This window comes from Streptomyces sp. ISL-12 (genome assembly GCF_018614415.1).
Taxonomy (GTDB): domain Bacteria; phylum Actinomycetota; class Actinomycetes; order Streptomycetales; family Streptomycetaceae; genus Streptomyces.
On sequence record NZ_JAGGOO010000059.1, the window covers coordinates 1 to 57,130 of the forward strand.

The window sequence follows — 57,130 nt, forward strand, 5'->3', positions numbered from 1 at the left end:
ACCTAGGGCCTGTCGTTTGGATCAGGACGCAGGACACCGGCGGGACTTGTCCATGCCGGTGAGCGGGGTCTGGTGCGTGCGGCTGCAAGGCGGAGGAGGGAGTCGACGCGATGGGGGTCCTCCCGCGCGAGCGCAGCCGAGCGTGGGGGAGTCGACAACCGACGACAACGCCGCTGGGGGTCCCCCACGCCGTTCAGGCAGTGGGGGAGCGCGTGCCGGACCCCGCGTCCGCGGCGTGATCCGAACGACAGGCCCTGGCTCGTCCGGCGCGCAGGTACCGTTCACCCTCATGCGCACCCTCCTGATCATGGGCCCGGGCGGCAGCGGCCGGACGACCGTGGCCGCCGCCACCGCGCTCACCGCAGCCCGGTCCGGAACCCGCACCCTGCTGCTGGGCGCCGACCCCGAGGACACCCTCGGCGCCGCGCTCGGGGTGCCCACCGGCTCCACTCCGGCCGCCGTCGAGGCCAACCTCACCGCCTGGCGGCCCGACCCGGCCCGGGGGTTCCGGGACGGTCTCACCGCCCTCCAGGAGCGCGCCTCCGCCGCCCTCGACCTGCTCGGCGCCGCCCGCCTCGACCCCGAGGAGCTGACCCCGCTGCCCGGCGCCGGGGAACTGGCGCTGCTGCGCGCCCTGCGCGACGCCGCCCTCGCCGAGGAGCACGACCTGCTCGTCGTCGACCTGCCGCCCGCCCCGCGCGCCCTCGCCCTGCTCGCCCTGCCCGAGGAACTCCGCCGCTACCTGCGCCGCCTGCTGCCGCCCGAACGGCAGGCCGCCCGCGCCCTGCGCCCCGTCCTCGGCCGCCTGGCCGGCGTTCCCATGCCCACCGAGGCGCTCTACGAGCACGCCGCCCGCTGGGACCTGGAACTCGCCGCCGTCGAAGCCGTCCTCACCGACCGGAACACCGTCGTCCGGCTGGTCGCCGAACCCGGCCCGGCCGGCACCGACGCGGTACGCACCGCCGCCCTCGGCCTGGCCCTGCGCGGCCTGCCCGTGGAACTGCTGGCCGCCAACCGGACCCTGCCCGAGGACGCCCCCGCCGACAGCTGGCTCGCCGGACCCGTCGCCCAGCAGCGCAAGGCCCTGGAGGAGTGGCAGGGCGCCCACGACGTCCATGTCCTGCCCCACCTCGGACACGATCCGCGCGGCACCGACGACCTCGCCGCCCTCGCCGTGCCCGGCGTCAACCCGGACACCGCCCCCGTCGAGTGGCCCGTCACCGACCTCCCCCACTCTCGGCTCCGCTCGAGCGGGGGGACCCCCACCGCCGACGACGGCGTCCTGGTCTGGCACCTCCCGCTGCCCGGCGCCGCCCGCGACGAACTGGACCTCGTCCGGCGCGGCGACGAACTCGTCGTCACCGCCGGCCCCTTCCGCCGTATCGTTCCGCTGCCCTCCGCGCTGCGCCGCTGCACCGTGGACGGGGCCGCCCTGCGGGAGGGCCGGCTGAGCGTACGGTTCGCGCCCGACCCGCGGCTGTGGCCCCGGAGCCGGTGAAGCCGTGGCGGCCGTTCGGGTAACGTCGTAGGGACGAACCGTAGTCAGGAGTCCGTCATGAGCGAAGAGCTCCCGCAGCCCGACGCCGCGGGCGACGAGGCCGCCGGGCAGGACCGGGCGGCGGCCGGCGAGCGGCGGGCGGCCGACGCCGACGCCTGGGCGACGGCGGCCGCCGAGGACCTGGAGGCGGAGAAGGCCCGCCGCCGCGCCGCCTACGGGCCGCCCCCCGGCTCGGCCGCCGAGGAACTGCGCCGCCTCGTGGACACCGTGGCCGACAAGCTGTCCGGCCTCCAGTCACCGCTGCTCGGCCCGGTCGCCGGTACCGCCGCCCAGCAGGTGGTCCGGCAGGTCGTCCAGCAGGCCAAGGCCGCCGTCGAACCGGTCATCGAGCGCAACCCGGACGTCTTCGACCACCTCGCGGCGGCCGGCGGCGAACTGCTCGCCGCCTACCGCTCCGCCGTCCAGCGCCAGGAACACCGCTGGACCAGCCAGGAGCCCGACCCCCGGGACGGGGACCCGCGTGACGACGAGGGCGGCCCGGACGCCGGTCCCGGCCAGCGCATCGACCTGGACTGACGGGCCCCGGCAGCGGCGCCTCGGGTACGGTTGGCCATAGCGGGGCTCGACCGAAACTGAGGGATTCATGGGACTCACCATCGGCGTCGACATCGGCGGCACGAAGATCGCGGCCGGGGTGGTCGACGAGGAAGGCAACATCCTCTCGACCTTCAAGGTGCCGACCCCCACCACGCCCGAGGCCATCGTGGACGCCATCGCCTCGGCGGTGGAGGGAGCGCGCGCCGGGCACGAGATCGTCGGCGTGGGCATCGGCGCGGCCGGTTACGTCAACCGCCAGCGCTCCGAGGTCTACTTCGCGCCCAACATCGACTGGCGCAACGAACCGCTCAAGGAGAAGGTCGAGGCCCGCGTGGGCCTCCCGGTCGTCGTGGAGAACGACGCCAACGCGGCCGCCTGGGGCGAGTACAGGTTCGGCGCGGGCAAGGGCCACCGCAACGTCATCTGCATCACGCTGGGCACCGGCCTCGGCGGCGGCATCATCATCGGCAACAAGCTGCGCCGCGGCCACTTCGGCGTGGCCGCCGAGTTCGGCCACATCCGGATGGTGCCGGACGGCCTGCTGTGCGGCTGCGGCTCGCAGGGCTGCTGGGAGCAGTACGCCTCCGGCCGCGCCCTGGTGCGCTACGCCAAGCAGCGCGCCAACGCCACCCCCGAGCGCGCCGAGACGCTGCTCGGCCTCGGCGACGGCAGCCCCGACGGCATCGAGGGCAAGCACATCTCGATGGCCGCCCGGCAGGGCGACCCGGTCGCCGTCGACTCCTACCGCGAGCTGGCCCGCTGGGCCGGCGCGGGCCTGGCGGACCTGGCCTCGCTCTTCGACCCGTCGGCGTTCATCGTCGGCGGCGGTCTGTCGGACGAGGGCGACCTGGTCCTCGACCCGATCCGCAAGTCGTACAAACGCTGGCTGGTCGGCGCCCACTGGCGCCCGGTGGCGGACGTGATCGCGGCCCAGCTCGGCAACAAGGCCGGGCTCGTAGGAGCAGCGGACCTGGCCCGCGAACCCGACCCGATCATGTAGACAAGCGGTGTTCTCAAGGGGCGCGGGGGCTGTATCGATGTGCGGCCGGCGCCGCGTGGCGCGACCAGCCACAACGCACCGGCACTCGCGCACGCTCCCCCCGCGCCCCACCCCCTTGGGCGTACATTGATCGACATGCCGCAGTTCCCCAACTCCCGTACCGAACCCGACGGTTCCGCCGTCATCCGCGTCCTGAGCTACAACATCCGCTCGATGCGCGACGACACCGACGCCCTCGCCCGCGTCATCGGGGCCTGCGCCCCCGACCTGGTCCTCCTCCAGGAGGCCCCCCGCTTCTTCCGCTGGCGCAAGAAGCTCGCCCGGCTCGCGGCCGCCTCCGGCCAGGTGATCCTCTCCGGCGGCGGCACCGCCGCGGGACCCGCGCTGCTGTGCTCCCTGCGCGCCACCGTCGAGCGCACCGAGGACGTCCTGCTGCCGCTCACCCCCGGCCTGCACCGCAGGGGCTTGGCCACCGCCGTCGTCCGCTTCGGCGGCGCCCGCGTCGGCGTCCTCAGCTGCCACCTGTCCCTCCAGAAGGACGAGCGCTACGAGCAGAGCGGCCTGCTGCTCGACCGGCTCGCCGCCCTCGGTGTCCCGCACGCCGTCGCGGGCGGCGACCTCAACGAGCGCCCCGACGGCCCCGCGTTCCGGCGGGTCGCCAAGGACCTCCAGGACTGCTGGGCCACCGCCCCCTGGGGCGACGAGCACACCTCGACCCCCAGCCGCCCGCACCAGCGCATCGACGCCCTCTTCGCCACCCCGGGCATCGAGGTCCTCGCCTGCGGCGTGCCGCGCGGCCTGCCCGGCGTACGGGAAGACGACCTGAGGGCGGCCACGGACCACCTCCCGGTCCTGGCCGCCCTCAGAATCCCCGCGGGTCTCTAGCCCTCCCGCGTCAGACCACCGCACCCCGGCCGGGATCGTCGTCCTCGTCGTCGTCCGTGCGCATCCGCATCACCAGCGTGGCGAAGCCGCCGAGGAAACCGCCGATGCACACGGTCGTCAGCCACCAGGTCATCTCCCAGCCCAGCAGGATCGCCACCAGCAGCAGGAGCGGGCCGCCCAGCACACCGAGCCAGGCGAACCGGGCGGTGACGTCGCCCTCCGGCAGCGGCGGCGGCTCGGGCGGCACGAAGTGGCCCTCGTCGTCCTCGCCGAGGTCGTCCTCGGCGGGCTCGGCCAGGCTGTGGTCGCGCGGACCGACCCCCGGCGCGAACGCGACCGAGCTGCCCAGCGGCTTGGCCGGGGAGGGCTCCCCGGGCTTCTGGGGCTTGTCGGACTTCTCGGCGGGCTCCGGTGCCCCGCCGTCGTCGTTGGTCTCCGGCTCCAGCAGCGCCAGGTCCTCGACCGACTTGAACGGCTTGGCGCCCGGCGGGTCCGGCGGCTCCTCGCCGTAGCCGGCGACGATCGCGGCCCAGGCGGCGTCCTCGTCGAACGGCACGTGCTGCTCCTGCGGGGCGCCCGTGCCAGTACCTTCGCGCTCTGCGCGCTCCCCGCGCTCCTCGCGGTCCTCACGGTCGGAGTCGTGCTCAGCCACCTGCGGCCGTCCCTTCCTTGCCGAGACCGGGCTCCGGCTCCTTGACGAGACCGGGGGCGAGCCGGGCGACGAAGGCGACGCTCTCCGCGTGGATCCGGTCCGCGTCGTGGTCCAACGTCGCCACGTGGTAGCTCTGTTCCAGCAGGATCTCCGTCACGTCCACCGACGACACCCGGCCCAGGATCCGGGCCGAGTCGGCGGGCGGCACCACATGGTCGCGCGGGCTGCGCATCAGCAGCAGCGGCTGGGTGACCTGCGGCAGATCACGGTCGACGACCCGGAAGAAGTCGCGCAGGGAGTACGCCGCGTGCAGCGGCACTCGGTCGTATCCCAGTTCGACGCTGTTCGGCTTGGCGATGTCGCTGGCGATGCCCTTGGTGGCCGGTACCAGGTGGCGGACCACCGGGAGGGCGTGCGGCGCCAGGCCGTGCATGCGGTTGGCCGGGTTGACGACCATGACACCGCTCACCGCGTCGCCGTGCCGCGCCGCCAGCCGCAGCGCCAGCGCGCCGCCCATCGACAGCCCCGCCACGAACACCCGGGAGCACCGCTCGCGCAGCGCGCGCAGCTCGCGGTCCACCTCGGCGTACCAGTCGGGCCAGCCGGTGAGCTGCATGTCCTGCCAGCGGGTGCCATGTCCGGGCAGCAGCGGCAGCGCGACCGTCAGACCGTGCCCGGCCAGATGCCGGGCCCAGGGGCGCAGTGACTGCGGGGAACCGGTGAAGCCGTGACAGAGGAGGACGCCCACCTCCCCGCCCTCCTGGCGGAACGGCTCGGCTCCTGCGAGGACCGGCACGTCTTTGACTCCTGTTCGTCAAGGGGCTGGCGCCGCTGGCACGTCGTGGTGCGGGTACTTCACCGTACGCGACCCCACGGACACCGACCAGGGCCGCAGGGCCCTTTGCCGGTGCTCCGGGTTATGGTCTGTGCGACACATACAGGAGGCACTCGGTTGTTGTACGGCGCGATGAAGGTCACCGTCGGCGGTTCGCTGAAGCTAGCCTTCCGACCCTGGGTGGAGGGGCTGGAGCACGTTCCCGCCACCGGGCCCGCCATCCTGGCCAGCAACCACCTGTCGTTCTCCGACTCGTTCTTCCTGCCGGCGGTCCTCGACCGCAAGGTCACCTTCATCGCCAAGGCCGAGTACTTCAACACGCCGGGCGTCAAGGGACGGCTGACCGCCGCGTTCTTCAAGGGCGTCGGCCAGCTCCCGGTGGACCGCTCCGGGGCGCGCGGCGCCGGCGAGGCCGCGATCAAGAGCGGCATAGAGGTCCTGGAGCGCGGCGAGCTGTTCGGCATCTACCCCGAGGGCACCCGCTCGCCCGACGGCCGCCTCTACCGCGGCAAGCCGGGCGGCCTCGCGCGCGTGGCGCTCGCCACCGGCGCCCCCGTCCTCCCGGTCGCCATGATCGACACCGAGAAGATCCAGCCGCCGGGCAAGGTGGTGCCCAAGCTGATGCGCCCCGGCATCCGCATCGGCAAGCCACTGGACTTCACCCGCTACCAGGGCATGGAACACGACCGGTTCGTGCTCCGCGCGGTGACCGACGAGGTCATGTACGAGATCATGAAGCTCTCCGGCCAGGAGTACGTCGACATGTACGCGACCGCCATGAAGCGGCAGCTCGCGGACGCGGCGAAGGCGGAGAAGGAAGCGGAGAAGGAGGCGGCCAGGGAGGCCAAGGAGGCCAGGGCCGCCCTCGCCCGCGCGGAGAAGGAACAGGCCGAGAAGGAGTGCGCCGCGCAGGCGGACGACGGGGACGAGAGCCCCGGGTCCTGACGGGATCCGGACGGGGGTGGGGGAGATGGCCAGGCGCGAGCGGGTCATGCGGATGTCGGTCGAGCAGCCCCTGTGGCGCGCGCTGACCGCCTACCGCGTGCTCACCATGGTCTACGCGATCGGTCTCTTCACCACCGCCCACGAGCACTTCACCCGCCCCTGGCTCGCCGTCGGCTACTACGTCGTCCTGGTCGCCTGGACGCTCGCCACCCTCCCGCGGGTCGCGAACGCCGCCGCCTGCACCAAGCGGTTCCTCACCCTCGACCTCACCGTCGCCCTCACCGGCATCCTGCTCACCCCGCTCGCCGACACCTCCGAGCGCATCACGGCCGGCGGCCCGACCCTGCCGTCGATATGGACCGCCGGTTCCGTCCTGGCCTTCGCGATCAAGGGCGGCTGGCGCTGGGCCGCCGTCGCCTCCACCCTGGTCGCCGCCGCCAACCTGGTCGAGCGCGGCAGCCCGGCCCGCGACACCGTCCACAACGTCATGCTCGTCTGGGTCGCCGCCATCGCCATCGGCTACGTCGTCGAGGTCGCCCGCGCCTCCGAGCGCACCCTCGCCCGCGCCCTGGAGATCGAGGCCGCCACCCGGGAGCGGGAACGCCTCGCCCGGGACATCCACGACAGCGTGCTCCAGGTGCTGGCCATGGTGCAGCGGCGCGGCGCCGTCCTCGGCGGCGAGGCGGCCGAGCTGGGCCGGATGGCCGGCGAGCAGGAGATCGCCCTGCGCACCCTCGTCTCCGGTGGCCTGGTCCCCGTCTCCCGGGTGTCGGAGGACGCCGCCGACGGCGCCGTCGTACGGGCCGTGGACGAACCCGCGAGCCAGGACCCGGACGCCCCCGCCGACCTGCGCACCCTGCTCGCCCCGTACGCCGGCGCCCGCGTCAGCCTCGCCGAGCCCGGGGCGCCCGTGGAGCTGGCCCCCGCAGCCGCCCGGGAGGTCGCGGCGGCCGTCGGCGCCGCCCTGGACAACGTCCGCGCGCACGCCGGCGAGGACGCGCGCGCGTGGATCCTCGTCGAGGACGAGCCGGACGAGGTGATCGTCACCGTCCGCGACGACGGCCCCGGCATCCCGGAGGGCCGCCTCGCCCAGGCCGAGGGCGAGGGACGGATGGGCGTGGCCCTGTCGATCCGGGGCCGCCTGCGCGACCTCGGCGGCTCCGCCGAACTGATCTCGGTGCCGGGCCAGGGCACGGAGGTCGAGCTGAAGGTACCGAAGGACGCGACGGGCGTGACACCCGCGCACGCGCGGGGGAAGGCGGCAGGACATGACTGAACAGCGGGGGCCGATCAAGGTCATGGTGGTCGACGACCACCCCATGTGGCGCGACGCGGTCGCCCGGGACCTGGCCGAGTCCGGCTTCGAGGTGGTCGCCACCGCCGGCGACGGCGACCAGGCCGTACGCCGGGCCAGGGCCGCCGCGCCCGACGTCCTCGTCCTCGACCTCAACCTGCCCGGCAGACCCGGCGTCCAGGTCTGCAAGGAGGTCGTCGGCGCCGACCCCCGGGTGCGCGTCCTGGTGCTGTCCGCGAGCGGCGAGCACGCCGACGTCCTGGAGGCCGTGAAGTCCGGCGCCACCGGCTATCTGCTGAAGTCCGCCTCGACCGGCGAACTCCAGGACGCAGTCCGCCGCACCGCCGCCGGCGACCCCGTCTTCACCCCGGGCCTGGCCGGACTCGTCCTCGGCGAGTACCGCCGCCTCGCCTCCGAACCGGCCCCCGCCCCCGACACCGACACCCCCGGCGCGCCCCGCCTCACCGACCGCGAGACCGAGGTACTGCGGCTGGTCGCCAAGGGCCTGAGCTACAAGCAGATCGCCGAACGCCTGGTCATCTCCCACCGCACCGTCCAGAACCACGTCCAGAACACCCTCGGCAAACTCCAGCTGCACAACCGCGTGGAACTGGTGCGGTACGCGATAGAGCGGGGCCTGGACGACGCGTGAACCGCGGGTCCGGACGGCGCCTGACCCGCGCGTCCGGCCGACCGGCACCGCCGCGCCGGGCGCCCGGCAGCCGGGCGCCCTATATTCGGGAGCACCAGCCCAGCGAGACGGGAGCGTCCGCGTGGAGATCCTCGCCTTCGGAGTGCAGGCCGACGAGCAGCCCCTCATCGAGCGGGCCTTCGCGGGCCGCGCCGAGGTCCGCTGCCTCGACGTCTTCCTCAACGAGGACACCGCCCCCATCGCCGCCGGCCACGAGACCGTCTCCACGTCGGTCAACGCCGACCTCGGGGCGTCCGTCCTGGAGATCCTCGCGGCGGGCGGCACCCGGATGGTCGCCCAGCGCTCCACCGGCTTCAACAACATCGACCTGGACACCGCCGAGCGCCTCGGTCTGACCATCGCCCGGGTCTCGTCCTACTCGCCGTACTCGGTCGCCGAGTTCGCCTGGGCGCTCGCGATGGCCGTCAACCGCCGTATCGTGCGCGCCTCCACCCGCACCCGTGACTTCGACTTCCGCCTGAACGGCCTGATGGGCCGCGACATGCACGGCCGCACCGCCGGCGTCCTCGGCACCGGCAGGATCGGCGAGGCGTTCGCCAGGATCGCCCACGGCTTCGGCATGCGGCTGCTCGGCTGGGACGTGGCGGAGAACCCCGCCTGCCTGGAGCTGGGCATGCGCTACGTCCCCAAGGACGAACTCCTCGCCGCGTCCGACCTGGTCACCCTGCACGTCCCCCTGATGCCCGCGACCCGCCACCTGATCGACGCCGCCGCCCTGAAGGCGATGCGGGACGACGCGATCCTGGTCAACTCCAGCCGCGGCGGTCTCGTCGACACCGCCGCCCTCGTCGGCGAGCTGCGCGCGGGCCGCTTCACGGGCGTCGGCCTGGACGTGTACGAGGCGGAGGCGGGCCTGTTCTTCCTCGACAAGTCCCTCACGGCCGTCGAGGACGACACCCTGGCCCGCCTCGTCACCTTCCCGAACGTCCTGGTCACCTCGCACCAGGCGTACTACACCGAGGACGCCGTCGGCCAGATCGTCGACGCCACGGTGCGCAACGTCCTGGACTACCGGGCCGGCCGCCGCTCGGAGAACGTGCTCGTGCCGCGCAGCTGACCCACCAGCTCCCGCACCACCGCCGCGCCGTTCAGCGACAGCACCGACTCGGGGTGGAACTGCACGGACGCGAAGCCGGCTCCGCGCAGCGCGTGCACCTCCCCGCCCGCCGACCGGCTGACCTCGATCCCGTGCGCGGCCAGCTCCTCGTACTCCTCGTCGTCGCAGCGCGCCACGAAGCTGTTGTAGAAGCCGACGGTCTCCCGCCGCCCGAACAGGTCGATCTCCGTCTGCGCCCCCTGGTACGGCACTTCCTTCCGTACGATGTCCAGCCCCAGCTCGGCCGCGATCAGCTCGTGCCCGAGGCAGACCCCGAGCACCCCGTGCCGGTGCTCGCGCACGAGGTCGGCGGTGAGCGAGCGCAGCAGCCGCATCTTGGGATCGGTCAGGTCGGCGGGGTTGCCGGGGCCCGGTCCGAGCACCACCGGCCCGGCAGCGTGCCCGAGCACCGCGGCCCGCAGCCCCGGCTCGTCGTACCGCCGGACGGTCACCTCCAGACCGCCCGAGCGCAGCACGTGCGCCAGCATCGCGGTGAAGGTGTCCTCCCCGTCGACGACCAGGGCGTGCCCGGGCAGCTCCCCGGAGCGCTCCTGCATCCGCAGCCAGAACGGCGCCAGCGACGACCGGCGCCCGTCCAGCGCGGCGCGCACCCGGGGGTCGTCGGCCAGCCTGGGCCGCGTGGTCTCCCGGCCGGGCCGTCCCGGCCGTACGCCGAGGGCGGCGAGCACCCCGGCCGCCTTGGCGTGGGTCTCCGCGACCTCGCCGGCCGGGTCGGACCCGCGTACCAGCGTCGCCCCGACCGGCACCCGCAGCCGCCCGTCCGCGTCGATGTCGGCGGTCCGGATGAGGATCGGCGAGTCGAGGGTCTGGGCGCCTCCGGAGTCCCGCCCGATCAGCGCCAGCGCCCCCGCGTAGTAGCCCCGCCCGCCGTCCTCGTGCCGCTCGATGACCCGGCAGGCGTTCTGCACCGGCGACCCGGTCACCGTCGCCGCGAACATCGTCTCCCGCAGCACGTCCCGCACGTCCAGCGAGGACTTCCCGCGCAGCTCGTACTCGGTGTGCGCGAGGTGCGCCATCTCCTTCAGGCGCGGTCCGACGACGACGCCGCCCATGTCGCCGACGGTGCACATCATCTTCAGCTCCTCGTCGACCACCATCGACAGCTCCTCGATCTCCTTGGAGTCGGCGAGGAAGCCGAGCAGGTGCTCGGGGGTGGGGCCCTCGGCGGGATAACGGTACGTGCCGCTGATCGGGTTCATGACGACCGTGCCGCCGCTCATCCGCACATGCACCTCGGGACTGGCCCCGACCAGCGTGCGGTCCCCGGTGTGCACCACGAACGTCCAGTACGCGCCCCGCTCGCCCGCGAGGAGCCGCCGGAACAGCGCCAGGGCGTCGGCCCGCCCGAATCCGGGGATCTCGCCCCGGTACGTCCGCCGGATCACGAAGTTGGCGCCCTCGCCCCGCCCGATCTCCTCGTCCAGCACCCGCCCGACGATCCCGGCGTACTCCTCGTCACCGACGTCGAAGCCGCCGCCCTCGACCCGGACGTCGTGCGCGGGGAGCTGTTCCATGGCGGCGGCGAGCGGGATCTCGTACCGCTCCTCGGGGGTGAGCGCCAGCAGCGGGGTGCCGTCGTCGCGGACGTCGAAGCCGCGCTCGCGGATCTGGCGGAAGGGGATCAGCGCCAGGCAGTCGTCGGGGAGGCCGGCGAGCCGGTCGTACTCCGCGACGGGCCCGAGCAGCAGTTCCACCGTCTCCTGGTCATGCCCGGGAGTGCGGCGCCGCAGCAGGGCGAAGGGGCGGGGGTCGTCGAGGAGAGCGGGCAGATGGGGCAGGCGGGACAGGTTCATCGGTCGTCGTGTTCCCTCTGTGAAGGAGAGACGGACCCGGAGCCGGAAACACCGAAGGCCGCCTCTCGGGCGGCCTTCGCGAAGTCTGAGTACGCGCAGTCAGCGGGCCGCCGGAGGAGCGGTCCACCACCAGTTCTGGGTCGAATGCGCGAACATGCCACGCACCCTACCGCATGCCCACGCTGCGTATCCGTCGTCTCATTTTCTGGTCACCGGCCGGAGGGCCCGACATCACCCCGTAATGTTGAGGTCGTGACCGTGAACGCTAAGACCAGCGCGAGCGCTGGCAACACCTGGCGAGACCTGCCCGCGGCGCAGCAGCCCGAGTACCCCGACACCGAGGCTCTGCGCGCAGTCGTTGCGGAGCTGGAGTCGTATCCGCCGCTCGTCTTCGCGGGCGAGTGCGACCAGCTGCGTGCCCGGATGGCGGCCGTCGCCAAGGGAGAGGCGTTCCTCCTCCAGGGCGGCGACTGCGCCGAGGCGTTCGACGGGGTCTCGGCCGACCACATCCGCAACAAGCTCAAGACGCTGCTCCAGATGGGCGCCGTCCTGACCTACGCCGCGTCCGTGCCGGTCGTGAAGGTCGGCCGGATCGCGGGCCAGTACTCCAAGCCGCGCTCCAAGCCGACCGAGACGCGCGACGGCGTGACGCTGCCGACGTACCGGGGCGACTCGGTCAACGGCTTCGACTTCACCGAAGAGGCCCGGATCCCGGACCCCGAGCGGCTGAAGCGGATGTACCACGCGTCCGCCTCCACGCTGAACCTGGTGCGCGCCTTCACCACCGGTGGTTACGCCGACCTGCGCCAGGTGCACGCCTGGAACCAGGACTTCGTGAAGTCGTCCCCGTCGGGCCAGCGCTACGAGCAGCTCGCCCGGGAGATCGACAACGCGCTGAACTTCATGCGGGCCTGCGGCACCGACCCGGAGGAGTTCAAGACCGTCGAGTTCTACGCCTCCCACGAGGCGCTGCTGCTCGACTACGAGTCCGCCCTGACCCGCGTGGACTCCCGTACGGGCCAGCTGTACGACGTCTCCGGGCACATGGTGTGGATCGGTGAGCGCACCCGGCAGATGGACCACGCGCACATCGAGTTCGCCTCGAAGATCCGCAACCCGATCGGCATCAAGCTCGGCCCGTCGACCACGGCCGAGGAGGCGCTCCAGTACATCGAGCGCCTCGACCCCGAGCGCGAGCCCGGCCGGCTGACCTTCATCGTCCGGATGGGCGCGGACAAGATCCGCGACAAGCTCCCGGAGCTGGTGGAGAAGGTCACCGCGTCCGGTACCACGGTCGCCTGGGTGACCGACCCGATGCACGGCAACACCTTCGAGGCCGCCTCCGGCCACAAGACGCGCCGCTTCGACGACGTGCTCGACGAGGTCAAGGGCTTCTTCGAGGTCCACAAGGAGCTGGGCACCCACCCGGGCGGCATCCACGTGGAGCTGACCGGCGACGACGTCACCGAGTGCGTGGGCGGCGGCGACGAGATCTTCGTCGACGACCTGCACCAGCGCTACGAGACGGCCTGCGACCCCCGGCTCAACCGCAGCCAGTCGCTGGACCTGGCGTTCCTGGTGGCGGAGATGTACCGGGACCAGTAGGGAAGCCGCTTCGCGGACGTAAATGGGGCGCGGGTCACATACGATCCGCGCCCCCGCCGCTTTTGCGGTACCTGAGGGATGGGTAAGGTTAGGTTTGCCTCACCGGCCCGGCCGGTAGGGCGCAACCATGACCCCGCCCGGGAGGTGAACCGCGTGTTCGTCTGCTCTTGCTTCGGTGTGACCGAGGAACAGGTGAAGTCCCACGCGGACGCCGGTGCCTGCACACCGCGGCAGATCGCCTCCGCCTGCAAGGCCGGCACCGACTGCGGCGGCTGTGTCCGGCGCATCCAGGCGCTGCTCGGCCGCGGCGCCTGCCCCCGCCGGCAGCTGATCGACCAGGGTGCGCCGACCCCGCTGACGGCGGAGCTCCCGGAAGCCGCCTGAGCCTTCTCGGTGCTTTCCCGGCTCTGGGCGGAGCCTGCTCAGTGGGTCGAGAAGCCGCCGGTGCCCGGCCCTGACGCGTCCGGCTGGGACTGCTCGATCACCGTCGACAGGTACAGCGACTCGCCCAGCTTCTCGATCAGTTCGAGCTGGGTGTCCAGGTAGTCGATGTGGTGCTCCTCGTCGGCGAGGATCGCCTCGAAGACGTTCGCGGACGTGATGTCGTTCTTGCTCCGCATCACCGCGATGCCCCGGCGCAGCCGGTCGATGGCCTCGACCTCGATCTCCCGGTCCGCCTGGAACATCTCGGTGACCGTCTGCCCGACCCGGACGTGGAAGAGCCGCTGGTAGTTCGGCAGACCGTCCAGGAGCAGGATGCGGTCGGTGAGGACCTCCGCGTGGCGCATCTCGTCGAAGGACTCGTGACGCGTGTACTCGGCGAGCTTCGTCCAGCCCTTGTGGTCCTGCAGTTTCGAATGCAGGAAGTACTGGTTGATCGCGGTCAGCTCGGCGGTCAGCTGCTCGTTGAGGAATTCGATGACCTCGGGGTCGCCCTGCATCGCAGAGGCTCCTTCCACACGAAAACTGGCAGGTTGCGCCGCATGATTGCATTGGTTCCGAAGATCGTCCAGTAAGTCTGCACTTAGTAAGTAAGTCCTGGCTTAGTCAATTTGTGGTTTATTGCCGGAATTCAAGACTGACTTTAAATGGGCCCGTTCTCGGACAACGGCCCCGGTCTGTCAGGATGGAGACATGGGTCAGCCGGTGGGACGCGAGTCGGGAGAAGGTGCTTCGAGAGGGGCGGCACAGCCCGATCTCCCGCCGGGGCAGCGGCTCCAGCGCGGCTGGCCGGTCACGCACTACGGGCCGGTCCCCAAGTTCCGGCCCGAGCGCTGGGAGTTCCGGGTCTTCGGCGCCACCGCCGACGGCGAGAAGCACTGCTGGAACCACGAGGAGTTCACCGCCCTGCCGTACACCACGGTCGTGGGCGACCTGCACTGCGTGACGAAGTTCAGCATGCTCGGCGCCGAGTGGGGCGGCGTCCCCGCCCGTACGGTCCTCGGCATCGCCCCGCCCGCGCCTTCCGTCACCCATGTGATGGTGTGGGCGGAGTACGGCTTCAGCTCCAACCTGCGCCTGTCCGACTTCGCGGCAGAGCGCACCCTCTTCGCCACCCACAAGGACGGCGAACTGCTCACCGCCGAGCACGGCTTCCCGCTCCGGCTGGTCGTCCCGCACCTGTACGCCTGGAAGGGCCCCAAATGGGTCCGCGGCATCGAGTACATGACCGCCGACCGCCGCGGCTTCTGGGAGGAGCGCGGTTACCACAACATCGGCGACCCGTGGCGCGAGCAGCGCTACTCCTACCAGGAGGAGCCGGGGGAGGGGCCCGAGCTGTAGGGCCCGAGCTGGAGGGGCTCAGCCGTCCCGGAGCTTCTTCAGGCGCTCCACGTCCGCCGCGTGCCCCTCCTTGCCGCCGGGCGTCTCGATGACCAGCGGTACGCCCGCGGTCGCGGGGTGCGCCATCAGCTCGCGGAACGGGTCCTCGCCGATGTGACCGGCGCCGATGTTGGCGTGCCGGTCCTTGTGGGCGCCGGCCACGTCCTTGGAGTCGTTGGCGTGGATCAGCTTCAGCCGGCCCTCGCCGACGGTGTCCACCAGCAGGTCCAGGGTCTGCCGCATGCCGTCCGGGCCGGCCAGGTCGTGTCCGGCGGCGAAGATGTGGCAGGTGTCCAGGCAGACGCCCAGCCTCGGATGGGCGTCCAGCGCCTCGAAGTACGGCCCGAAGTCCCAGGTCCGCGCGCACAGCGAGGCGCCCTGCCCGGCGGTCGACTCCAGCAGCAGGTACGGGTCGTCGTCGTGGGTCAGCTCGTCCAGGAGCGGCAGCAGGCGCTCCCGTACCTGCGCCAGCGCCACCGCCCGCTCCCGGCCGCCGGTCGCGCTGCCGGTGTGCACCACCACGCCGAGGGCGCCGATCTGCCGACCCCGGCGCAGCGAGTGCCGCAGCGACTCGACCGACTTCTCCGCGGTCGCCTCGGTGTGCGAACCGAAGTTGATCAGGTACGGAGCGTGGACGTAGGCGGGGATCGACTCCGCCGCGCAGGCCGCGCGGAACGCCTCGTCCTGCTTCGGGTTGCCGACGGGGGTGGCCCAGCCGCGCGGGTTGGCGACGAAGACCTGGACGGCCTCGGCCTTCAGGTCACGGGCGTAGGGCAGGCCCACGGAGTGCAGGCCGCCGGCGACGGGGACGTGGGCGCCGACGGGGTTGCGGCGGGCGGGCGGGGGCGAAGGTGGTGTGCTCATGTCCTGGTCCAGGATGCCAGGCCGGCACGGGGCGGTCGTCGGCGGATCTTCGGCGGGCGGTCGGTGGAGCGGTCAGCGGATCGTCAGGGTGATCTTGGAACCCTTCGGTGCCGTGTCGCCGCCCTCGACGGACTGGCTCTTGACGGTGTCGCCGAACAGGCCGAGCAGTCCGCGGTCCTCCTCGACCTCGAAGCCGGCGTCCTCCAGTTCCTGCCGCGCGTCGTCGACGTCGTCACCGACCACGTCCGGGACCTCGATCCGCTCCGGGCCCTTGGAGACCGTCAGCGTCACCGTGTCGCCCTCGGCGACCCGCTCGCCGTCGCCGGGCGACTGCCGCGCGACCTGGCCCGCGTCGTAGTCGTCGGAGTTCACCCGCTCCGTGGCGACCTCCACCTTCAGGCCGGCGTCCTCCAGTTCGGCGCGCGCGTCCGCCAGGTCGTCGCCGGTGACGTCCGGGACGTCCACCGCCCTGCCCTTGCTGACGGTGAGGGCGACGGCCGATCCGGCGCGCACCGTGGTGCCCGCCCCGGGGTCGGTGGAGATCACGAAGCCCTCGGGGACGTCGTCGCTGAAGGCACGGGTGACCATGCCGGGCTCCAGTCCGTCCTCCTTCAGCACCGACTTGGCCCGGTCCAGGCGGTAGCCCTCCACATCGGCCAGCTCCACCGTCTTCGGCCCGTCGGAGACGGTGAACGACACCGAGTCGTTGTTCCGGATACGGGTGCCCGCCGCCGGGTCGGTGCTGATGACCGCGCCCCGCTCCACCGTGTCGCTGTACGCGTGCTCGATGTCGCCGACGTCCAGGCCGGACTTCTCCAGCCGGGCCTTGGCCTGTGCCTCGGTCTTCTCCAGCAGCGGCGGCACCTCGGTGAACTGTCCCGAGTTGATGTACCAGACGCCCGCGCCGACGCCGAGCGCCAGCAGGACGGCGACGACGATCGCCAGCGGGCCGCGTCGCAGACCGGGGCCGCGCCGCGGCGGGGGCGGCGGCGGGTCCAGTCTGCTGGTGCGGTCGTAGCCGTCCGCGGCAGGTGCCTCGTCCTCGTTCACCGGCAGCGGACGGATCATGGTCAGCGCGCGCGGGATCACGCTCGTACGGTCGTCGGCGTTGTCGTGCGCGCCGGACAGCGCCTGCGGCGGTACGGCGTCCAGCTGGGCGGCGGTGAGCGCCGCGCGCGCCTCGCGGGCCCGCGCGAGCAGCGCCACCGCGTCGTGCGGGCGGATCTCGGGGTTGCGCGCGGTCGCCGTGGCGACCAGGTCGTCCAGCTCGTACGCCAGGTCCGGCACGGCGGCGGACGGCGGCGGCACGTCCTCGTTGAGGTGCTGGTAGAGCACCTGGGCGGGGGAGTCCCCCTGGTGCGGCTTGGCGCCGGTCAGCATCTCGTACAGGACCACACCGCACGCGTAGACGTCGACGCGAGGGTCGGCGGTGCCGTGCTCGATCTGCTCGGGCGCCAGGTAGGAGACGGTGCCCAGGACGGCGCCGGTGGTGCTGGTGACCGTGTTGACGGCGCGGACCAGGCCGAAGTCGGCGACCTTGACCCGGCCGTCGTCCCCGATCAGCACGTTCTCCGGCTTCATGTCGCGGTGCACGAACCCCGCGCGGTGCGCGGCGCCGAGCGCGGCCAGTATCGGCTCCAGGATGTCCAGGGCGGCCCGGGGCCGCAGCGCCCCGCGCTCGCGCAGCACGTCCCGCAGGGTGCAGCCGGAGACGTACTCCATCGCCAGGTAGACGTAGCCCCCGTCGGTGCCCTGGTCGAAGACCTGGACGACGTTGGGGTGGGCGAGCCGGGCGACCGACTTGGCCTCGCGGATGAACCGCTCGACGAACGTGCCGTCGGCCGCCAGCGTCGGGTGCATCACCTTCAGCGCGAGCACACGGTCCAGGCGGGTGTCCACGGCCCGGTAGACCGTGGCCATCCCGCCGACCGCGATCCGCGCGTCGACGCGGTACCGGCCGTCGAGCTCCTGCCCGACCAGAGGGTCCTGAAGGGTCGTGTCCACGCAGGTGAGTGTACGAGCCGTCGCTGACAGACGGCTGTGTACGACCGCCGCCCGGGCGCTACCGCGACCGACCTGTGACGCACCCCACGCGGCGGCGGCCGGGCGGCCGCCGCCGCGCCCCGGGTCAGAACGCGGGCCGCTCCGGGTCCAGGGCGGCCATGCCGGACGTCGGGGAGGAGGCCTCGGCGAAGTGCCGGCGCGGGATGCGTCCCGCCCGCCGGGCCAGCCGGCCGGCCTCCACCGCGTGCCGCATCGCCTCCGCCATGAGGACCGGCTCCTGCGCCCGGGTCACCGCCGAGGCGAGCATCACACCCGCGCAGCCCAGCTCCATCGCCAGCGCCGCGTCCGACGCCGTACCGGCCCCGGCGTCCAGGATCACCGGTACGCGCGCGTGTTCGACGATCAGCTGGAAGTTGTGCGGGTTGCGGATGCCGAGCCCGGAACCGATCGGCGAGCCCAGCGGCATGACCGCCGCGCAGCCGACGTCCTCCAGCTTCCGCGCCAGTACCGGGTCGTCGTTGGTGTACGGCAGCACCGTGAAGCCGTCGTCGACCAGGGTCTCGGCCGCGTCCAGCAGCTCGACCGGGTCCGGCAGCAGGGTGCGCTCGTCGGCGATGACCTCCAGCTTGACCAGGTCGGTGCCGAGGGCCTCGCGCGCCAGGCGGGCGGTCAGCACGGCCTCCCCGGCGGTGAAGCAGCCCGCCGTGTTGGGCAGCACCCGGATGCCGAGCCTCTCCAGCACCGACAGCACGGAGCCGTGCACGGACGGGTTCACGCGCCGCATGGCGACCGTCGTCAGCTCGGTCCCGGACGCCACCAGGGAGCGCTCCAGCACGTCCAGGCTGGGGGCCCCGCCGGTGCCCATGATCAGGCGGGACGTGAAGGACGTACCGCCGAGGACGAAGGGATCGTCGGCCATGGTTCTCAGCCTCCTTGCACGGCGGTGAGTACTTCGACGCGGTCGCCGTCGGACAGCGCGGTGTGCGACCACCGCGCGCGTGGGACGACGGTTTCGTTGAGGGCGGCGGCCACCCCGGACGGCGCCTCGGTGAGGGTCCGTACGAGGGTGTCGAGCGCCGTTCCGGGGGACACCTGGCGCGGCTCCCCGTTGACCGAGATGCTGATGCTCATGCGGGCTGCTCCGTGGGTGCGGGGGCGGGCGCCTGGACGGGCGCCTGGGTGGTGCCGAACCGGCCGGGGGTGAAGGGGCGGGCCTCCTCGGGCAGCTCGCCGGTGGTCAGGACGTGCGCCATGACGTTGCCGGTGACCGGGGTGAGCAGCACGCCGTTGCGGAAGTGCCCGGTGGCCAGCAGCAGGCCGTCCAGGGCGGTCGGGCCGAGCAGCGGCGCGTTGTCCGGGGAGCCGGGGCGCAGGCCCGCGAGGGTCTCCGTCAGGGGCAGCTCGGTGATGCCCGGGACCAGCTCGTGGGCGTCGCGCAGCAGCTCGTAGACGCCGCCGGCGGTGACGGTCGTGTCCCAGCCCAGCTCCTCGCTGGTCGCGCCGACGACGAGTTCGCCGCTTTCGCGGGGCACCAGGTAGAGCGGGTTGCCGCGGACCACCGCGCGGACGGTGCGGTGGAGCAGGGGCGGCTGTCCCGGCGGCATCGTCAGCCGCAGCACCTGGCCCTTCACGGGCCGCACCGGCGGCAGCACGCCCTCCGGTACGCCCGCCAGACGGCCGCTGAGGCTGCCCGCGGCCAGGACGACCTGCCCGGCCGCCAGGGCGGTGCCGTCGGCCGTCACGAGGCCCGTGGCGCGGTCCCGGGCGACGGTGAGCCGCTCGGCCGTGGTCCGGTGGAAGCGCACGCCCGCCCGTTCGCAGGCGGTCAGCAGCGCCGCGGCCAGCCGCCGGGGGTCGATCTGGTGGTCGCCGTCCACCCGGAGCCCCCCGCGCACGCCCGGCGCGAGCATCGGCTCCAGGCGCCGGCAGTCACGCCCCGACAGCCACTCGGACTCCAGCCCCGACTGCCGCTGGAAGGCGTGCAGCTCCCGCAGGTGCGCCCGGTCGTCGGAGTCGAGCGCGACGGCCAGGGTGCCGCAGCGGCGGTAACCGAGGTCGTGCCCGGTGGCTTCGGACAGCTCCGCGGCGAAGGCGGGGTAGCGGCGGACCGAGGCGAGGTTCAGGGCGAGCAGGGTCTGCTCGCCGTAGTGCAGCTCGGTGACGGCGGCCAGCATCCCGGCCGCCACCCGGGCGGCCCCGCCGCCCGGCGCCGGGTCCACCACCGCCGTGACCAGCCCGCGCTGCGCGGCCCGCCAGGCGGTGACCAGGCCGATGATCCCGCCCCCGACGATCAGGACGTCGAACGCGTCGGATGCGTCGGATGCCTCGGACGCGGGTGACATGGGTGACATAGGCGTCCAGCCCCTCCCTTCGCCGGCATGACCCGGATCAGGTTCGTACGGTCGGAGGCCGCCAGCCTCCCTCTCAGCCCGGTGCGTCCGGGCTCCCGCGAGTGCCTTACGTTGGCCACCCTAACTGTTCGATGTCCGCCTCTGTAAGGGAGTGTCCGCCGGTGGCACGTTCGCTCGACGGTCTCGTGTTCGTCCCGGTCGCCGACCAGGCGCCCGGCCAGGTCGGCACCCGGACCCGCTTCACCTACCACGAGCAGGACGGCGCCGTCTGGGCCGAGTACGCCGGCGGCGACGTCGTCCGCGGGCACCTGGTGGGGACGCGCGAGGGGGACCGGCTCGACTTCCGGTACGTGCAGCTCAGGACGGACGGCTCCACGGCCGGCGGGCACTGCGTGTCGGACGTCGTCGGCCTGCCGGACGGGCGGGTACGGCTGGAGGAGAGCTGGGAGTGGGAGTCGGCGGAGGGCAGCGGGACCAGCGTGGTGGAACAGGTCCGGTGACGGCCAGGGCCGGTGTGCGGCAGGTATGGCAGGCGCTGGCGTGCGGCAGGTGTGCAGCAGGTGTGCAGCAGGTCACTGAACGTGCCCCCTGACCGACAGTGAGTCAGGTGTCTAAGGTGATCAGGTGAGCGAGCAGACGCAGGAGCGAGGCGGCTCCGCGCGGCGCGTGGTCGTCGTGGGCGCGGGCATGGCCGGCGTGCAGACGGCGGTCGCCCTGCGCGAACAGGGCTTCACCGGCACAGTGACACTGATCGGCGCCGAACCGCACCAGCCGTACGACCGGCCCCCGCTGTCCAAGGCCGTCCTGCTGGGCACCGCCGAGGGCTCCGCCTTCGACGTCGACTTCGAGGCGCTCGGCATCGAGCTGCGGCTCGGGCGGGAGGCGCTGGGCGTCCGACCCGGCGAGCACCTGCTGGACACCTCCGCGGGGCCGGTGCCGTACGACTCCCTCGTCCTCGCGACCGGCGCCGAGCCGCTGCGGCTGCCCGGCGCGGAGGACGTCCCCGACGTCCATCTGCTGCGCACCCTGGACGACGCCGAGCGGCTGCGCCCGGTGCTCGCCCGGCAGCACGACATCGTGGTCGTCGGCGCGGGCTGGATCGGCGCCGAGTTCGCCACCGCCGCGCGGGAGGCCGGGTGCGCGGTGACCGTCGTGGAGGCCGCCGACCGGCCGCTCGCCGGGGCGCTGCCCGCCGAGGTCGCCGCCCCGATGACCGACTGGTACGCCGACGCGGGAGCGGTGCTGCGCACCCACGCGCGCGTGAAGCGCGTCGAACCGGGCGCCGTGGTCCTCGACGACGGCACGCGCGTGCCCGCCGGCGCGGTCGTCGTCGGCATCGGCGCCCGGCCCGCCACCGCCTGGCTGGCCGGCTCCGGGATCGCCCTCGGCACCCACGGCGAGGTCCTGGCCGACGACCGCCTGCGCACCTCCGTCCCCGACGTCCACGCGGTCGGCGACTGTGCCTCCTTCCCCTCCGGCCGGTACGGGGAGCGGCTGCTCGTGCACCACTGGGACAACGCCCTCCAGGGGCCGCGCACGGTGGCCGCCGACATCATCGGCGCCGCCACGGGGGAGCCGCCGCCGGTGTACGACCCGGTGCCGTACTTCTGGTCCGAGCAGTTCGGCCGCTTCGTCCAGTACGCGGGGCACCATCCGGCCGGCGACACCCTGGTCTGGCGCGGCGACCCCGCCGGGCCCGCCTGGACCGTCTGCTGGCTGCGCGCGGACCGGCTCGTCGCGCTGCTGGCGGTGGGCCGGCCCCGGGACCTGGCCCAGGGCCGTCGGCTGATCGAGTCGGGCGCGGCACTGGACGCGCGGCTCCTGGCGGACCCGGCCAGGCCGCTGAAGTCGGCGGTGGCGTGACGGGGGAGCGGGGTCGCGGGGCGAGGGATCACGGGGTGTGGTCTCGGCCCGTCCGCGCTGGTCGGAGGGGTCCGGCTTCCGCGTGTCAGTGGCAGATGGCAGGCTTGAGGGGTGACCGAGATTGACGCAAAGATCGATGCTCTCGTCCCTGCCTGGCTCACCCTTCCCGACATCGCCGAGATGCTCGACGTCGAGGTGACCCGGGTGCGGCAGCTGGTCAAGGACGGCCAGCTCATCGCCGTACGCCGCGGTGAGAACCGCGCGCTGCACGTCCCCGCGGCCTTCATCGACGGCGACAAGGTCGTCAAGGGCCTGTCCGGGACGCTGACGCTGCTGCGGGACGACGGCTTCACGGACGAGGAGATGCTGGAGTGGCTCTTCACGCCGGACGACAGCCTGCCCGGCACGCCGGCGCAGGCACTCAGTGAGAATCGCGGTACGGAGGTGAAGCGCCGCGCCCAGGCGCTGGCGGTCTGACCTGCCCGCCTGGCCCCCTCCGGCGTGCGGGCCGCGTCCCGCACGCCGCCGGGCGGGGCTGACCCGGCCCGGCCGCCCCGCCCGAACGGGGCGGCTCTCCATCCATCACCCACATCTCCATCCATCACCCACACGGGGGACGCACCACCCATGCCCGAAACCGCCGCCGTCACCGCCCGCGACCGCCTCGCCGACGCCCGCCTCTACCTCTGCACGGACGCCCGCAAGCGCCAGGGCGACCTGCCGGAGTTCCTGGACGCGGTGCTGGCCGGCGGCGTCGACATCGTGCAGCTGCGGGACAAGGGCATGGAGGCGGCGGAGGAACTGGAGCACCTCTCCGTGTTCGCCGAGGCATGCGCCCGGCACGGCAAGCTCCTCGCGGTCAACGACCGGGCGGACGTCGCCCACGCCGCCCGCGCCGACGTACTCCACCTCGGCCAGGGCGACCTCCCGGTGCCCGCCGCCCGCGCGATCCTCGGGGACGACGTCCTCATCGGCCGCTCCACCCACGCCGAGTCCGAGGCCGCCGCCGCTGCCGCGCAGGACGGCGTGGACTACTTCTGCACCGGCCCCTGCTGGCCCACCCCCACCAAGCCCGGCCGCCACGCCCCCGGCCTGGACCTGGTCCGGTACGCCGCCTCCCTCCGCACCGACCGCCCCTGGTTCGCCATCGGCGGCATCGACCTGCGCAACCTGGACCAGGTCCTCGACGCGGGCGCCCGCCGGGCCGTAGTCGTCCGCGCGCTCACCGAGGCCGACGACCCGGGCGCGGCGGCGGCCGAGTTCGCCGAGCGGCTCAGGAGCGCCGCCGATGTCCAAGGGATGGACAAGTAGCCGACAATACGGACAATTCTTCGACTCCGGTTGGGTGACCGGGGACCCCTGGTTAACCTGCCGGTATGGCCCTCGGAACGGCATCCACCAGGACTGATCACGCGCGCACCGTTCGCGACATGCTCGCGACCGGAAAGGCGACGTACTCGTTCGAGTTCTGGGCGCCCAAGACGGAGAAGGGCGAGCGCAACCTCTGGAACGCGCTCCGCAGGGTCGAGGCGGTGGCCCCCAGCTTCGTCTCCGTGACCTACGGCGCGGGCGGCTCCACCCGCGCCGGCACGGTGCGGGCGACCGAGCGGATCGCCTCCGACACCACGCTGACCCCGGTCGCGCACCTCACCGCCGTCAACCACTCCGTCGCCGAACTGCGCAACATCATCGGGCAGTACGCCGACGCCGGCATCCGCAACATCCTCGCCGTGCGCGGCGACCCGCCCGGTGACCCGATGGGCGACTGGGTGCCGCACCCCAAGGGCCTGACCTACGCCGCCGAACTCGTCGAACTCATCAAGGAGTCGGGCGACTTCTGCGTGGGCGTCGCCGCCTTCCCGGAGATGCACCCGCGCTCCGCCGACTGGGACGAGGACGTGACGCGCTTCGTCGACAAGTGCCGGGCCGGCGCCGACTACGCGATCACGCAGATGTTCTTCCACCCCGAGTCCTATCTGAGACTGCGTGACAAGGTCGTCGCGGCGGGCTGCGAGACCCCCGTCATCCCCGAGGTCATGCCGGTGACCAGCGTGAAGATGCTGGAGAGGCTGCCGAAGCTCAGCAACGCCTCGTTCCCCGATGATCTGAAAGAACGGATCCTCACAGCAAAGGACGATCCGACCGCTGTACGCTCCATTGGCATCGAGTTCGCCACGGAGTTCTGCGCGCGGCTACTGGCCGAAGGTGTGCCCGGGTTGCACTTCATCACGCTCAACAACTCCACGGCGACGCTGGAAATCTACGAGAACCTGGGCCTGCACCGCTCACCGCGGGCCTAGACCGGCCGCACGTACATACGACACACTGCGTAGCGGTCACTGGGAGAGGGGCGTACATGGGCTGGGCGGTCCTCTACATCGCGTTCGGCATCGTCGCGCTGTGGCTGCTCGGTGAGGTGCTGCTGCAGTACAAGGCGCGCCTGCGCTGGCGGCTGTTGGCCTTCGCCGGGTTCCTCGGCGTCGTGCTCGGCGTGCTGATCCCGTCGGTCGTCGTCATCGCGCTCGGCGCGATCGCCTTCGCGATCGGCCAGACCTACGTCACCCTGTCGTTCCGCCGCGGCTTCGCGGAGGGGTGGGCCGTCCAGGCCCCGGCGGGCCTCGTCGGCAGCAAGCGCCGCCGCCCCGAACCGGGCCGGAGAGAACCGGAGTTGGAGGTCTCGGGCCTGGAGGCGGCCGAGCCGGGCCCCGGTGGCGAGCACCCGCCCGCCGGCCCCGACGGCACCTCCTCCCTCCAGGACACCGCCGCGTACGGCTACGGGCGCGACGACCAGGACGACGTGTTCGCCTCCGGGCGCCCCACCGACACCCCGGCCGAGGGGACCCCCGTCTACCAGCCGCTGCCGATGCCCGACGACACCGGCACCTACGGCACCTACGACACGGCGGGCTACGGCGGCCAGGACCAGCAGCAGACACCGGCCGCGCAGACCGCGGACGGCTCCTACTCCTACGACTACTCCGGCTACGGCCAGCAGCAGTCCTACGGCTACGACGCCACCGGCCAGGAGCAGTACGCCGCCTACTCCGACCCGTACATCGGCACCCACACCTACGGCGGCACCGGGTACGACACCGGCTACGACACCACCGGGCAGCAGCAGGGGTACGCCCCGCAGGGCTACGGGCAGCAGGACCAGTACGGCACCGGCGGCTACGGCGGCGAGACCCCGGCCGGCGGGGTATGGGTCCCGCAGCAGCGCAGCACCGACGACGCGTACGGCGGCGATCTCCCGCCGGAGCAGCCCTATCCCTACCAACAGGGGGACGGCCAGCACGGGGCACAGGGGCAGCCGCAGGGCGGCCAGGGGTACGACGAGCAGCAGTACCGGTACTGACCCGGGCCCCGGCCCCGCCCCGGCGGCCCGGACGACCGGCCCGCCTCACCGCGAGCCGCGGAACTCCGGCCCCTCCACGATCAGCCCCGCGACCAGCGCGCCCGACATCCCCGCGTGCGGCAGGCCGCCGCCCGGATGCGACCAGCCGCCCACGGTGAACAGGCCGCCCACGCGCGTGGTGTTCGACGGGTGCAGCAGCCGCCCGCCGGCCGCGGCCAGGGCCGGCGCCGGAACCGCTCCGCCCTCGGCACCGGTCGCCTCCGCGACGTCCGCCGGGGTGTGCGTCTCGTGCCAGAGTAGACGGTCGCGCAGCCCGGGGACCGCGCGCTCGGCGACGGCCATCAACTGCTCCGCCCGTTCACTGTGATCCTCCCCGTCCGCCGCCGGTACCACCGCCGTGAGGACGGCCGCCTCGTGCTCCGCGTCCGGTGTCAGCGCCGGGTCGTCCGGCCGCAGCACCGTCACCGTCGGCCGCGCGCTCATGCCGGGGGCGTCGCCGAACAGGGCGGCCAGCTCGGCGTCCCGGTCCGGCGCGTGCACCACCGTGCGGTGCGCGACGCCCTCGGGCCGGCCGCCGCGCAGCGCCAGCAGCACCGTCAGCCGGCTCGCCCCGCCCCGCCGCGCCGGGACCTCGCCGGCCTCGCGTATCCCCGCGCCCCCGGTGAGACGGTCCAGCACGCCGGGCGCGACACCTGCGACCACGAAGTCGGCCTCCGCCACCGTGCCGTCCGCCAGCTCCACGCCCGCCGCCCGGCCGTCCTTCTCGGTGACCGCCGCGACCTCGGTGCCGAAGCGGAACTCCACCCTGCGGGCCAGGCACCGCTCGTACACCGCCCGCGCCAGCTCGCGCAGACCGCCGCGGACGTACCAGACGCCGAAGGCGTGCTCCATGTACGGCAGCACCGCGGCGCTCGCCGGAGCCGTACGGGGATCGAGGCCGTGGGCCAGGGCGTGGCTCTCCAGGAGCGCGGCCAGCCGGGGGTCGCGCAGCTCCCAGGCGCCGACCTCGGCGAGCGTGCCGGCCCGGCGGGTGCGCAGCAGCCGCTTGTGCGGGACGGCCGGGTAGGGCTCGCGCTCGCCCAGCACCCGCCAGTCGGGCCACAGCGGCTCCTCCAGCAGCGGCCGGCGCGTCCGGTCCCAGGCCTCGCGGGCCCGCACCAGGAAGTCGCCCCAGCGCTGACCGGCGCCCGCGCCGAGCCCCTCGTCCAGCGCGCCGACGACGCCCGCGCGTGAGGCGTTGGGCAGCACCACCTCGGTGCCGTCCGCGAAGACGTGCCGGGACGACGGGTCGACCTGCACCGTCTCGACGCACTGCTCCAGCGGCTCCTTGCCGGTCTTGACGAAGAGGTCCCGCCAGACCGCGGGCAGCGGCAGCAGACCGGGCCCGGTGTCGAAGGAGAAACCGTCCCGCTCGAAACGGCGCACCGCCCCGCCGTACGTCCCGGTGCGCTCGTACACCGTCACCCGGTGGCCCGCGACGGCCAGCCGGGCCGACGCCGCCAGCGCGCCCATCCCGGCGCCGATCACCGCAATCCGTGCCATGCCAGGGACTTTATCCGCCACCGCTGACAATCCCGTCGGGAGGGCCCTGACCTGCGGTCTTCCGCGCGGTACCGGGCCGGGGGAGTTCCGGAGCGGGCGCGGTGCGCACCAGACGGGGGAGGGAGGGCGTGGGGAGGGGAGCGCAGGGCTGAGTATCCGTACCTAGGCGGACAGTTGAGTACCCGCACGGATGGGGGCCGACCTGCGGAAACGAGAGAGTGAGGGCACGGAGAGGGGCACGGCCGCGGCACCGGCGACACGGGGCGCCGGAGCGGTGGCCGGGCCCACGATCCGCTCCTTCCGCCGGCCGAGACCGGCGGGAGCGAGGCACGGGGGAACCCGGAGGACGGCCGTACGGGGGAACGTGAGGCGGTCCGACGGGGGAACGTACGGGGGACGTACGGGGGAGCAACAGGGAGCGCCGGTCCGGCGGTGGCCCGCGGGGGACGCGGCCACAACGGACCGGCGCTCTCCCGTGTGCCCGTCCGCCCGCCCCGAGCCGGTCACCGCATCGTGCCCGGCACCACCCGAAGCGACTCCTGCGCGAACTCCTGATCGAGGCAAAAGTCCAGGTCGGAACGGATTGTCAGTGCCATACCCCACGATGGGTACTCACGGCACCCGTGCCGTCACACAGACGACAGGAGGTTCGTCATGGCCAACTCCTCCGCGGCCGCCGCCCGTCGGCGCCGCGCCACCGGCCCTGCCCCCTCACTGACCGGCCCGGCGAGCGACGTGCACCCCGTGCTGCGCCGGGCCACGGCCCCGCCCGCCGCCCTCGACCTCCTCGCCCAGGCCCACGCCGGACTGGACGAGGCCGCCGTCCTGGAAACCCCCAACGAGCGGTACGCGCGGGCCCACCTCGCCGCCCTGCGCACCGCGGCCGCCGTGCTCGCGGCCCGGGGCCGCCCGGAACCCACGGCCAGGGCCCGGGCCCGGATCCGCAGCGCCTGGGAGGTGCTGCCCGAGATCGCGCCCGAGCTGACCGAGTGGAGCGCGCTGTTCGCCTCGGGGGCCCGGCGCCGCGCCCGGGCCGAGGCGGGCATCAAGGGCGCGGCGAGCAGTCGGGACGCCGACGACCTCGTACGCGACGTGGCGATGTTCCTGCGCCTGGTGGAGCGGATGCTGGTCCTCCAGCCGGTCCTCCCGCAGCCCCGTGCCGACGGCGACCGGCCGGAGAGCGGCGGGCCCCCCGGCCCCGGTGACCCTCGGGACGGCGCTCCGGAAGCCCCGGGGCGCGGCCTGCCGGACGCGGGGTGACCCTCGGATGCTCCCCTGATTCCGGGCCTGATCCCGAGCCTGGTCCCGGGCGGTTCGCCCCCGGTGGCACGTGGCACCAGCGGAGTGACCGGGCAGGGCGGAGGAGGTCATGAGGAGGCAATAGGGTGGGAGACGCCTGAAGTCTCCCCCCTTCCTCACCGGGCAGAGGGGAGGCAGCCCGTTCGCTCCGCCGCGCAGAGGCGGTGCCGCGCCGAGGAGTCAACTGCCGTGTCGGACCCGTCGCGCCCCCGCGCCTCCCTCCGTACCGCCGTGGTCTGGGAGGTTCTCAGGGACGCCCTCGACCGCCGCGTCAAGGCCACGGGACGGCCGGCGCTGGACGTCCTCGACACCGGGGGCGGCAGCGGCAACTTCGCCGTGCCCCTGGCCCGCCTGGGCCACCACGTCACCGTCGTCGACCCCAGCCCCAACGCCCTGTTCGCCCTGGAGCGCCGGGCCGCCGAGGCGGGCGTCGACGACCGGGTGCGGGGCGTGCAGGGCGACGCCCACGGCCTCTTCGACGTGGCCGAGCGCGGCGGGTACGACGCCGTGCTCTGCCACGGCGTCCTGGAGTACGTCGACGACCCGGCCGAGGGCGTCCGCAACGCGGTGGCCGCCCTGCGGCCCGAGGGCGTCCTCAGCCTGCTCGCCGCCGGCCTGGGCGGCGCGGTCCTCGCCCGCGCCCTCGCCGGGCACTTCACCGAGGCCCGCCAGGCCCTCGGCGACCCGGACGGCCGCTGGGGCACCGGCGACCCCGTCCCGCGCCGCTTCACCGCCGAGCAGCTCACCGCCCTGGTCGAGGGCGCGGGCCTGACGATCGGCGCCGTCCACGGGGTGCGGGTCTTCGCCGACCTCGTCCCCGGCGTCCTGGTGGACACCGAGCCCGGGGCCCTGGACGCGCTGCTGAAGCTGGAGGCCGCCGCGGCCGAACTCCCGGCCTTCCACTCCGTGGCCACCCAGCTCCATGTGCTCGGTGAGACCCGAGGGACCGACGGGACCTGAAGGGTCTGAGCCACCTGGCGGGATATGGCCCTGATCAGCTACTTGCGTGCACATGGAGTACGCCACAGGCCCCCCGAACGGGGGCCCGGCGCCGTATGATCGAAGGAGACCGCCCGGCATGACGGGCCGGCCGCTGGGGAATGGAAATCTAGCGGGCCGGGACGTCCATGGCGGAAACCGGTTGGCCAATTGGCGTAGAGGGGCGGGTTTCACGGGGGCGATTCCCTGCCTATCCTGAAGGGACCCCCCGGGTCGCCCCGGCGACTGCACGATGAGGAGGACGCCGTGCCGCTCTCGGAGCACGAGCAGCGCATGCTCGAGCAGATGGAGCGAGCGCTGTACGCCGAAGATCCCAAGTTCGCGACAGCGCTCGAGGGAAGCGGGCTGCGTACGTACACCCGGCGACGGGTCTACCAGGCGGTCGCGGGCTTTCTCGTAGGTATCGCACTCCTCATGGCCGGAATGGTCGCCAAGCAGGTCTGGCTCAGCGTGGTGGGCTTCCTCGTCATGCTGGGCTGCGCGGTCCTCGCGGTGACCGGCTGGCGCAAGGCCCCCAAGCCGGGCGAGCAGCCCGCCGCCGGAGCCGCGCCCCAGGCACGCCGCCAGGGACGGCCGAAGCGCTCGATGATGGACCGCATCGAAGAGCGCTGGCAGCGCCGCCGCGACGAGCAGGGCGGGCACTGACCGCGCTGACCGGACCGGGCCGACGGCCCGGACGGCATGAGTGACGACGTGAGTGAGGGGCGGCCACCGACCGGTGGCCGCCCCTCACTCGTTCTTCGCCCGTTCTACGGCCGTGCTCAGCTCTCGGCCCCCCGGCCCCTCGGCCTGCGCGGGGCGGGACGGGCCGACGCCACACGGTGCTTGAGAGCGGCCCAGCGGGCCGCCGCCGCCCAGATCACCCGTACGGCCGAGCGCGGTGCGAAGCGGGCGCGCAGCCGCGCTCCCCGGCCGGCCGTGGCCCCCAGCCCGGCCGCCGCCCGGTACACGTCCTCCGCCAGTACCGTGGCCGGACGCGGGCGGGGAGCGTAGAGGACCTGCTCCACGGCGTCCGCCACCCGGTGCACGGCCGCGGCGGCCGGCGGATCGAGCCGCCCCAGCCGCACGACCCGGGCCGCGGCCTTGCGCGGGGTCCGCGACTCGTCCGGCGCGATGCCGTAGTCCCACGCCGTGTCCGTCAGCTCCTGCCAGGCCGCCAGGGTGCGGGCCGCCGCGTCCGCCGCGCCGCGGCCGTGCGCCCCGAGCCGCAGCGCCCGCCGACGGGCCCGCCACAGCATCGGGAAGAGCGGGACGACCAGGACCAGCAGCACGCCCAGCGCCCAGGCCAGCCGGACGTACCACTTCGGGCCGTCGTCGCCGGCGGCGAGCGCGGCCTGCGGGGACTCGCTCGCGCAGGCGTCCAGCTTCTTGTCCTGGGCCGTGCAGCTCTCGCTCGCCGACGCGGAGGCGGACGGCGCCTCCGACACCTCCTGGGACGGGCGGGCGGCGTCCGGCAGCGTGGTGCCCGGCGAGTCCGGCACGGTGTACGACGGTATCGAGCCGCGGTTGGGGGTCGGCTCGAAGCGGGTCCAGCCGACGCCCTCGAAGTACAGCTCCGGCCAGGCGTGCGCGTCCCGCAGGCCCACCGACACCGTCCCGTCCGCCTGCGGGGAACCCGGGGCGAAGCCGACCGCGACCCGGGCCGGTATGCCCAGGGAACGGGCCATCGACGCCATGGCGAACGAGAAGTGCACGCAGAAGCCCTGCTTGTCCCGCAGGAAGCGGGCGATCGCCTGGGAGCCGCTGCCGACCTGCACCTGGGTGTCGTACTCGAAACCGCCGGTGACCGCGAAGTACTCCTGGAGCCTGACGGCCTGGTCGTAGGCGTCGGTGGCGCCCGCGGTGACCTCCCGGGCGGTCCGGGACACGATCGCCGGCAGCGAGTCGGGCAGCTCGGTGAACTCGCGTTCCATCGCCGCCGAGGGCTCCGGCGCGGCGGCCAGCTGCTCCGCCGTCGGCCGCACCTCCAGGCTCTTGACGTCGTACGTCAGACCGCGGGTGTTCTGGCCGTGGTCGCCGACCAGGGTCATGCCGACCGGTTCGTACCGCCAGGCGCCGCTGACCAGCACGCCGCTCGGCGGGTACGGCATCGGCAGCCAGTCCTGGGCGTACCAGTCCGCCGCCGAGATCGTGGTCCGCGTCTCCCTGCGCTCGACCTCGGGGCCGAGTCCGGGGGGCGTGGGGAAGGCGCCGTCCGGGACGGAGGTGATCTGCCGCTTGGACGGCTTCCAGGTGGTGCCGTCGAAGTCGTCCAGGGAGACGATCCGCAGATAGAGGTCGGAGATGTCGCTCGACTCGGTGCGGACGAAGAGGACCTGGCGGTTCTCGTCCACGTTCAGGCTGTCGCGCAGGGACACCAGCGGGTTCACCGCCGAGATGGTGCCGCCGCCTCCGTCGCCGGAGCCCACGCCCGTGCCGGCGCCGCCCAGCAGGCCGCCGTTCATCGCGGGCAGACCGAGCGGCACCACCAGGGCGACGCCCAGCGCGACCACGCCGATCCGCCGGCCGGTGCGGACCGGGGCGAGGGCACGGGCCGGCCCGGCGCCCGGGGCGCGGGGGGCACCGCCGAAGACCCGGCCCCACTGGGAGAGCCGCTCACGGCCCTCGGCCAGCAGCAGCATCAGATAGCCGGCCGCCGCGACCAGGAACCACAGCCAGTCGGTGCCGCCGTCCGACAGCCCCGCGGCCACCGAGTACAGCGCCAGCAGGGGCAGACCCGCCGGAGCCGCGCCGCGGAAGGTCACCGCGAGGGTGTCCACCAGCAGGCCGATCACCAGCACGCCGCCGACCAGCATCAGCCGGATGCCGTCGGACTCCAGCGGCGCCGGGATCGCGTACCGCGCGATGTCGTCGCCGCCCTGCTCCAGCAGCCCGGCGAAGTGCCGGAAGGTGTCCGGGCCGGGAACCAGACCGGCGAACGACTGCTCGCGGGCGAAGGCCAGGGTCAGCAGCACCAGCGCGGCCAGGGCCTGTGCCGCGACCGTCAGCCACCGGGCCGACGGGACCCGGCGGACCGCCGCGCCCACCCCGGACTGGATCGCCAGCAGCAACGCGGCCTGCACGATCCAGGTGGCCGGATCGACCAGCGGCAACAACGCGCACGACGCCATCAGCGTGGCCGCCCACGCGCACAACGCCATCCGTGCCCGCCCGCTCATCGCACGCCCTCCCCGCCGTTCGCCGTCATGAGGCCGGAGCGTTCCTGTTCCGCCCGGCGCCACCGTTCCTCCAGTGACGCCCCGCGCTCCACGCCCACGGCCGTCCAGCCGGACTCGCGCAGCAGCCGCAGCCGCAGCCGCAGCCGCTCCGCGTGCTCGCCCGACGGGCCGGGGACGTCCGTCGGTTCCCGCAGCCAGGTGTCGCTGTCCAGGACGAAGGCGAGGGCGCCGCCGCTGCGCCGGCTCATCTTGGCGGCGACCGCCGCCTGCTCCTCGTCCAGGTCGCCGAAGAACGCCACCAGCAGTCCCTCGTTGCCGCCGCGCAGCACGTCGTAGGCCCGGGACAGGCCCGTGTGGTCGGAGTGGTCGATCACCGCGAGGGTGTCCATCATCAGCCCGGCCGCGTCCGCCGTCTCCTGCGTGGCGCCCGCGAAACCGTCGGCGCCCTCGCCCGGCACCGAACTGCCGGTGTCCGTCAGCAGCCGGACGGAGAAGCCCCGTTCCAGCATGTGCACCAGGACCGACGCCGCGCCCGACACCGCCCACTCGAAGGCCGAGTCGGGCCCGGCCCCCTCGTAGGCGATGCCCCGGGTGTCCAGCAGGACCGTGCAGCGGGCCCGCTGCGGCTGTTCCTCGCGGCGCACCATCAGCTCGCCGTAGCGGGCGGTGGAGCGCCAGTGCACGCGGCGCAGGTCGTCGCCGTGGCGGTACCCGCGCGGGATCACGTCGTCCTCGCCCGCCAGGGCCAGTGAGCGCTGCCGCCCGTCGCCGTACCCCTTGGCCTCGCCGCCCAGGCGTACCGGGGGCAGCGGTTCCACGCGCGGGATCACCGTGAGGGTGTCCTGCGCCGAGAAGGAACGGGTCAGTTCGCACATGCCGAACGGGTCGGTCAGACGGAGCTGGAGCGGGCCCAGGGGGTAGCGGCCGCGCAGGTCGGAGCGGACCCGGTAGGAGACCTCCCGGCTGCCGCCCGCCTCGACGCGGTCGAGGACGAAGCGGGGGCGGGGGCCGAGCACGTAGGGCACGCGGTCCTGGAGCATCAGCAGGCCGGTGGGCAGCCGCGAGACGTTCTCCACGCGCAGGTGGACCCGGGCCTCGCCGGTGGCCGGTACGCGCGCGGGGGAGAGCCTGCGGCTGCCCGCGACCCGGTACCGCGTGCGGTACAGCACCACCGCGCACACCAGCGGCAGCACCGCCAGCAGCAGCCCGACCCGGAGCAGATCGCTCTGCCCGAGGACGTACGCGCAGATCGCCGCCGCCACGCCGGCGGCCAGGAAGGAGCGGCCACGGGTGGTCAGACCGGCCAGCGCGGTCCGCAGACCGCCCCCGTCCCCCCGCTCGCCCTCCGCCCGGCCCGTCCCCCCGGCGGTCATCACAGCCTCCGCGGCGGCTGCTGACCGTACGCCGGCCCGTAACCGCTCGGCGTCCGGCCGTCGGAGGGCACCGGGGTGCGCTGGAGGATCTCCTGCACCACCTGTTCGGAGGTACGGCGGTTCAGCTGGGCCTGGGCGGTGGGCAGCAGCCGGTGCGCCAGCACGGCGACGGCGAGTGCCTGCACGTCGTCCGGCAGCGCGTACTCCCGGCCGCTGAGGGCGGCGGTCGCCTTCGCCGCGCGCAGCAGATGCAGGGTGGCGCGCGGCGAGGCGCCGAGTCTGAGGTCGGGGTGGTCGCGCGTGGCGGAGACCAGGTCCACGGCGTACCGCCGCACCGGCTCGGCGACGTGGACGCCGCGGACCGTCTCGATCAGCTTCAGGATCTCGTGCGCGTGCGCCACCGGCTGGAGGTCGTCCAGCGGGTTCACCCCGCCGTGCACGTCGAGCATCTGCAACTCGGCCTCGGCGCTGGGGTAGCCGATGGAGACCCGGGCCATGAAGCGGTCGCGCTGGGCCTCGGGGAGCGGGTAGGTGCCCTCCATCTCCACCGGGTTCTGCGTCGCCACCACCATGAAGGGGCCGGGCAGCTCATAGGTGTTGCCGTCGATGGTGACCTGCCGCTCCTCCATCGACTCCAGCAGCGCGGACTGGGTCTTGGGCGAGGCGCGGTTGATCTCGTCGCCGATCACCACCTGGGCGAAGATGGCACCCGGCTTGAACTCGAAGTCCCGGCGCTGCTGGTCCCAGATGGACACCCCGGTGATGTCGGACGGCAGCAGGTCGGGCGTGAACTGGATGCGCCGCACCGAGCAGTCCACGGACCGGGCCAGCGCCTTGGCCAGCATGGTCTTCCCGACCCCCGGGACGTCCTCGATCAGCAGATGTCCCTCGGCGAGCAGCACCGTCAGGGAGAGCCGGACGACCTCGGGCTTGCCCTCGATCACGCCCTCCACCGACTCGCGTACCCGCTCGACCACAGCGGTCAGATCAGTGAGACTCGCTCGATCGTCATAGGTCGTCACCCGGTCCTCCTCGGTCTTTCCCCTTGCCCCCGTAGGAGCCCCCGGACCACGGACACCCCGCGGAAGAGGTCCCGCGCGGCACCGCTCCCCGCATTCTTGCTGCCGTTACCGATTCGTGTCACTCGCCTGTGGACAACTGCCCGCGATATGTCGGACCTTGCGGTCTTTCGCGTGTCCTATCGATGTGCTGTCACCCGATGTCACCCGAGGCCGCTGACGCCACCCGGGCCCGGACCGCGCCGCGCCCGGACCGGGCGCGGCCCGGTCCGGTGCCTCGGGTACGGCGTGTCAGGCCGGGTCGATCTCCCGCAACCGGCCGGTCCGCACGTCGAAGACGAAGCCGCGTACGTCGTCGGTGTGCGCCAGGAACGGGGAGGTGCGCACCCGCTGGATCGACTGCCGTACATCCTGGTCGACGTCCCGGAAGGACTCCACCGCCCAGACCGGGCGCTGGCCGACCTCCGTCTCCAGTTCGGTGCGGAAGTCCTCGGTGAGGGTCTCCATGCCGCAGCCGGTGTGGTGGATGAGGACCACGCTGCGGGTGCCCAGCTTGCGCTGGCTGACGGTCAGGGAGCGGATCACGTCGTCGGTGACCACACCGCCCGCGTTGCGGATGGTGTGGCAGTCGCCGAGGTTCAGGCCGAGCGCGGCGTGCAGGTCGAGTCGGGCGTCCATGCAGGCCACGACCGCGACGCGCAGGACGGGACGGGCGTCCATCCCGGGGTCGGCGAAGTCGGCGGCGTAGCGCGCGTTCGCCTCGACGAGGCGGTCGGTGACGGTGCCGCCGCCGGTGGCGGCGTCGGAGCCTGCGGGAACAGATGCAGAAGTCGTCATATCCCTGACGTTACTGGTCACCGGCGCGCACGGCCCGCCGTGAAGACGGACAAAGAACGCCGGGGAGCCCTGGTGTGAGCTAACCCACAGGAGTGGTCACCGTGCGTCCGTACGGGTGAAGTGCCCCCGGATCCCGCTTCCCGGGCCCCCGGGCCCGCGACGCGCAGGCCGGTTGATTGACCGGGAGACAGGGTGGACTAAAGTGACGCGAAGCGGGAGGCGAGGCTCTCCCCGCTGGACTGAAACCCCGGAGACCTGGGCGCCGTGGTGCCCGTACTCCCCACGTGCGCGGCGCGTACGTACGGCTCGGCCTCCTCCCGCTCCCGGCCGGCCGACGCTTCCGGCGCCGGCAGGTTCCCCCGTCACGGGGGTCCCCGCCCCGCCGGGGGAGGATGGGGACCCGACGGTGCGTGACGCCGCGCCGGATCCGAGAGGCCGACCCCCCTTGAGCCAGAGTCGACACGTCCCGGTGATGCTCCAGCGGTGCCTGGACCTGCTGGCGCCCGCCCTGGAGGAACCGGGGGCGGTGGTCGTCGACTGCACCCTCGGCCTCGGCGGGCACAGCGAGGCCCTGCTGGAGCGCTTCCCCGAGGCCCGGCTCGTCGCCCTGGACCGCGACAAGGAGGCCCTGCGCCTGTCCGGCGAGCGGCTCGCCCCCTACGGCGAGCGCGCCACCCTGGTGCACGCCGTCTACGACGAGCTGCCCGACGTGCTCGACCGGCTCGGCGTCCCCCGCGTCCAGGGCGTGCTGTTCGACCTCGGCGTCTCCTCCATGCAGCTCGACGAGGCCGACCGCGGCTTCGCGTACGCGCAGGACGCCCCGCTGGACATGCGCATGGACCAGACGACCGGCATGAGCGCCGCGGAGGTCCTCAACACCTACCCGCCGGGCGAACTCGTCCGCATCCTGCGCGCCTACGGCGAGGAGAAGCAGGCCAAGCGGATCGTCTCCGCGATCGTCCGGGAGCGGGAGAAGGAGCCGTTCACCAACAGCGCCCGGCTGGTGGAGCTGATCCGCGGCGCGCTGCCGCAGGCCGCCAAGCGCACCGGCGGCAACCCGGCCAAGCGCACCTTCCAGGCGCTGCGCATCGAGGTCAACGGCGAGCTGTCGGTCCTGGAGCGGGCGATCCCGGCCGCCGTCGAGGCGCTCGCCGTCGGCGGACGGATCGCCGTGCTGTCCTACCACTCGCTGGAGGACCGGCTGGTCAAGCAGGTCCTCGCGGCGGGCGCGGCCAACACGGCCCCGCCGGGGCTGCCGGTGGTCCCCGAGCGGTACGCGCCCCGGCTCAAGCTGCTCACCCGCGGTGCCGAACTTCCCACCGAGGAGGAGATCGCCGAGAACCGTCGGGCGGCCCCGGCGCGGCTGCGCGGCGCGGAGCGGATCAGGGAGTCCACCGAGTGAACCGAGTCAGGCCCGAGCGGCGGGGACGGTACGGGCGCGGCCCGGACCGGGGAGGGGAGGGGCTGTGAAAGGCGCACCGGAACTGAGGGGCAGGGCCGCCCGGCTCGCCCGGCTCTTCCCGGCCGGCGGCGGGGGAGGGCAGGCCGCCCGCACCCCCTTCGTCGTCCTCGTCGTGCTCCTGCTCGGCGGCGGGCTCATCGGACTGCTGGTGCTGAACTCCGCGCTGAGCGAGGGGTCGTTCCAGCTCGACGACCTGGAGCAGCAGACCAAGGAGCTGACCGACGAGGAGCAGGCCCTCCAGCGGGACGTCGACGCCTACTCCGCGCCCCAGGCCCTCCAGCGCCGGGCCCGTGAGCTGGGCATGGTGCCCGGCGGCGACCCGGCCTTCCTCGCCCCCGACGGCACGGTCAAGGGCTCCCCGAGCCCCGCCGCGGGCGCGACGCCCCTGGTCCTCGCCCCCGAGGCGCTCACGCAGGCCACCCCCGCCCCGACGACCCCGACCCCCGGCAGGTGACGGAAGTGCCCGACGACTTCGGCAGGCAACCGACGCGCCGCCGGGTGCCCGTCCGCGCCGCGGCCTCCTCGGCCCTCGCGCCCGCGGCGGCCCTCGCGCCCGCGGCGCTCACCGCGTCGCCGGGCGCGGCGGCCCCGGTCCCCGCCGGCTCGCTCGCTCCCGCCCCGACGACCCCGACCCCCGGCAGGTGACGGAAGTGCCCGACGACTTCGGCAGGCAACCGACGCGCCGCCGGGTGCCCGGTCCCGCGCGGCCGGCCCGGCCCGGCGGTACGCGGCAGCCCGGCCCCGGAGCCCGCCCGGCCCGCCGTCCGGCCCCGCCCCGCGGCGCGGCCCCGCGGACCATCCGGCTCGGCAGCCCCCGCCCCCGGCTGCGCCTGGTCGGGTTCGCCCTGGCGCTGGTCCTGATCGCCTTCGTCGTACGCCTGCTCCAGGTGCAGGCCGTCGACGCCGGCACGTACACCGCCAAGGCCGAGCTGAACCGGTACGTCGTCCACACCCTGACCGCCGCCCGCGGCGGCATCACCGACCGCAACGGCGTGGCCCTGGCGACCACCGTGGACGCCTACGACATCACCGCCGACCCCACGATGTTCACCCGAGAGCAGCTCAAGGTCGACGACGGGCCCGAGCAGGCGGCGGCGCTGCTCGCCCCGATCCTCGGCGAGGACGAGGAGGAGCTGGCGGCCACCCTGCGCCCGGACAACAAGCAACTGCGCTACGTCCGTCTGGCCCGCGCCCGCACCCCGCAGGAGTGGAACCAGATCCAGGACCTGAAGACCGCCCTGTCCAAGAAGGCGGAGACGGACCAGTCCACCGTCAACGTCCTCGCCGGCGTCTTCGCCGACCCCAGCAGCAAGCGGATCTACCCCAACGGCGACCTCGCCGCCGGGGTGATCGGCTGGGTCAACTCCGAGGGCGAGGGCAGCGGCGGCCTCGAACGCCAGCTCGACAAGATACTGGCCGGCGAGGACGGCGAGATCCGCTACGCCCAGTCCGGCGGCCACCAGGTCCCCACCGTCGGCCGCAACGAGACGCCCGCCGTGCCCGGCAGCGACGTCGAACTGACCCTGGACCGCGACATCCAGTGGGCGGCGCAGGACGCCATCACCGAGCAGGTGAAGGAGTCCGAGGCCGACGGCGGCTACGTCATCGTCCAGGACACGCGGACCGGCGAGATCCTCGCCATGGCCAACTCACCCGGCTTCGACCCGGGCGACCTGGCCCACGCCGACCCCGACGCGCTCGGCAACGGCGCCCTCCAGGACGCGTTCGAGCCCGGCTCCACCGCCAAGGTGATGTCGATGGCCGCCGTACTGGAGGAGGGCGCCGCCACCGCAGACACCCACGTCACCGTCCCCAACCGGCTGCACCGCGGCGACCGCCTCTTCAAGGACGACATCGACCACCCCACCTGGTACCTCACGCTCAACGGCGTGCTCGCCAAGTCGAGCAACATCGGCACCATCCTGGCCACCGGCGAGCTCGGCAAGACCCAGGAGGAGGCCAACCAGGTCCTCTACTCCTACCTGCGCAAGTTCGGCCTCGGCAGCTACAGCGGCCTCGGTTTCCCCGGCGAGACGAAGGGCATCCTCGCCGCGCCCGGACAGTGGTCCACCTCGCAGCAGTACACGATCCCTTTCGGCCAGGGCGTGTCCGTCAACGCGCTCCAGGCGGCCTCCGTCTACTCCACGATCGCCAACGGCGGCGTACGGATCGAACCGACGCTGGTGAAGGGGACGAAGGACGCCGAAGGCGGGTACACGCCCGCCGAGAAGCCGAAGAAGACGCGGGTGATCAGTGAGAAGACCGCGAAGACTCTGTCGCAGATGCTGGAGTCGGTCGTCGACGACGAAGAGGGCACCGGCACCAAGGCCCGCATCCCCGGCTACCGGGTGGCGGGCAAGACCGGTACGGCCAACCGAGTGGATCCGGCCACCGGCCAGTACAAGGGGTACACCTCGTCCTTCGCCGGGTTCGCGCCCGCCGACGAGCCCCGGGTCACCGTCTACTGCGCCATCCAGAACGCCACCGAGGGCAGCTACTTCGGCGGCCAGATCTGCGGCCCCGTCTACAAGCAGGTCATGGAGTTCGCCCTGAAGACCCTCCAGGTCCCGCCCACCGGCACCGACCCCGCGAACCTCCCGGTCACCTTCAAACCCTGACCCGTTTCCGACGCAGTACCGAGCCACCAGGAACCACCCCGTGACAACGATCACCCCCGATCCCGGGAACCAGAACGGCCCCCGCCCCTCACTTCGCGGGCAGGCGGGTGCGCCCGGTACGCTCACCGCCGTGCCACAGCCTGATCAGTCCCAAACCACCCAGAAGGGCCACCCCGTGACCTACCCGGGACCGCCCCGGCCGGCGCGGGTCTCCGCCACACCCCTCGCGGAGCTCGCCGGTCAGCTGGGTGTCACCGCCCCGGAGGGCGACGCCGCCGTCACGGGCATCACCCACGACTCGCGTGCCGTCCGCCCCGGTGACCTGTACGCCGCCCTGCCCGGCGCCCGTGCCCACGGCGCCGACTTCGTCACCCAGGCCGCCGGTCTGGGCGCCGCCGCCGTGCTGACCGACCCGTCCGGTGCCGAGCGCGCCGCCGCCACCGGACTGCCGGTGCTGGCGGTCGAGGACCCGCGCGCGGAGATGGGCGAGCTGGCCGCGACGATCTACGGACACCCCGGCCGCGACCTGCTCCAGATCGGCATCACCGGCACCTCCGGCAAGACCACCACGGCCTACCTGGTGGAGGGCGGTCTGCGCACCGAGAAGGCCACCGGCCTGATCGGCACGGTCGAGATGCGCATCGGCGACGAGCGCATCAAGTCGGAGCGGACCACGCCCGAGGCCACCGACCTCCAGGCGCTCTTCGCGGTGATGCGCGAGCGTGGCACCGAGGCGGTCGCCATGGAGGTCTCCAGCCACGCCCTGGTGCTCGGCCGGGTCGACGGCTGCGTCTTCGACGTCGCCGTCTTCACCAACCTCAGCCCGGAGCACATGGAGTTCCACTCCGGCATGGAGGACTACTTCCAGGCCAAGGCGCAGCTCTTCACCCCGGAGCGCAGCCGGCTCGGCGTGGTCAACGCCGACGACGAGTACGGCCGCCGGCTCGCCCGCGAGGCCACGGTCCCGGTCGTCACCTACTCGGCCGAGGGACACCCCGACGCCGACTGGCGGGCCGAGGACGTGGAGGTCGGCCCGCTGGACTCGGCGTTCACCGTGGTCAGTCCGAAGGGCGAGCGGTTCACCGCCCGCTCCCCGCTGGCCGGGCCGTTCAACGTGGCCAACACCCTCGCCGCGATCGTCGCGCTCGCCGCCGCCGGCCTCGACCCCCGGGCCGCGGCCGACGGGGTCGCGGCGGTGCCGGGGGTGCCGGGCCGCCTGGAGCGGGTGGACGCCGGACAGCCGTACCTCGCGGTGGTCGACTACGCGCACAAGACCGACGCGGTCGAGTCGGTCCTCAAGGCGCTGCGCAAGGTGACCGAGGGCCGACTGCACGTCGTCCTCGGCTGCGGCGGCGACCGGGACACCACCAAGCGGATGCCGATGGGCGCCGCCGCCGCGCGGCACGCCGACACCGCCGTACTGACCTCCGACAACCCCCGCTCCGAGGACCCGCTCGCGATCCTCGCCACCATGCTCCAGGGCGCCGCCTCCGTGCCCGCCCACGAGCGCGGCGAGGTGCAGGTCTTCGAGGACCGGGCCGCCGCCGTCGCCGCCGCCGTGGCCCGGGCCGAGCCCGGCGACACGGTGCTGGTCGCGGGCAAGGGCCACGAGCAGGGGCAGGACATCGCCGGGGTGGTGCGTCCCTTCGACGACCGCCAGGTGCTCCGCGAAGCCATCCAGGAGAACCAGGCCCTTCAGCAGACCCAGGCCATCCAGAAGACCCAGGGATGAAATCCCGCATGATCCAGGGGATGTACTTGTGATCGCCCTCTCTCTCGCCGAGATCACAGAAGTCGTCGGCGGGCAGATGCACGACATACCGGATCCGTCGGCCGAGGTCACCGGACCGGTCGTCCGGGACTCCCGCGAGGCGGGACCCGGCAGCCTCTTCGTCGCCTTCGTCGGCGAACGCGTGGACGGCCACGACTTCGCGCCGGCGGTCGTCGAGGCGGGAGCGGTGGCCGTGCTCGGCTCCCGGCCCGTCGGCGTGCCCGCGATCGTCGTGGACGACGTCCAGGCCGCCCTCGGCGCCCTCGCCCGCCACGTCGTACGGCGCCTGGGGGCCACCCTGGTGGCGCTCACCGGCTCGGCGGGCAAGACCAGCACCAAGGACCTCATCGCGCAGGTGATCGGGCGCAAGGCGCCGACGGTGTTCACGCCGGGCTCGCTCAACAACGAGATCGGGCTGCCGCTGACCGCCCTGACCGCCACCGAGGAGACCCGTTTCCTCGTCCTGGAGATGGGCGCCCGCGGCATCGGCCACATCCGGTACCTCGCCGGACTGACCCCGCCGAAGATCGGCCTCGTCCTCAACGTCGGCTCCGCGCACATCGGCGAGTTCGGGGGCCGGGAGCAGATCGCGCAGGCCAAGGGCGAACTCGTAGAAGCCCTTCCGGAAGACGGCACCGCGGTCCTCAACGCGGACGACCCCTACGTACGGGCCATGGCCGCCCGAACGAAGGCGAAGGTGATCCTTTTCGGAGAGTCCGGCGAAGCGGACGTTCGCGCCGAGAACGTGCGACTAACGGACACCGGACAGCCCGCGTTCAGGCTTCACACACCCTCCGGTGCAAGCGATGTGACGATGCGCCTGTACGGTGAGCATCACGTGTCGAACGCGCTCGCCGCGGCCGCCGTCGCCCACGAGTTGGGCATGTCCGCAGACGAGATCGCCACCGCGCTCTCCGAGGCGGGCTCCCTCTCCCGCTGGCGGATGGAGGTCACCGAGCGCCCGGACGGCGTGACGCTCGTCAACGACGCCTACAACGCGAACCCCGAGTCCATGAAGGCCGCGCTGCGCGCGCTGGCCGCGATGGGCAACGGACGTCGTACGTGGGCGGTGCTCGGCAAGATGGCCGAGCTCGGGGACGAGGCGCTCGCCGAGCACGACGCGGTCGGACGGCTCGCCGTCCGGCTCAACGTCAGCAAGCTCGTCGCGGTCGGGGGCAGGGAAGCCCAATGGCTGCAACTGGGCGCATACAACGAGGGTTCGTGGGGTGAGGAGTCGGTGCACGTGTCCGACGCACAGGCGGCGATCGACCTGTTGCGCAGCGAGTTGCGCCCGGGGGACGTCGTGCTCGTGAAGGCGTCCCGTTCGGTGGGTCTGGAAGCGGTCGCCACGGCGCTGCTCGAGACCGGCACCGAGGGTGAGGTAGCCGCCCGATGATGAAGCAGATCCTGTTCGCGGGAGTCATCGGTCTCTTCCTGACGCTGGTCGGCACCCCGTTGCTGATCAAGCTCCTCGCCCGCAAGGGCTACGGCCAGTACATCCGTGACGACGGCCCGCGCGAGCACGCCAGCAAGCGCGGTACGCCGACGATGGGCGGTATCGCCTTCATCCTGGCGACCGTCGCCGCGTACTTCCTGGCCAAGATCATCACCAGCTACCTGGAGCCCGACCCCGACGTCGACGCGGCGCCGACCTTCTCGGGTCTGCTGGTGCTCGGCCTGATGGTCGGCATGGGTCTGGTCGGCTTCCTGGACGACTACATCAAGATCGTCAAGCGGCGTTCGCTGGGTCTGCGGGCCAAGGCGAAGATGGCCGGCCAGCTGATCGTCGGCATCGCCTTCGCGGTGCTCTCGCTCCAGTTCGCGGACAGCCGCGGCAACACCCCGGCCTCCACCAAGCTGTCGTTCATCACGGACTTCGGCTGGACGATCGGCCCGGTGCTGTTCGTGGTCTGGGCGCTGTTCATGATCCTGGCGATGTCCAACGGCGTGAACCTCACCGACGGCCTGGACGGTCTGGCCACCGGCGCCTCCGTCCTCGTCTTCGGCGCCTACACCTTCATCGGCGTCTGGCAGTTCCAGGAGTCCTGCGCCAACGCGCAGACCCTGACCAACCCGGGTGCCTGCTACGAGGTACGGGACCCCCTCGACCTGGCGGTGGTCGCCTCCGCGCTGATGGGCTCCTGCCTGGGCTTCCTGTGGTGGAACACCTCGCCGGCCAAGATCTTCATGGGCGACACCGGTTCGCTCGCGCTCGGCGGTGTGCTGGCGGGTCTGGCGATCTGCTCCCGTACCGAGCTGCTGATGGCCATCCTCGGCGGCCTGTTCGTCCTGATCACCATGTCGGTGGTCATCCAGGTCGGCTCGTTCCGGATGACCGGCAAGCGCGTCTTCCGGATGGCGCCACTCCAGCACCACTTCGAACTCAAAGGCTGGTCCGAGGTCCTTGTCGTGGTCCGCTTCTGGATCATCCAGGGCATCTGTGTGATCGTCGGACTGGGCCTCTTCTACGCGGGATGGGCAGCGGACAAGTGACCGACTCGGTGTCCTCGGAACTTCAGGGCAAGCACGTCACCGTCGCCGGACTCGGCGTCTCCGGAGTACCGGCGGCCAAGGTCCTGCACGGCCTCGGCGCGCGCGTCACCGTCGTCAACGACGGCGCGGACGAGCGCGCGCGGGCGCAGGCGGCGGAACTGGAGGCGCTCGGCATCACCGTGCGCCTCGGCGACGGCGACTCCTTGCCCGAGGGCACCGACCTGATCGTCACCGCCCCCGGCTGGAAGCCGACCAAGCCGCTCTTCACGGCGGCCACCGCGGCCGGCGTCCCCGTCTGGGGCGACGTCGAACTGGCCTGGCGGCTGCGGGGCGAGAACGCCGCCCCCTGGCTGGCGGTCACCGGCACCAACGGCAAGACCACCACCGTCCAGATGCTCGCCTCGATCCTGAAGGCGGCGGGCCTGCGCACCGCCGCCGTCGGCAACATCGGCGTCTCCCTGCTGGACGCGGTCACCGGCGAGGAGGAGTACGACGTCCTCGCGGTGGAGCTGTCCAGCTACCAGCTCCACTGGGCGCCCTCGCTGCGCGCCCACTCGGCCGCCGTCCTCAACCTCGCCCCCGACCACCTCGACTGGCACGGCTCGATGGAGGCGTACGCCGCCGACAAGGGCCGCGTCTACGAGGGCAATCGGATCGCCTGCGTCTACAACGCCGCCGACCCGGCCACCGAGGCCCTGGTCCGCGAGGCCGACGTCGAGGAGGGCTGCCGGGCCATCGGCTTCACCCTCGGCGCCCCGGCGCCCTCCCAACTCGGCGTCGTGGACGGCATCCTGGTCGACCGCGCCTTCGTGGAGAACCGGCAGAAGAACGCCCAGGAGCTGGCCGAGGTCGCCGACGTGAACCCGCCGGCCCCGCACAACATCGCCAACGCGCTGGCCGCCGCCGCCCTCGCCCGCGCCTACGGGGTGCCCCCGGCGGCCGTCCGCGACGGGCTGCGCGCCTTCACCCCGGACGCCCACCGCATCGCGCACGTCGCCGACGTGGACGGCGTGGCCTACGTGGACGACTCCAAGGCGACCAACACCCATGCCGCCGAGGCCTCCTTGGCGGCGTACGAGTCGATCGTGTGGATCGCCGGCGGCCTCGCCAAGGGCGCCACCTTCGACGAACTGGTCACGGGCGCGGCGAAGCGGCTGCGCGGCGTGGTGCTGATCGGCGCCGACCGCGCGCTGATCCGCGAAGCTCTGGCGCGACACGCCCCCGAGGTACCGGTCGTCGACCTCGACCGGACCGACACTGGGGCGATGCTCGCGGCCGTCCAGGAGGCGCGGCGGCTCGCCCGGCCCGGCGACACGGTGCTGCTGGCCCCGGCCTGCGCTTCCATGGACATGTTCGCCAACTACAACAAGCGCGGTGACGCGTTCGCACAGGCCGTTCGCGAACTCGGCGCCTGACCCGGCCTGCCGCGCCGGGTGACCACGGGAGGGACACGTGGGACGGTCCAGGCCGACGTACAGCGGAGGCTGCGATGCCCGGTAGTCCCGGCAGCCGTACCGGACGGCCGCCCGCACAGCGGACCGTCCAGCGGCCCGCCGCCCGGCGGACGACGCCCGAGAACCCGGTGCTGCGGCTGTACACCCGGCTGCAACGGGCCTGGGACCGGCCGCTGACCGCCTATTACCTGATCGCCGGCGGCAGTGCGCTGATCACCGTGCTCGGCCTCGTGATGGTCTACTCGGCCTCCCAGATCACCGCGCTCCAGCTCTCGCTGCCGGGCTCGTACTTCTTCCGCAAACAGTTCCTGGCCGCCGCGATCGGCGCCGCGCTGCTGCTCGCCGCCATGCGGATGCCGGTCAAGCTGCACCGGGCGCTGGCCTACCCGATCCTGGCCGGCGCGGTCTTCCTGATGGCGTTGGTGCAGGTGCCGGGGATAGGGATGTCGGTCAACGGCAACCAGAACTGGATCTCCGTCGGCGGCCCCTTCCAGCTCCAGCCCAGCGAGTTCGGCAAGCTCGCCCTGGTGCTGTGGGGCGCCGACCTGCTCGCCCGCAAACAGGACAAGCGGCTGCTGACCCAGTGGAAGCACATGCTGGTGCCGCTGGTGCCGGTCGCCTTCCTCCTCCTCGGACTGATCATGCTCGGGGGTGACATGGGCACCGCGATCATCCTGACCGCCATCGCCTTCGGGCTGCTGTGGCTGGCGGGGGCGCCCACCCGGATGTTCGCGGGCGTGCTCTCGGTCGCCGGGCTGCTCGGGGTGATCCTCATCCAGACCAACCCGAACCGGCTCGACCGCTTCGCCTGCATCGGCGCCACCGAGATGAGTCCCGAGGGGGACTGCTGGCAGGCCGTGCACGGCATCTACGCCCTCGCCTCCGGCGGACTCTTCGGTTCCGGACTGGGCGCCAGCGTGGAGAAATGGGGTCAACTCCCCGAAGCGCACACCGACTTCATCTTCGCCGTCACCGGTGAGGAACTGGGCTTGGCGGGGACGCTGTCGGTGCTCGCCCTCTTCGCGGCTCTAGGCTATGCGGGTATCCGCGTGGCCGGACGCACGGAGGACCCCTTCGTCAGGTATGCCGCGGGAGGCGTGACCACCTGGATCACGGCCCAGGCCGTGATCAACATCGGCGCTGTCCTCGGACTGCTGCCGATCGCCGGTGTCCCGCTCCCGCTGTTCTCCTACGGAGGTTCCGCCCTGCTGCCGACCATGTTCGCCATCGGGCTGCTGATCGCCTTCGCACGCGACGAGCCCGCTGCGCGGGCGGCGCTTGCGATGCGGCAACCTCGCTTTGGTAGAAAGCGGGGGACCGGGGGCACCGGGTCCAAGCGGAGGCCCCGGAGTTGGAACACGATGCGACGGCGTGCCTCGGCGGCACGCTCGTCCGGAGAGCGGTGAATTTCGGTGCATGTCGTACTCGCCGGCGGAGGAACCGCGGGCCACATCGAGCCCGCGCTCGCCCTCGCGGACGCCCTGCGCAGGCAGGACCCGACCGTGGGCATCACGGCCCTGGGCACGGAGCGCGGCCTGGAGACCCGTCTCGTACCCGAGCGCGGGTACGAACTGGCGCTGATCCCGGCCGTACCGCTGCCGCGCAAGCCCACCCCCGAGCTGATCACCGTCCCGGGCCGGCTGCGCGGCACCATCAAGGCGACCGAGCAGATCCTGGAGCGCACCAAGGCCGACGCCGTGGTCGGCTTCGGCGGCTACGTCGCCCTGCCCGGCTACCTCGCGGCCAAGCGCCTCGGCGTGCCGATCGTCGTCCACGAGGCCAACGCCCGCCCCGGCCTGGCCAACAAGATCGGCTCCCGGTACGCCCGTCAGGTCGCCGTCTCCACCCCCGACAGCAAACTGCGCAACTCCCGTTACATCGGCATCCCGCTGCGCCGCTCGGTGGCCACCCTGGACCGGGCCGCCGCCCGCCCCGAGGCCCGCGCCATGTTCGGGCTCGACCCCAATCTGCCGACGCTCCTCGTCTCCGGCGGCTCGCAGGGCGCCCGCCGCCTCAACGAGGTGGTCCAGCAGGTCGCGCCCTGGCTCCAGCAGGCCGGCATCCAGATCCTGCACGCGGTCGGCCCGAAGAACGAACTGCCGCAGGTGCAGCAGATGCCGGGGATGCCCCCGTACATCCCGGTAAGTTATCTGGACCGGATGGACCTCGCGTACGCCGCGGCCGACATGATGCTCTGCCGCGCGGGCGCGATGACCGTCGCCGAACTCTCCGCCGTCGGACTCCCGGCCGCCTACGTCCCGCTGCCCATCGGCAACGGCGAACAGCGGCTCAACGCCCAGCCGGTGGTCAAGGCCGGCGGCGGACTGCTGGTCGACGACGCGGAACTCACCCCCGAGTGGGTCCAGCAGAACGTGCTGCCCGTGCTCGCCGACCCGCACCGGCTGTACGAGATGTCCCGCGCCGCCGCCGAGTTCGGCCGCCGGGACGCCGACGACCTGCTCGTCGGCATGGTGTACGAGGCGATCAGCGCCGCCCGTGCACAGCGCTAGGCACATCTGACGGAGGGCAGGAAGCGTGGCCGGACCGACCACCGCCGAACGCGGCGCACGCAGGCGGGAGTCGTCCGGCCCGCCCCGCGTCCGGCGCTTCAAGCGCCCCCGCCTTCGTACGATCGTCATCCTGGCCGCCCTCCTCGTGACCCTGGGCGGGGCGGCCGGCTGGCTCTTCTACGGGTCGGCCTGGCTCCGGGTGGAAGAGGTCTCGGTCTCCGGGACCCGGGTGCTGACCCCCGAGCAGGTGCGCGAGGCCGCCGACGTCCCGGTCGGGGAGCCGCTCATTTCCGTCGGCATCGAGACCATCGAAGCGCGTTTGACGAAGAAATTGCCCCGAATTGACGTGATTGAGGCCGACCGTTCCTGGCCCGACGGAATCGAGCTGAAAGTGACAGAGCGCACTCCGGTTCTGTTGGTGCAAAACGGCGACAAGTATGTGGAAGTGGACGACGGCGGTGTCCGATTCGCCACGGTTTCCCGTGCACCCAAGGGTGTTCCCCTGCTGGAATTGGCGGTGTCCCGCCCGGGTTCGGCCGCCGCGAGCCTGCGCCGTTTCGGCGAGGACCGGCTCGCCCGGGAGGCGGTCCGGGTCGCCGGCCGGGTGCCGGACCCGGTCGCGCGTGACACCCGGCTGGTCAAGGTGCGTTCCTTCGACGACATCTCGCTGGAGTTGACCGGCGGGCGTACCGTCGCGTGGGGAAGCGGTGAAAAGGGCGCGGACAAGGCGCGCGCGCTCACCGCGCTGATGAAAGCCGCGCCCGGTGCGCGGCACTTCGACGTAAGTGTTCCCACTGCCCCGGCCTCATCAGGGAGTTGACGGGTATCGGTGCAGGCCAGCACCCTGGTTGGGCAGCGCTATGGCTGATCACATAGGGTGAAAAGAAAAACGGGAGGTTCGGCGTGTTCGTTGAACGCGCGCCACTTGTCGACTTAGTGTCCTGTTCAGAAGACTCCAGGGAACAGACACACTGGTAACCCTAAACTTCAGGGTTAGGGTTCGGGTCGGCGCTACGGACCGTCCCATTCGGCATCAGTCGTCGGGTCGCGGGGCAGCAGTGCTCCAGCGGTTCGACGACACGTAACTCGAGGCGAGAGGCCTTCGACGTGGCAGCACCGCAGAACTACCTCGCAGTCATCAAAGTCATCGGTGTCGGCGGCGGTGGTGTCAATGCCATCAACCGGATGATCGAGGTCGGTCTCAAGGGCGTCGAGTTCATCGCCATCAACACCGACGCGCAAGCCCTGTTGATGAGCGACGCCGACGTCAAGCTCGACGTCGGCCGTGAACTCACCCGCGGACTCGGCGCCGGAGCCAACCCGGCCGTCGGCCGCAAGGCCGCCGAGGACCACCGCGAGGAGATCGAGGAGGTCCTCAAGGGGGCCGACATGGTCTTCGTGACGGCCGGTGAGGGCGGCGGCACCGGCACCGGCGGCGCGCCCGTGGTGGCGAACATCGCCCGCTCGCTCGGCGCCCTCACCATCGGCGTGGTCACCCGCCCGTTCACCTTCGAGGGACGGCGCCGGGCCAACCAGGCCGAGGACGGCATCGCCGAACTGCGTGAAGAGGTCGACACCCTCATCGTCATCCCCAACGACCGGCTGCTGTCCATCTCGGACCGCCAGGTCTCCGTCCTGGACGCCTTCAAGTCGGCGGACCAGGTCCTGCTCTCCGGTGTGCAGGGCATCACCGACCTCATCACCACGCCCGGCCTGATCAACCTGGACTTCGCCGACGTCAAGTCGGTCATGTCCGAGGCCGGTTCCGCCCTGATGGGCATCGGCTCGGCCCGCGGCGACGACCGCGCGGTGGCCGCCGCCGAGATGGCGATCTCCTCGCCGCTCCTCGAAGCCTCCATCGACGGCGCCCGTGGCGTGCTGCTCTCCATCTCCGGCGGCTCCGACCTCGGCCTGTTCGAGATCAACGAGGCCGCCCAGCTGGTCAGCGAGGCCGCCCACCCCGAGGCCAACATCATCTTCGGCGCCGTCATCGACGACGCCCTCGGCGACGAGGTCCGGGTCACGGTCATCGCGGCCGGCTTCGACGGCGGCCAGCCGCCCGCCAAGCGGGACAACGTGCTCGGCTCGTCCTCCGCCAAGCGCGAGGAGCAGCCCCCCGCCCCGCCGGTCCGGCAGCCCGAGAGCCGCCCGTCCTTCGGCTCGCTCGGCAGCGTCAAGCCGAAGGAGGAGCCGGAGCCCGTCGCGCCGGAGCCGGTCAGCGACCTGCCGCCGGTCACCCCGCCGGTCCCGCCGTCCCGGACCTACTCGGACAGCGCGGCCGAGGAGCTGGACGTGCCGGACTTCTTGAAGTGATAGGACAGCGCGACACCGTGAGCGGCGCGCACTTCGCCTTCACCGACCGGTGGGGCGGGGTGAGCGCCGTTCCGTACGAGGAGCTCAACCTGGGCGGCGCGGTCGGAGACGACCCCGACGCCGTGCGGGCCAACCGGGAACGGGCGGCCGGGGCACTGGGCCTGGACGCGGACCGGGTGGTCTGGATGAACCAGGTGCACGGGGCGGACGTCGAGGTGGTCGACGCGCCCTGGGGCGCCCGGCCGGTGCCGGACACCGACGCGATCGTCACCGCCGAGCGGGGACTCGCTCTCGCCGTGCTCACCGCCGACTGCGTACCCGTCCTGCTCGCCGATCCCGTCGCGGGGATCGCCGCCGCCGCCCACGCCGGCCGGCCCGGCATGATCGCCGGCGTCGTCCCCGCCGCCGTACGCGCCATGACCCGACTCGGCGCCGACCCCGCCCGGATCGTCGCCCGCACCGGACCCTCGGTCTGCGGCCGGTGCTACGAGGTGCCCCAGACGATGCGCGCCGAAGTGGCCGCCGTCGAACCGGCGGCGCACGCCGTGACGAGCTGGGGCACTCCGGCGGTCGACGTCGCCGCCGGAGTGCGCGCGCAGCTCGAACGGCTCGGGGTGCGCGACCGGGCGCAGTCGCTGGTGTGCACGCTGGAGTCGAAGGACCACTTCTCGTACCGACGCGACCGCACCACCGGGCGGCTCGCGGGCTATGTCTGGCTGGACTGATGGGGCATGACGGAACGTAAGGACGAACTCGCCGCCAATCTGGCGAAGGTGGAGGAGCGCATCGCCGCCGCGTGCGCCGCCGCCGGCCGGGCCCGCGAGGAGGTGACCCTGATCGTGGTCACCAAGACCTATCCGGCGAGCGATGTGCGCGCCCTGGCGGAGCTGGGCGTGCGGCACGTCGCCGAGAACCGGGACCAGGACGCGGCACCCAAGGCCGCCGCGTGCGCGGATCTGCCGCTCACCTGGCACTTCGTAGGTCAGCTGCAGACCAACAAGGTACGATCCGTGGTCGGTTACGCCGGTCTCGTGCAGTCCGTCGACCGCTCACGGCTCGTCACCGCCCTGTCCAAGGAGGCGGTACGGGCCGGGCGCGAGCTCGGCTGTCTCGTCCAGGTCGCCTTCGACGCGGGGGCGGACGGGCGGGGCGAGCGGGGCGGCGTGGCACCCGACCAGGTCGGAGAACTGGCCGGCCTCGTGGCCTCGTCGCCGGGGCTCCGGCTCGACGGACTGATGACGGTGGCCCCGCTGACCGGGGAGTACGCCGGGCGCCAACAGGCCGCGTTCGAGCGCCTCATGGATGTGGCGACCGACCTGCGTCGCGCCCATCCGGCTGCGAACATGGTCTCGGCAGGGATGAGTGCGGACCTCGAACAGGCCGTGGCCGCCGGAGCGACACATGTGCGCGTCGGCACTGCGGTACTCGGTGTCCGCCCCAGGCTCGGGTAACGTCGCCAAGAAGTCGGACCACAGCAGAAAATATGGTCATTACCGCCGAAAGGCGGAAACAACGACCTCGTGGATCGCGGGCATTTGGCAGTCGTCAGCCGATCCACCACAGAGCGGAGGACTCAGAGCATGGCCGGCGCGATGCGCAAGATGGCGGTCTACCTCGGCCTCGTGGAGGACGATGGGTACGACGGCCGGGGTTTCGACCCCGACGACGACTTCGAACCCGAACTCGACCCGGAGCCCGAACGGGATCACCGGAGGCATGAACCGGCGCATCAGGGGCATGGTTCACATCAGCCACAAAGGGACGAAGAGGTGCGAGTCGTACAACCGCCCGCGCCTCGCGAGCCGGTGGCCCGGTCTGCTTCGCTACCCGCGGAATCCGGGCGACCCGCCCGGATCGCGCCCGTGGCATCCATCACACAAGAACGCGCGAGCCTGGAAAAGAGCGCACCGGTCATCATGCCCAAGGTCGTCTCCGAACGAGAGCCCTACCGGATCACCACGCTTCACCCACGGACCTACAACGAGGCCCGTACCATCGGGGAACACTTCCGTGAGGGCACTCCGGTGATCATGAATCTCACGGAGATGGACGACACGGACGCGAAGCGACTTGTCGACTTTGCGGCTGGTCTGGTGTTTGGTCTTCACGGCAGTATCGAGCGGGTGACGCAGAAGGTGTTCCTGCTGTCTCCTGCTAACGTCGATGTCACGGCGGAGGACAAGGCCCGCATCGCAGAGGGCGGGTTCTTCAACCAGAGCTGAGACGTAACACCGGTGAGTCGGGTCAGGGGAGAGGGAAGCAAGGGTCATGAGCGTGGTCCTGGATGTCGTCTACATCGCGCTGATGTGCTTCCTCATCGTGCTGATCTTCCGGTTGGTCATGGACTACGTCTTCCAGTTCGCCCGCTCGTGGCAACCCGGCAAGGCGATGGTGGTCGTACTGGAGGCCACCTACACTGTCACCGATCCACCGTTGAAGCTCCTGCGGCGGGTCATTCCGCCGCTGCGTCTCGGGGGCGTGGCGCTCGACCTGTCCTTCTTCGTACTGATGATCATCGTCTACATCCTGATCTCGATCGTGAGCCGGCTGTGAGCGATGAGAGAGATACGGGCTTGCCGAATGCCGACGACTACGTTGAGGTGAAGAGATGCCGTTGACCCCCGAGGACGTGCGGAACAAGCAGTTCACGACCGTCCGCCTCCGAGAAGGCTATGACGAGGACGAGGTCGATGCCTTCCTCGACGAGGTCGAAGCCGAACTGACCCGTCTGCTCCGCGAGAACGAGGACCTGCGCGCCAAGCTGGCCGCGGCCACGCGCGCGGCCGCGCAGAACCAGCAGAACATGCGCAAGCCCCCGGAGCAGCAGCAGGATCAGCAGCAGGGTGGCCACCCCCAGCAGGGCGGCATGCCCCAGCAGGGCGGCATGCCTCAGCAGGGTGGGATGCCCCAGCAGGGCGGGATGCCCCAGCAGGGCATGCGCGGTCCGGGTGCTCCGGTGCCCGCCGGCATATCGGGCCCGCCGCAGCAGCAGATGGGTGGCCCCATGGGTGGTCCGCCCCAGCTGCCGAGCGGCGCCCCGCAGCTGCCCGCCGGTCCCGGCGGTCAGGGCGGCCCGCAGGGTCCCGGTCCGATGGGCCAGGGTCCGGGGCCGATGGGCCAGGGCCCGGGTCCGATGCAGGGCCAGATGGGTCCCGGTCCGATGGGCGGCCCCATGGGCGGCCCGCAGGGTCCCGGCGGCCCCGGTGGTCCCGGCATGCCCGGTCAGGGCGGCCCTGGTGGCGACAGCGCCGCGCGCGTTCTGTCGCTGGCCCAGCAGACCGCCGACCAGGCGATCGCCGAGGCCCGGTCCGAGGCCAACAAGATCGTCGGCGAGGCGCGTTCGCGTGCCGAGGGTCTGGAGCGGGACGCCCGCGCCAAGGCCGACGCCCTGGAGCGGGACGCGCAGGAGAAGCACCGCGTCGCGATGGGCTCCCTGGAGTCCGCTCGCGCCACGCTGGAGCGCAAGGTCGAGGACCTGCGCGGCTTCGAGCGCGAGTACCGCACGCGGCTGAAGTCCTACCTGGAGTCGCAGCTGCGTCAGCTGGAGACCCAGGCCGACGACTCGCTGGCCCCGCCGCGGACGCCCGCCGCCGCCTCGCTGCCGCCGTCCCCGGCGCCGTCGATGGCTCCGGCCGGTGCGAGCGCGCCGTCCTACGGTGGCAACCAGTCCATGGGCAGCGGTCCGGGCGCCTCGTCCGGCCCGTCGTACGGCGGTCAGCAGCAGATGTCGCCGGCGATGACCCAGCCGATGGCGCCGGTGCGCCCGCAGGGGCCGTCGCCGATGGGGCAGGCGCCCTCGCCGATGCGCGGGTTCCTGATCGACGAGGACGACAACTGAGCAGTGCTGAACGGTAGTACGGCGTCGTAGTCGGCAGCGTTCAAGGCGGGTCCCGGGTTCTTGAGCCCGGGACCCGCCTTTTTGCGGTCCGTTCTCGGAGGCGGGCGCGGACCGTACGCGAGAGGCCCGGCTCCCCGTGGGGGAACCGGGCCTCTCGCGTGTTGCTTACGCCTTGCGGAGACGGAACGTCAGGGACAGGCCCTCGTCCCTGAAGGCGTCCCCGTACGTGCCGTCCGCCTCGCCCTCGGCGAAGTCGGTGGCCAGGACCTCGTCGGCGATCAGGGCCGAGTGCCCGGTCAGGGCGGCGACGACCGCCGGGTCCGTGGCCGTCCAGCGCAGGGCGATGCGGTCGGCGACGTCCAGGCCGCTGTTCTTGCGGGCCTCCTGGATCAGGCGGATCGCGTCCCGGGCGAGGCCCGCGCGGCGCAGCTCCTCGGTGATCTCCAGGTCGAGGGCGACCGTGGCACCGGAGTCGGAGGCGACCGACCAGCCCTCGCGCGGGGTCTCCGTGATGATCACCTCGTCGGGAGCGAGGGCGATCGTCTCACCGTCGACCTCCACCGAGGCCGTGCCCTCCCGCAGGGCGAGGGAGAGCGCCGCCGCGTCCGCGTTCGCCACGGCCTTGGCGACGTCCTGGACGCGCTTGCCGAACCGCTTGCCCAGGGCGCGGAAGTTGGCCTTGGCGGTGGTGTCGACCAGGCTGCCGCCGACCTCGGAGAGGGAGGCGAGGGACTCGACGTTCAGCTCCTCGGTGATCTGCGTGTGCAGTTCGGGGGAGAGCGCGTCGAAGCCCGCGGCCGCGATCAGCGCGCGCCGCAGCGGCTGGCGGGTCTTGACGCCGGACTCCGCGCGGGTGGCGCGGCCGAGTTCGACCAGGCGGCGCACCAGGACCATCTGCTGCGACAGCTCCGGGTCGATCGCCGACAGGTCGGCCTCGGGCCAGGAGGACAGGTGCACGGACTCCGGGGCGCCCGGGGTGACCGGCACGATCATGTCCTGCCAGACCCGTTCGGTGAGGAACGGCGTCAGCGGGGCCATCAGCTTGGTGACCGTCTCGACGACCTCGTGCAGGGTGCGCAGCGCCGCCTTGTCGCCCTGCCAGAAGCGGCGGCGGGAACGGCGTACGTACCAGTTGGACAGGTCGTCGACGAACGAGGACAGCAGCTTGCCGGCGCGCTGGGTGTCGTAACCCTCCAGGGCCTGCGTCACCTGGTCGGTGAGGGCGTGCAGTTCGGAGAGGAGCCAGCGGTCCAGGACGGGGCGGTCGGCGGGGGCCGGGTCGGCCTCGCTCGGCGCCCAGCCCGAGGTGCGGGCGTACAGGGCCTGGAAGGCGACCGTGTTCCAGTACGTGAGGAGCGTCTTGCGGACGACTTCCTGGATGGTGCCGTGGCCGACGCGGCGGGCCGCCCACGGGGAGCCGCCGGCCGCCATGAACCAGCGCACCGCGTCGGCGCCGTGCTGGTCCATCAGCGGGATCGGCTGCAGGATGTTGCCCAGGTGCTTGGACATCTTGCGGCCGTCCTCGGCGAGGATGTGGCCGAGGCAGACGACGTTCTCGTACGACGACTTGTCGAAGACGAGCGTGCCGACGGCCATCAGGGTGTAGAACCAGCCGCGGGTCTGGTCGATGGCCTCGGAGATGAACTGCGCCGGGTAGCGGGACTCGAACAGTTCCTTGTTCTTGTACGGGTAGCCCCACTGCGCGAACGGCATCGAGCCCGAGTCGTACCAGGCGTCGATGACCTCCGGCACGCGCGTGGCCGTCTTGCCGCAGCCGTCGTGGCGGCAGGCGAAGGTGACCTCGTCGATGTACGGGCGGTGGGGGTCGAGGCCCGACTGGTCGGTGCCGGTCAGCTCGGTCAGCTCGGCGCGGGAGCCGGCGACCGTGAGGTGGTCGTCCTCGCAGCGCCAGATGGGCAGCGGGGTGCCCCAGTAGCGGTTGCGGGAGAGCGCCCAGTCGATGTTGTTGTCCAGCCAGTCGCCGTACCGGCCGTTCTTGACGGTGTCCGGGAACCAGTTGGTCTTCTCGTTCTCCTGGAGGAGACGGTCCTTGATCGCCGTGGTGCGGATGTACCAGGACGGCTGGGCGTAGTAGAGCAGCGCGGTGTGGCAGCGCCAGCAGTGCGGGTAGCTGTGCTCGTACGGGATGTGCTTGAAGAGCAGGCCGCGGGTGTCGAGGTCCTCGGTGAGCTGTTCGTCGGCCTTCTTGAAGAAGACGCCGCCGACCAGGGGGAGGTCCTCCTCGAAGGTGCCGTCGGGGCGGACCGGGTTGACGATCGGCAGGCCGTAGGAGCGGCACACCTTGAGGTCGTCCTCACCGAAGGCGGGGGACTGGTGGACCAGGCCCGTGCCGTCCTCGGTGGTGACGTAGTCGGCGTTGACGACGTAGTGGGCCGGCTCGGGGAACGCGACCAGCTCGAACGGGCGCTGGTACGTCCAGCGCTCCATCTCGGCGCCGGTGAAGGTCTGGCCGGTGGTCTCCCAGCCCTCGCCGAGGGCCTTCTCCACGAGGGGGGCGGCGACGACGAGCTTCTCGTCACCGTTGGTGGCGACGACATAGGTGACCTCGGGGTGGGCCGCCACGGCCGTGTTGGAGACCAGCGTCCAGGGCGTGGTCGTCCAGATCAGCAGCGCGGCCTCGCCGGCCAGCGGGCCGGAGGTGAGAGGGAAGCGGACGTAGACCGAGGGGTCGACGACCGTCTCGTAGCCCTGGGCCAGCTCGTGGTCGGACAGGCCGGTGCCGCAGCGGGGGCACCAGGGGGCGACGCGGTGGTCCTGGACGAGGAGGCCCTTGTTGAAGATCTCCTTCAGGGACCACCAGACGGACTCGACGTACTCCGGGTCCATCGTGCGGTACGCGTCGTCGAGGTCGACCCAGTAGCCCATGCGGGTCGTCAGCTCGGTGAAGGCGTCCGTGTGGCGGGTCACCGACTCGCGGCACTTGGCGTTGAACTCCGCGATGCCGTACGCCTCGATGTCCGGCTTGCCGCTGAAGCCCAGCTCCTTCTCCACCGCCAGCTCCACGGGCAGGCCGTGGCAGTCCCAGCCGGCCTTGCGGGCCACGTGGTAGCCGCGCATGGTGCGGAAGCGGGGGAAGACGTCCTTGAAGACGCGGGCCTCGATGTGGTGGGCGCCCGGCATGCCGTTGGCGGTGGGGGGACCCTCGTAGAACACCCATTCGGGGCGGCCCGCGGACTGCTCCAGGCTCTTGGCGAAGATCTTCTGCTCGCGCCAGAAGTCGAGCACCGCGTGT

53 protein-coding genes and 1 riboswitch (1 of these 54 cut by a window edge) are annotated in these 57,130 nt (G+C 72.7%); of the genes, 37 read left to right on the forward strand and 16 right to left on the reverse strand.

Going from position 1 to position 57,130, the window contains the following annotated elements:
* The first annotated feature begins 289 nt into the window (after positions 1–289).
* The 4 genes from J7I94_RS16320 to J7I94_RS16335 all read left to right on the forward strand — a co-directional run bounded on the left by J7I94_RS16320 (position 290) and on the right by J7I94_RS16335 (position 3,980).
* Entirely contained in the window at positions 290–1,498 is a 1,209-nt protein-coding gene (locus J7I94_RS16320; RefSeq protein ID WP_215167833.1) for an ArsA family ATPase, read from the forward strand.
* 57 nt (positions 1,499–1,555) lie between these two features.
* Positions 1,556–2,074 carry a DUF5304 family protein gene (locus J7I94_RS16325; protein WP_215167834.1) on the forward strand — a complete coding sequence of 173 codons (519 nt, stop codon included), beginning with the start codon at positions 1,556–1,558 and terminating at the stop codon, positions 2,072–2,074.
* Between the two features lie 67 nt (positions 2,075–2,141).
* On the forward strand, positions 2,142–3,095 hold the full coding sequence (locus J7I94_RS16330) for an ROK family glucokinase (RefSeq protein WP_215167835.1): 954 nt from the start codon (positions 2,142–2,144) through the stop codon (positions 3,093–3,095).
* A gap of 135 nt (positions 3,096–3,230) precedes the next feature.
* The gene (locus tag J7I94_RS16335; RefSeq protein WP_215167836.1) at positions 3,231–3,980 is read left to right on the forward strand and encodes an endonuclease/exonuclease/phosphatase family protein; all 750 of its coding nucleotides are present in this window, start codon (positions 3,231–3,233) and stop codon (positions 3,978–3,980) included.
* Between the two features lie 10 nt (positions 3,981–3,990).
* Here J7I94_RS16335 and J7I94_RS16340 read toward each other — a convergent pair whose 3' ends face one another.
* Positions 3,991–4,632: a hypothetical protein gene (locus tag J7I94_RS16340; protein WP_215167837.1), complete on the reverse strand. Its 642-nt coding sequence runs from the start codon at positions 4,630–4,632 to the stop codon at positions 3,991–3,993.
* Positions 4,625–5,428: a carboxylesterase gene (locus tag J7I94_RS16345; RefSeq protein ID WP_215167838.1), complete on the reverse strand. Its 804-nt coding sequence runs from the start codon at positions 5,426–5,428 to the stop codon at positions 4,625–4,627. Before J7I94_RS16345 ends, J7I94_RS16340 begins: the two co-directional genes overlap by 8 nt.
* Before the next feature lie 171 nt (positions 5,429–5,599).
* Between J7I94_RS16345 and J7I94_RS16350 the strand changes: the two genes are divergently transcribed.
* The 4 genes from J7I94_RS16350 to J7I94_RS16365 all read left to right on the forward strand — a co-directional run bounded on the left by J7I94_RS16350 (position 5,600) and on the right by J7I94_RS16365 (position 9,475).
* The gene (locus J7I94_RS16350; RefSeq protein WP_215167923.1) at positions 5,600–6,412 is read left to right on the forward strand and encodes a 1-acyl-sn-glycerol-3-phosphate acyltransferase; all 813 of its coding nucleotides are present in this window, start codon (positions 5,600–5,602) and stop codon (positions 6,410–6,412) included.
* A gap of 25 nt (positions 6,413–6,437) precedes the next feature.
* Positions 6,438–7,688: a MacS family sensor histidine kinase gene (macS, locus tag J7I94_RS16355; protein WP_215167839.1), complete on the forward strand. Its 1,251-nt coding sequence runs from the start codon at positions 6,438–6,440 to the stop codon at positions 7,686–7,688.
* Positions 7,681–8,358, forward strand: coding sequence for a response regulator transcription factor (locus tag J7I94_RS16360; protein ID WP_215167840.1), 678 nt, complete (start codon positions 7,681–7,683; stop codon positions 8,356–8,358). Before macS ends, J7I94_RS16360 begins: the two co-directional genes overlap by 8 nt.
* Before the next feature lie 121 nt (positions 8,359–8,479).
* Positions 8,480–9,475, forward strand: a complete 996-nt coding sequence (locus tag J7I94_RS16365; protein WP_215167841.1) for a 2-hydroxyacid dehydrogenase — start codon at positions 8,480–8,482, stop codon at positions 9,473–9,475.
* Here the strand turns inward: J7I94_RS16365 and J7I94_RS16370 are convergent.
* Both J7I94_RS16370 and J7I94_RS39530 read right to left on the reverse strand, forming a co-directional pair.
* Positions 9,427–11,328 (reverse strand): anthranilate synthase family protein, encoded by a 1,902-nt coding sequence (locus J7I94_RS16370; RefSeq protein WP_215167842.1) that lies wholly within the window; start codon positions 11,326–11,328, stop codon positions 9,427–9,429. The two genes, J7I94_RS16365 and J7I94_RS16370, sit on opposite strands and share 49 nt — an antisense overlap.
* Positions 11,329–11,427: 99 nt before the next feature.
* A complete protein-coding gene (locus J7I94_RS39530; protein ID WP_215167924.1) occupies positions 11,428–11,484 on the reverse strand; it encodes a trp operon leader peptide in 57 nt (18 codons plus the stop codon).
* A gap of 96 nt (positions 11,485–11,580) precedes the next feature.
* Between J7I94_RS39530 and J7I94_RS16380 the strand changes: the two genes are divergently transcribed.
* Positions 11,581–12,933: a class II 3-deoxy-7-phosphoheptulonate synthase gene (locus J7I94_RS16380; protein WP_215167843.1), complete on the forward strand. Its 1,353-nt coding sequence runs from the start codon at positions 11,581–11,583 to the stop codon at positions 12,931–12,933.
* A gap of 153 nt (positions 12,934–13,086) precedes the next feature.
* The gene (locus J7I94_RS16385; RefSeq protein ID WP_215167844.1) at positions 13,087–13,317 is read left to right on the forward strand and encodes a bacterioferritin-associated ferredoxin; all 231 of its coding nucleotides are present in this window, start codon (positions 13,087–13,089) and stop codon (positions 13,315–13,317) included.
* Positions 13,318–13,355: 38 nt separating this feature from the next.
* Here J7I94_RS16385 and bfr read toward each other — a convergent pair whose 3' ends face one another.
* A complete protein-coding gene (bfr, locus tag J7I94_RS16390; RefSeq protein WP_215167845.1) occupies positions 13,356–13,874 on the reverse strand; it encodes a bacterioferritin in 519 nt (172 codons plus the stop codon).
* 193 nt (positions 13,875–14,067) lie between these two features.
* On the opposite strand from bfr, the gene J7I94_RS16395 reads away from it, so the two are divergent.
* Positions 14,068–14,715, forward strand: a complete 648-nt coding sequence (locus J7I94_RS16395) for a sulfite oxidase-like oxidoreductase (protein ID WP_215167846.1) — start codon at positions 14,068–14,070, stop codon at positions 14,713–14,715.
* Between the two features lie 18 nt (positions 14,716–14,733).
* Here the strand turns inward: J7I94_RS16395 and J7I94_RS16400 are convergent, their stop codons facing one another.
* The 5 genes from J7I94_RS16400 to thiO all read right to left on the reverse strand — a co-directional run bounded on the left by J7I94_RS16400 (position 14,734) and on the right by thiO (position 19,964).
* Entirely contained in the window at positions 14,734–15,618 is an 885-nt protein-coding gene (locus J7I94_RS16400; protein WP_215167847.1) for a deoxyribonuclease IV, read from the reverse strand.
* 72 nt (positions 15,619–15,690) lie between these two features.
* Positions 15,691–17,622, reverse strand: a complete 1,932-nt coding sequence (pknB, locus tag J7I94_RS16405; RefSeq protein WP_215167848.1) for a Stk1 family PASTA domain-containing Ser/Thr kinase — start codon at positions 17,620–17,622, stop codon at positions 15,691–15,693.
* A gap of 124 nt (positions 17,623–17,746) precedes the next feature.
* Positions 17,747–18,541, reverse strand: coding sequence for a thiazole synthase (locus tag J7I94_RS16410; RefSeq protein WP_215167849.1), 795 nt, complete (start codon positions 18,539–18,541; stop codon positions 17,747–17,749).
* 5 nt (positions 18,542–18,546) lie between these two features.
* Positions 18,547–18,747: a sulfur carrier protein ThiS gene (thiS, locus tag J7I94_RS16415; RefSeq protein ID WP_215167925.1), complete on the reverse strand. Its 201-nt coding sequence runs from the start codon at positions 18,745–18,747 to the stop codon at positions 18,547–18,549.
* A gap of 2 nt (positions 18,748–18,749) precedes the next feature.
* Positions 18,750–19,964: a glycine oxidase ThiO gene (gene thiO / locus J7I94_RS16420; protein ID WP_215167850.1), complete on the reverse strand. Its 1,215-nt coding sequence runs from the start codon at positions 19,962–19,964 to the stop codon at positions 18,750–18,752.
* Between the two features lie 6 nt (positions 19,965–19,970).
* Positions 19,971–20,082, reverse strand: a riboswitch (TPP riboswitch).
* Positions 20,083–20,134: 52 nt separating this feature from the next.
* Here thiO and J7I94_RS16425 point away from each other — a divergent pair.
* From J7I94_RS16425 to J7I94_RS16450, 6 genes are all read left to right on the forward strand, one after another.
* Positions 20,135–20,473 (forward strand): hypothetical protein, encoded by a 339-nt coding sequence (locus J7I94_RS16425; protein WP_215167851.1) that lies wholly within the window; start codon positions 20,135–20,137, stop codon positions 20,471–20,473.
* Between the two features lie 124 nt (positions 20,474–20,597).
* A complete protein-coding gene (locus J7I94_RS16430) occupies positions 20,598–21,836 on the forward strand; it encodes an NAD(P)/FAD-dependent oxidoreductase (RefSeq protein WP_215167852.1) in 1,239 nt (412 codons plus the stop codon).
* A gap of 111 nt (positions 21,837–21,947) precedes the next feature.
* A complete protein-coding gene (locus J7I94_RS16435) occupies positions 21,948–22,313 on the forward strand; it encodes an Rv2175c family DNA-binding protein (protein ID WP_215167853.1) in 366 nt (121 codons plus the stop codon).
* A 150-nt stretch (positions 22,314–22,463) separates the two neighbouring features.
* Complete coding sequence (gene thiE, locus J7I94_RS16440; RefSeq protein WP_215167854.1) at positions 22,464–23,147, forward strand: thiamine phosphate synthase; 684 nt, start codon at positions 22,464–22,466, stop codon at positions 23,145–23,147.
* A gap of 65 nt (positions 23,148–23,212) precedes the next feature.
* Positions 23,213–24,136, forward strand: coding sequence for a methylenetetrahydrofolate reductase [NAD(P)H] (gene metF / locus J7I94_RS16445; RefSeq protein ID WP_215167855.1), 924 nt, complete (start codon positions 23,213–23,215; stop codon positions 24,134–24,136).
* Between the two features lie 56 nt (positions 24,137–24,192).
* Entirely contained in the window at positions 24,193–25,191 is a 999-nt protein-coding gene (locus tag J7I94_RS16450) for a hypothetical protein (protein ID WP_215167856.1), read from the forward strand.
* 45 nt (positions 25,192–25,236) lie between these two features.
* On the opposite strand, the gene J7I94_RS16455 is transcribed toward J7I94_RS16450, so the two are convergent.
* On the reverse strand, positions 25,237–26,733 hold the full coding sequence (locus J7I94_RS16455; RefSeq protein WP_215167857.1) for an NAD(P)/FAD-dependent oxidoreductase: 1,497 nt from the start codon (positions 26,731–26,733) through the stop codon (positions 25,237–25,239).
* 654 nt (positions 26,734–27,387) lie between these two features.
* On the opposite strand from J7I94_RS16455, the gene J7I94_RS16460 reads away from it, so the two are divergent.
* The 3 genes from J7I94_RS16460 to J7I94_RS16470 all read left to right on the forward strand — a co-directional run bounded on the left by J7I94_RS16460 (position 27,388) and on the right by J7I94_RS16470 (position 29,676).
* A complete protein-coding gene (locus J7I94_RS16460) occupies positions 27,388–27,993 on the forward strand; it encodes an SAV_6107 family HEPN domain-containing protein (RefSeq protein ID WP_215167858.1) in 606 nt (201 codons plus the stop codon).
* Between the two features lie 228 nt (positions 27,994–28,221).
* On the forward strand, positions 28,222–28,992 hold the full coding sequence (locus tag J7I94_RS16465; protein WP_215167859.1) for a methyltransferase: 771 nt from the start codon (positions 28,222–28,224) through the stop codon (positions 28,990–28,992).
* 285 nt (positions 28,993–29,277) lie between these two features.
* Entirely contained in the window at positions 29,278–29,676 is a 399-nt protein-coding gene (locus J7I94_RS16470) for a DUF3040 domain-containing protein (protein WP_215167860.1), read from the forward strand.
* A gap of 116 nt (positions 29,677–29,792) precedes the next feature.
* Here J7I94_RS16470 and J7I94_RS16475 read toward each other — a convergent pair whose 3' ends face one another.
* The 4 genes from J7I94_RS16475 to J7I94_RS16490 form a co-directional block, all read right to left on the reverse strand.
* Positions 29,793–32,189 (reverse strand): DUF3488 and transglutaminase-like domain-containing protein, encoded by a 2,397-nt coding sequence (locus tag J7I94_RS16475; protein WP_215167861.1) that lies wholly within the window; start codon positions 32,187–32,189, stop codon positions 29,793–29,795.
* Positions 32,186–33,562 carry a DUF58 domain-containing protein gene (locus tag J7I94_RS16480; RefSeq protein WP_215167862.1) on the reverse strand — a complete coding sequence of 459 codons (1,377 nt, stop codon included), beginning with the start codon at positions 33,560–33,562 and terminating at the stop codon, positions 32,186–32,188. Before J7I94_RS16480 ends, J7I94_RS16475 begins: the two co-directional genes overlap by 4 nt.
* Positions 33,562–34,584 carry a MoxR family ATPase gene (locus J7I94_RS16485; protein ID WP_215167863.1) on the reverse strand — a complete coding sequence of 341 codons (1,023 nt, stop codon included), beginning with the start codon at positions 34,582–34,584 and terminating at the stop codon, positions 33,562–33,564. The genes J7I94_RS16480 and J7I94_RS16485 overlap by 1 nt, the downstream gene beginning before the upstream one ends.
* Before the next feature lie 288 nt (positions 34,585–34,872).
* The gene (locus tag J7I94_RS16490; RefSeq protein WP_215167864.1) at positions 34,873–35,418 is read right to left on the reverse strand and encodes a carbonic anhydrase; all 546 of its coding nucleotides are present in this window, start codon (positions 35,416–35,418) and stop codon (positions 34,873–34,875) included.
* 445 nt (positions 35,419–35,863) lie between these two features.
* On the opposite strand from J7I94_RS16490, the gene rsmH reads away from it, so the two are divergent.
* From rsmH to divIVA, 17 genes are all read left to right on the forward strand, one after another.
* Positions 35,864–36,820: a 16S rRNA (cytosine(1402)-N(4))-methyltransferase RsmH gene (rsmH, locus tag J7I94_RS16495; RefSeq protein WP_215167865.1), complete on the forward strand. Its 957-nt coding sequence runs from the start codon at positions 35,864–35,866 to the stop codon at positions 36,818–36,820.
* Between the two features lie 64 nt (positions 36,821–36,884).
* Positions 36,885–37,334: a septum formation initiator family protein gene (locus J7I94_RS16500; RefSeq protein WP_215167866.1), complete on the forward strand. Its 450-nt coding sequence runs from the start codon at positions 36,885–36,887 to the stop codon at positions 37,332–37,334.
* A complete protein-coding gene (locus J7I94_RS16505; RefSeq protein ID WP_215167867.1) occupies positions 37,331–37,525 on the forward strand; it encodes a hypothetical protein in 195 nt (64 codons plus the stop codon). Before J7I94_RS16500 ends, J7I94_RS16505 begins: the two co-directional genes overlap by 4 nt.
* Positions 37,522–39,498: a penicillin-binding protein 2 gene (locus J7I94_RS16510; RefSeq protein ID WP_215167868.1), complete on the forward strand. Its 1,977-nt coding sequence runs from the start codon at positions 37,522–37,524 to the stop codon at positions 39,496–39,498. The genes J7I94_RS16505 and J7I94_RS16510 overlap by 4 nt, the downstream gene beginning before the upstream one ends.
* A gap of 175 nt (positions 39,499–39,673) precedes the next feature.
* Positions 39,674–41,230 carry a UDP-N-acetylmuramoyl-L-alanyl-D-glutamate--2,6-diaminopimelate ligase gene (locus tag J7I94_RS16515; RefSeq protein WP_215167926.1) on the forward strand — a complete coding sequence of 519 codons (1,557 nt, stop codon included), beginning with the start codon at positions 39,674–39,676 and terminating at the stop codon, positions 41,228–41,230.
* A gap of 28 nt (positions 41,231–41,258) precedes the next feature.
* Positions 41,259–42,665: a UDP-N-acetylmuramoyl-tripeptide--D-alanyl-D-alanine ligase gene (gene murF, locus J7I94_RS16520; protein WP_215167869.1), complete on the forward strand. Its 1,407-nt coding sequence runs from the start codon at positions 41,259–41,261 to the stop codon at positions 42,663–42,665.
* The gene (gene mraY / locus J7I94_RS16525; RefSeq protein WP_215167928.1) at positions 42,665–43,762 is read left to right on the forward strand and encodes a phospho-N-acetylmuramoyl-pentapeptide-transferase; all 1,098 of its coding nucleotides are present in this window, start codon (positions 42,665–42,667) and stop codon (positions 43,760–43,762) included. Before murF ends, mraY begins: the two co-directional genes overlap by 1 nt.
* A gap of 8 nt (positions 43,763–43,770) precedes the next feature.
* Positions 43,771–45,177 carry a UDP-N-acetylmuramoyl-L-alanine--D-glutamate ligase gene (gene murD, locus J7I94_RS16530; protein ID WP_215167927.1) on the forward strand — a complete coding sequence of 469 codons (1,407 nt, stop codon included), beginning with the start codon at positions 43,771–43,773 and terminating at the stop codon, positions 45,175–45,177.
* A 74-nt stretch (positions 45,178–45,251) separates the two neighbouring features.
* Positions 45,252–46,622: a putative lipid II flippase FtsW gene (gene ftsW, locus J7I94_RS16535; protein WP_215167870.1), complete on the forward strand. Its 1,371-nt coding sequence runs from the start codon at positions 45,252–45,254 to the stop codon at positions 46,620–46,622.
* A gap of 6 nt (positions 46,623–46,628) precedes the next feature.
* On the forward strand, positions 46,629–47,726 hold the full coding sequence (murG, locus tag J7I94_RS16540; protein WP_215167871.1) for an undecaprenyldiphospho-muramoylpentapeptide beta-N-acetylglucosaminyltransferase: 1,098 nt from the start codon (positions 46,629–46,631) through the stop codon (positions 47,724–47,726).
* 25 nt (positions 47,727–47,751) lie between these two features.
* A complete protein-coding gene (locus tag J7I94_RS16545; RefSeq protein WP_215167872.1) occupies positions 47,752–48,546 on the forward strand; it encodes an FtsQ-type POTRA domain-containing protein in 795 nt (264 codons plus the stop codon).
* Positions 48,547–48,833: 287 nt separating this feature from the next.
* Entirely contained in the window at positions 48,834–50,039 is a 1,206-nt protein-coding gene (gene ftsZ, locus J7I94_RS16550; protein WP_215167873.1) for a cell division protein FtsZ, read from the forward strand.
* Entirely contained in the window at positions 50,036–50,764 is a 729-nt protein-coding gene (pgeF, locus tag J7I94_RS16555; RefSeq protein WP_215167874.1) for a peptidoglycan editing factor PgeF, read from the forward strand. The genes ftsZ and pgeF overlap by 4 nt, the downstream gene beginning before the upstream one ends.
* Before the next feature lie 6 nt (positions 50,765–50,770).
* Positions 50,771–51,490, forward strand: coding sequence for a YggS family pyridoxal phosphate-dependent enzyme (locus J7I94_RS16560; RefSeq protein ID WP_215167875.1), 720 nt, complete (start codon positions 50,771–50,773; stop codon positions 51,488–51,490).
* A gap of 129 nt (positions 51,491–51,619) precedes the next feature.
* Positions 51,620–52,261: a cell division protein SepF gene (locus J7I94_RS16565; protein ID WP_215167876.1), complete on the forward strand. Its 642-nt coding sequence runs from the start codon at positions 51,620–51,622 to the stop codon at positions 52,259–52,261.
* A gap of 46 nt (positions 52,262–52,307) precedes the next feature.
* Positions 52,308–52,592 (forward strand): YggT family protein, encoded by a 285-nt coding sequence (locus J7I94_RS16570; RefSeq protein WP_030248691.1) that lies wholly within the window; start codon positions 52,308–52,310, stop codon positions 52,590–52,592.
* Positions 52,593–52,647: 55 nt separating this feature from the next.
* Positions 52,648–53,877, forward strand: a complete 1,230-nt coding sequence (divIVA, locus tag J7I94_RS16575; protein ID WP_215167877.1) for an apical growth/hyphal branching protein DivIVA — start codon at positions 52,648–52,650, stop codon at positions 53,875–53,877.
* A gap of 165 nt (positions 53,878–54,042) precedes the next feature.
* Here divIVA and ileS read toward each other — a convergent pair whose 3' ends face one another.
* Positions 54,043–57,130: the 3' portion of an isoleucine--tRNA ligase gene (gene ileS, locus J7I94_RS16580; protein ID WP_215167878.1), read on the reverse strand. Its footprint extends 59 nt past the window's final position; 3,088 of the gene's 3,147 nt are visible here — the last part of the coding sequence; the start codon falls outside the window, past its right edge — the gene reads right to left on this strand; the stop codon is at positions 54,043–54,045.

Excerpts from the sequence above, each read along its gene's own strand:
- J7I94_RS16320 (WP_215167833.1), top strand. The coding sequence starts at position 290 with ATGCGCACCCTCCTGATCATGGGCCCGGGCGGCAGCGGCCGGACGACC.
- J7I94_RS16325 (WP_215167834.1), top strand. The coding sequence starts at position 1,556 with ATGAGCGAAGAGCTCCCGCAGCCCGACGCCGCGGGCGACGAGGCCGCC.
- J7I94_RS16330 (WP_215167835.1), top strand. The coding sequence starts at position 2,142 with ATGGGACTCACCATCGGCGTCGACATCGGCGGCACGAAGATCGCGGCC.
- J7I94_RS16335 (WP_215167836.1), top strand. The coding sequence starts at position 3,231 with ATGCCGCAGTTCCCCAACTCCCGTACCGAACCCGACGGTTCCGCCGTC.
- J7I94_RS16350 (WP_215167923.1), top strand. The coding sequence starts at position 5,600 with ATGAAGGTCACCGTCGGCGGTTCGCTGAAGCTAGCCTTCCGACCCTGG.
- macS (WP_215167839.1), top strand. The coding sequence starts at position 6,438 with ATGGCCAGGCGCGAGCGGGTCATGCGGATGTCGGTCGAGCAGCCCCTG.
- J7I94_RS16360 (WP_215167840.1), top strand. The coding sequence starts at position 7,681 with ATGACTGAACAGCGGGGGCCGATCAAGGTCATGGTGGTCGACGACCAC.
- J7I94_RS16370 (WP_215167842.1), bottom strand. The coding sequence starts at position 11,328 with ATGAACCTGTCCCGCCTGCCCCATCTGCCCGCTCTCCTCGACGACCCC.
- bfr (WP_215167845.1), bottom strand. The coding sequence starts at position 13,874 with ATGCAGGGCGACCCCGAGGTCATCGAATTCCTCAACGAGCAGCTGACC.
- J7I94_RS16395 (WP_215167846.1), top strand. The coding sequence starts at position 14,068 with ATGGGTCAGCCGGTGGGACGCGAGTCGGGAGAAGGTGCTTCGAGAGGG.
- J7I94_RS16400 (WP_215167847.1), bottom strand. The coding sequence starts at position 15,618 with ATGAGCACACCACCTTCGCCCCCGCCCGCCCGCCGCAACCCCGTCGGC.
- J7I94_RS16410 (WP_215167849.1), bottom strand. The coding sequence starts at position 18,541 with ATGGCCGACGATCCCTTCGTCCTCGGCGGTACGTCCTTCACGTCCCGC.
- thiO (WP_215167850.1), bottom strand. The coding sequence starts at position 19,964 with ATGTCACCCGCGTCCGAGGCATCCGACGCATCCGACGCGTTCGACGTC.
- thiE (WP_215167854.1), top strand. The coding sequence starts at position 22,464 with ATGCCCGAAACCGCCGCCGTCACCGCCCGCGACCGCCTCGCCGACGCC.
- metF (WP_215167855.1), top strand. The coding sequence starts at position 23,213 with ATGGCCCTCGGAACGGCATCCACCAGGACTGATCACGCGCGCACCGTT.
- J7I94_RS16450 (WP_215167856.1), top strand. The coding sequence starts at position 24,193 with ATGGGCTGGGCGGTCCTCTACATCGCGTTCGGCATCGTCGCGCTGTGG.
- J7I94_RS16455 (WP_215167857.1), bottom strand. The coding sequence starts at position 26,733 with ATGGCACGGATTGCGGTGATCGGCGCCGGGATGGGCGCGCTGGCGGCG.
- J7I94_RS16460 (WP_215167858.1), top strand. The coding sequence starts at position 27,388 with ATGGCCAACTCCTCCGCGGCCGCCGCCCGTCGGCGCCGCGCCACCGGC.
- J7I94_RS16475 (WP_215167861.1), bottom strand. The coding sequence starts at position 32,189 with ATGAGCGGGCGGGCACGGATGGCGTTGTGCGCGTGGGCGGCCACGCTG.
- J7I94_RS16480 (WP_215167862.1), bottom strand. The coding sequence starts at position 33,562 with ATGACCGCCGGGGGGACGGGCCGGGCGGAGGGCGAGCGGGGGGACGGG.
- J7I94_RS16490 (WP_215167864.1), bottom strand. The coding sequence starts at position 35,418 with ATGACGACTTCTGCATCTGTTCCCGCAGGCTCCGACGCCGCCACCGGC.
- mraY (WP_215167928.1), top strand. The coding sequence starts at position 42,665 with ATGAAGCAGATCCTGTTCGCGGGAGTCATCGGTCTCTTCCTGACGCTG.
- ftsW (WP_215167870.1), top strand. The coding sequence starts at position 45,252 with ATGCCCGGTAGTCCCGGCAGCCGTACCGGACGGCCGCCCGCACAGCGG.
- J7I94_RS16560 (WP_215167875.1), top strand. The coding sequence starts at position 50,771 with ATGACGGAACGTAAGGACGAACTCGCCGCCAATCTGGCGAAGGTGGAG.
- J7I94_RS16565 (WP_215167876.1), top strand. The coding sequence starts at position 51,620 with ATGGCCGGCGCGATGCGCAAGATGGCGGTCTACCTCGGCCTCGTGGAG.
- J7I94_RS16570 (WP_030248691.1), top strand. The coding sequence starts at position 52,308 with ATGAGCGTGGTCCTGGATGTCGTCTACATCGCGCTGATGTGCTTCCTC.
- divIVA (WP_215167877.1), top strand. The coding sequence starts at position 52,648 with ATGCCGTTGACCCCCGAGGACGTGCGGAACAAGCAGTTCACGACCGTC.